A 56,724-nucleotide genomic window follows, 5' to 3' on the forward strand; every position below is an offset into this window, starting at 1 on the left:
CACAGGTCGATCGCAATGACGAGATTTATCGCCGTCAGCGGGAGCTGAAGGAAGAGCTGAATAGTCTGGAGGATTTGAATTCGGTTAGGAATTTTATAGTGGAATAACAGAAGCTGCGGCACGTCGTATGCAAGAACGTGCCGCAGATGGCTGACGTACGTTCGATAATGCGAAACTGAATGAAAGTCAGCCGGAAATAATCTTACATAATTGTTGAGAAATTATTCAACTCATAGATTGCTTATTTCTGCCTGGATTGGTCTGAAATAGTCCCGAAATTTTCTCTAAAAAACTCGAAAAAAATGGTAACTAATTGAATGCATTAATATGCAATGGTACGTGTTTGGGATTAAAAGATGAGCGTAATTTTGCTTAACACATTAATTTAAAAGGGTTTTTTGTTTGTTGACGAAAACAGGAATCGTATTCGGTCTCTTTTTATCTATAAAGCCAGTTTGATGATTACATCACAGCTTTTACTGCACTGACTTTACCATCAACCATAACACACACTCTACTGCTTCAGTCCAGGCTTTTTTAACATTTTTGTTAAGATAATGTGATCTTTCGCGCGGGAGTAAAGAATTGATGAAACAGGCAAGACACATCTATCAGAAGATTGATGGCAGTCCGTGGCGACATATCTGGCTGGTGGGGGATATTCATGGCTGCCTGGCGCAACTGCGTAAGAAATTGTGGCACTGCCGGTTTGACCCGTGGCAAGACTTGCTGATCTCGGTTGGTGACGTTATCGATCGTGGCCCGGAGAGTTTGCGTTGCCTGCAATTACTGGAACAACGCTGGATCAGAGCGGTAAGAGGCAATCATGAGCAGATGGCGATGGATGCGCTGGATTCACAGCAGATGTCTTTGTGGTTTATGAATGGTGGCGACTGGTTTGCTGCACTGACCGAGCGCCAATGCGAGCAGGCGAGAATCGTGCTGGAAAAATGCTGGTCTTTGCCGTGGATAATTGAATTAAGCTGTAGTAGCGGATTGCATGTCATCGCCCATGCGGATTACCCCAACGATATTTATGAGTGGCATAAGGAAGTCGATCTGCATCAGGTGTTGTGGAGTCGATCGCGATTGCGTGGGGGGCAAAAAGGGCAGGGAATTACAGGTGCCGATCATTTCTGGTTTGGGCATACGCCCTTACGGCATCGCGTGGATATCGGTAACTTGCATTATATTGATACCGGCGCCGTCTTCGGAGGTGAGTTGACTCTTGTGCAACTGCAATAATTAAAAGTCACTGTACTCCTGTGCAGGTCGCCAGAAACCATCAATAAAATCCTCAATCGGAAAACAGCCTCCGTGACGGATCCGTTGATCGTCCATTGAATAGAGGCACTGCTGTTCCGTATTGTAGATATCAACCACAATATCGTCACAGCCAGCGTCCAGATAGCAAACAAAAAGTACCAGCGCGAACATTTCATCCTCGAAGTGCGGTGCCGTACCGTTAAGTTTAGGGGAGATTTTACAACGGGGGAAATAACCAGGATAAATAACCCGTCATGCCGACGGGTTCTTTTTGGATCAGGCAAGACGCATAATCCAGGCATCAGACTTTTGATCGTAGCGGGTACGGTAAAGGACAGAGTGTTCGCCGTTTAGCAGGGCTGGGATGCTGGTTTCGGCGTCCCAGGCATCAAGTTGCATACATAAATCCGGGTCAGATTTACAGGGGATGGTTAACGTTCGGTCACCAGGCGATTCGCCGGTTAACTCGCCGTCGTCGATTTCAAAAGCGCCTATGCGTACACTGGTTTTCATCTTCGTGCTCTCCATTTAAGTGCCGATTGTGGTACGACCAGTTCGGTCGTACCATTTTTCAGCCTAGTCAAGGCAGTCAGATTCGCCAGTCAAAAAGTGCGCTTTTTTGTGTGCGGTCAGGCTTTACCGGTAAAAAGTTTCCCGTCGCGCACCAGCTCCCGTGGGTAACTGTTTTTCAGCCGTGAACCAATACGTTTGGCTAAACCGATTGGCTGATGTTGGAAGGTGACCAGCACATCATCCGTAGTTGGCGCGGTTTGTGGGTAGACGTCGCGCCCGCGATACCACTCTTCCGCTTCCTGTGGTGTCAGTTCAAACGCGTTAGCATGGGCGACTGAAGCAAGGGCAATGACAGCTTCATGCTGCCAGCGATAACCTTTGTTATGCGTTTCAGCAAGTTTAATCCCCAGACGGGAAAATCGGACTTTACCTATCAACGCTTCAATGCCCACCGGGAATAACCAGATTTCTTTATCGCGCTGCCAGAGGCGCAGGTTTTCATCCCAGTTTAAGCCGACACTCGCAGCCGCCTGATGAATTTGTCCGGCTTCGCGATCTTTCACTACGGTAAACGGGAAATTGCCCACTTTATATTTCGGCGCAGGCAACGCGGGAATCGCCTGAGTTTTACGCAGACGAGCAACGAAAAAACCTTCGCAATCATAAATTTGTGGGAAGACGTGCAAAAAGCCTTCCTCGGTCAGCGCCTTGTCCGCGCCAGGGAATAGATCGCCCAGCGGTAAAAACTCTACTGCGTCGGGGTAAGTCTCTTTCAGCCACAGGCAAACGGCTTCGTTTTCTTCCCGGTTTAAGGTGCAGGTCGAGTAAACCAGCGTACCGCCAGGACGTAATGCATGAAAGGCACTGTCGATCAGTTCTCGCTGGGTGGCTGCGATCTCCTGATTGCTTTCTGGTGACCAGTTTTTCAGCGCATCGGGATCTTTACGCACCACGCCTTCGCCGGAGCAGGGGGCATCCAGCAAAATAGCATCGAACATTTCTGGCAATGCCGCACCAAACACGCGGCCATCAAAATGCGTGAGCGCAACATTACTGATGCCACAGCGGCTGATATTGGCGTGCAACACTTTAACCCGGCTGGCGGAAAACTCGTTGGCAAGGATCGCCCCTTCGTTATTCATCCGTGCGGCAATTTGCGTAGTTTTTGAACCCGGAGCAGCAGCGACATCCATCACCCGTTTTGGGGCGTTACCATCGGCAAACAATGCAGCAACCGGTAACATTGAACTGGCTTCCTGAATATAAAACAAGCCACTCAAATGTTCAGCGGTACTGCCCAGCGGCAATGCGTCTTCATCGTCACGTTCGATCCAGAAACCGTCTTCACACCACGGGATCGGCGTTAGCGTCCAGCCATAAGGAGCGGTTAATTGCCGGAAATCTGCAACGGAGATTTTCAGCGTATTAACGCGAATGCTACGGCGCAACGGGCGCTGACAGGCGGCGAGAAAATCATCAAAAGAGAGCGTCGAAGGCATTGCTTCACGCATTTGCGTCAGAAAGGCGTCCGGGAAATAAACGGTATGTTGGGCCACGAGCATGTACCACTGGCAAAAAAACAGGCGCGCAGTTTAGCATAAACGCTCCGGCGCAGGTACGCCGGAGCAGTGCGCATTATTTGGGTAGCGCGGTTCCCCACTCACGCCACTCTTTCGGTTCGCTTTCCAGCAACAAGAAGTGTTTGCCTTCCTGGGCTTTCGGTGCCAGCGGAGTACCAGGCGGAGTGGCAAAGGCGATCCCGCCACGGATAAACTGGTTAAATGTACCGGTTTTCACTACGCCGCCCGTAAGACCAAAGTCCAGACTGTAGCCCGATGCCAACCAGAAGACGGAATTGTTCCGCACCAGGTGCTGGTAGCGTTTACTGATGCGCATCGCAATCATCACCCGATCCGATAGTGTACCCAGCGTCATTCCAGTGACCGTACCCACTTCCAGACCACGGAATAGTACCGGTGTACCGATGCCTAACGATCCGGCTTCTGGCGCTTCAACAATAATGCTTAAGCCATCCAGGTAACGAGAGTCGGTAATGGTAGCCTCCTGTAATTCAAAGTCGCGGCGAGGATTTCCACGACCGGGTTCGACATTGATATACGGCTGGAGGATGGTATCAAGGTGCTCAACGCCGGCTGCCGAAATCTGCGGTGTGACCACCGAAAAGCGTGTACCACCGCGAGCGAAAGTCTGGACATATTCCGGATAGAGCACCGCTTTTGCCTGTACTTCATTACGTGCGGTTATCAGATCCAGCGTCTGGATTTGCCCGATATCAATACCGAGGTAGCGAATTGGCATACCGACCGCCAGTTTTCCGGCATCAAAAGCGTGGAGCGTAATCTGTCCGCCGACCGCACGAGCCGCCGTTTCTGATGCATAAAGAATACGCTTATCGCCTTTACGTTGGCTGGCGCTGGCGCCGCTGAGGTTATCGAAGCTGATAGCACCCTTTAACGCCCGTGAAAGTGGCGAAGCCTGTACGGTCAGGCCGCTACCATTAAGCTGAACTTTCGCCCCGCCTTCTGCCCAGAACACGCTGTTGTTGGTCAGAAGGTTGCGATATTCCGGCTTAATATGCAGATCGATATCAAAGGCGTTAGCCCGTGGGCGCACGGTGATGACTTCGCCAACCTCAAACTTACGGTACAGCACTACCGATCCCGCCTGCACGTCTGGTAATGTTTCTGCACTCAAACTCACGGTCGTGGTGGGCAAATCGCTAAGGCTGTTTTCCAGGGCTTTTTCCAGATTGGCATACAGCGGATAGCTGGCTTTCATCTCGCCTTTATCGCCCGGCAGAATACGTATCCCTCCGTTGATCCATTCAGAGGCGCTGGCACCGAGAAACTCGACGCCGTCTAGTCCCACTTTTACGTCCACACGGCTGTTGACGACGAATTTGCTGTCGCCTTTTACCAGCTCGCGATGCTGTGGTTCAATGGCGATGGTAAAGGTGACGCCTTTGCTGGTGAGTTTACGTTCAATTACCTGACCGACCTGCACACCATGCAGAATGAGTGGCTGACCGGCATCAATACCGTAACTTTCCGGCGCGGTCAGGGTCAGCGTCAGAACATCAGGTTCATGCAGCAGGGCTTTCTCGCCAGGCACAACGACAAACTCCTTGCGTGGCTCACCATCGCCCGGCACCAGTTCGAAGGTTTTGCCCGTGAGCAGGGCGCTGAGATTCGCATCGCTGAGGGATAATTTCGGGTTGCGTAATTCGATGCGGGTATTTTCCCGTAACAGCGTTACGACGCTGGGATCTACGGTCATTTCTCCGGTGACTTTGCCGCCTGGGTTTAAATCCAGTTTCGTCAGTTGTCCGACTTCCAGACCCTGATACATTAACGGTGTTGAGTCGGCGGTTAATCCGGCACCGCTCGGCAGTTCCAGTTTTATGATTACCCCACGCTGGCTGTGGGCGAGATCTTCATACAAACCAAAGGTATCTTCCGCTTCGGCGGGTTTCGACTCTTCCGGCGAATCGAAGGCAATCGCACCGTTAACCAGCGCAGCCAGACTTTCCAGTTTCACTTTCGCGCCACTGATACTGACATTGGCATCAACGCCAGAAACGTTCCAGAAGCGACTCCCTTTTTTCACCAGATCGGTAAAACGCCGCTCAATCAGGACATCAATCACCACGCCCTGGTTATTGGGATTGATCGCATAGTCGTAGACACGTCCCACCGGGATCTTGCGAAAATAGACCAGCGAACCACTATTCAGCGAACCAAGATCGGGAGCCTGTAGGTGGATCATTAGATCACCATTATCCAGCCGATATTTCGGTTGGGTATCGAGGGCGACAAAGTGATCCTGCTCTTTGCCTTTGCCTGGCATCATGCCGATATAGTTACCCCCAACCAGTGCATCCAGTCCGGAAACACCTGCTAGAGAGGCTTTTGGCGTCACCAGCCAGAACTGCGTCTCTTCGCGCAGCGCATCTTTCATATCGGACTTGATGCTGACCCTGACTTCAATCTTACGAAGATCATCGCTAAGGCTGACATCCTGAACGGTTCCGACTTCAACACCCTGATAACGAACAGGTGTGCGGCCAGGGACAATGCCATCCGCCGACATAAAGTCGATGGTGACGGTGTTCCCCCGATCCTGATAACTGTCCCAAATCAGCCAACCGGCAATCATTAGCGCGATGAACGGCAGCAGCCAGAAAGGTGAGATACGGCGTTTAGTTTTAATCTGCGCTTCAGTCGTCGAAGCGGGCGTTTCCTGACTCATGTGCATCCCAAAGTAAGCGGCTGTCCAGCCATTCCACTGCAAGAATAGTTAAAATAACCGCTGCGCCGAAATAAAACGCAGCCGGTCCCATAGTAAAAGCGAGGATCTGATCGCGATTGATCAGCGACATAGTTAAAGAAATGACAAACAGATCGAGCATCGACCAGCGACCAATCCAGGTCACCATTCGCAGTAACAGTATTCGCGTGCGTAATCCTTGTTGGCATTTAAAATGAATGCTCAATAATAAAGTGAACATCACAATCACTTTGGTAAACGGCACCAGAATACTGGCGATAAACACAATTCCGGCGACCGCAATGTTGCTGTTTGCCAGCGACATGATGCCGGAAAGAATCGTATCTTCTTGTCGTCCACCGTTCAGATAAATGATCGAGATAGGCAACAGGTTAGCTGGTAACAACAAGACGACTGAAGCCAACAACGCCGCCCAACATTTTTGAAGACTATGATGACGACGCAGGCGAAGCGGGATATGGCAGCGGGGGCAGCGACCGCGCGGATCAGGATAGCCGGTAAAGTGACACCCCAGGCAAACACGTAGTTTCGCGTCCCTGCGCGTGGCAGGGCGTTCAGGATAAAATCGCTCCCACAGCTGTTCAACATTAAGATGTGACAACGTCACCGTCGTTAAAATCACCAACGCTACAAAAGAGAATAAGCCGACACCCGCCTGGATATGGGCATAATCCTGTACCTTTATAGAAGCAACACCAATGCCGACCAGGTAGATATCCAGCATCACCCACTCTTTTAGTCGCTCAAGCATCAGCAGTACCGGGCGTAAGTTCATCCCCAGTCGGTTGCCAAACCACAAATAAGCAATAGATGTGACGAGGATAAGTGGGGCACCAATAACGCAGAAAAAGACCATCGCCCCCGTTATCGCATCGCCCTGTTTGGTCATTTGCCAGATGCCTTGCATGACGTTGGCGTCAATACGAATACCTAACAGCCAGATATGCAACAGTGGTTCGCCCCAGGCAAACGGCATCAGCAATAGCATGGTGAACGCCATTGCCGCCAGGCGCGTTAGCGACCAGTCACGCCCGTCACGAATTTTGGCCTGGCAGCGCGGACAATAGGCACTTTGATGAGAATTTATCTCGGGCAGGCTAAACAGCATGTCACATTGCGGGCAACGTTGATAATCACCACGCGGCAGTTCCTTGCCGATTGAGCTCACTGTTATCTTTTTTGTTGGCGTAATTTGCGGGGTGTTAAGTGCCATGACGTGCCAAATGTAATAAGAATTAACATTAATCTTAACCCATGATGGGAATGATCTTGAGCATTAACGCATTTAATGCTTATTTTAATAGGCTGGCAGTTCCAGGTAAGACAACCAAGTGATTATATAATGAACAAAACAGAATTTTACGCGGATTTAAATCGCGACTTTAACGCGCTGATGGCGGGAGAGACCAGTTTTCTGGCAACGCTGGCAAACACCAGCGCGTTGTTATACGAACGTCTGGCAGACGTAAACTGGGCCGGTTTTTATTTGCTTGAGGACGATACGCTGGTGCTCGGACCATTTCAGGGCAAAATTGCCTGTGTACGGATCCCCGTCGGGCGCGGCGTGTGCGGCACTGCGGTTGCCCGCAATCAAGTACAACGAATCGAGGATGTTCACGCCTTTGATGGGCATATTGCCTGTGATGCGGCGAGTAATTCTGAAATTGTCCTGCCGCTGGTGGTGAAAAATCAGATTATTGGTGTTCTCGACATCGACAGTACCGTCTTCGGTCGCTTTACAGACGAGGACGAGCAAGGCTTACGTCAGCTTGTGGCACAGCTTGAAAAGGTGCTTGCAATGACGGATTACAAAAAATTCTTTGCGAGCGTCGCAGGATAATCAACGGATAACGTAGCATTTACTGATGGCGTCATTATAATGACGCCTGTTCATGCCTGCGCTTGTTGGCTACGTCCGTTGTAATCAGGAAATTTCATGGAAAATCAACCTAAGTTGAATAGCAGTAAAGAAGTAATCGCGTTTCTGGCCGAACGTTTTCCCCACTGTTTCAGTGCGGAAGGTGAAGCGCGTCCGCTGAAAATCGGTATTTTTCAGGATTTGGTCGATCGTGTTGCCGGGGAAATGAACCTGAGCAAAACGCAACTGCGATCCGCTTTACGTCTCTACACTTCGAGCTGGCGTTACCTTTACGGTGTTAAACCCGGCGCAACGCGTGTCGATCTTGACGGCAACCCATGCGGTGAGCTGGACGAGCAGCATGTAGAACATGCTCGCAAACAGCTTGAAGAAGCGAAAGCACGCGTTCAGGCTCAGCGCGCTGAACAGCAAGCGAAAAAACGCGAAGCTGCCGCAGCTGCTGGTGAGAAAGAAGATGCACCACGCCGCGAACGTAAACCACGTCCTGCCGCGCAACGCCGTAAAGAAGGCGCCGAGCGCAAACCTCGCGCGCAAAAACCGGCTGAGAAAGCGCCAAAAACAGTAAAAGCACCTCGCGAAGAACAGCATACCCCGGTTTCTGACATTTCAGCTCTGACTGTCGGACAAGCCCTGAAGGTGAAAGCTGGTCAAAACGCGATGGATGCCACCGTATTAGAAATCACCAAAGACGGCGTCCGCGTCCAACTGAATTCGGGTATGTCTTTGATTGTGCGCGCAGAACACCTGGTGTTCTGAAACGGAGGCCGGGCCAGGCATGAACATGTTTTTTAGGCTTACCGCGTTAGCTGGCCTGCTTGCAATAGCAGGCCAGACCTTCGCAGTAGAAGATATTACGCGTGCTGATCAAATTCCGGTATTAAAGGAAGAGACGCAGCATGCGACTGTGAGTGAGCGCGTAACGTCGCGCTTCACCCGTTCCCATTATCGTCAGTTCGATCTCGATCAGGCGTTCTCGGCCAAAATCTTTGACCGCTACCTGAACTTGCTTGATTACAGCCACAATGTGCTGCTGGCAAGCGATGTCGAACAATTTGCGAAAAAGAAAACCGAGTTGGGCGATGAACTTCGCACCGGCAAACTTGACGTTTTCTACGATCTCTACAATCTGGCGCAAAAACGCCGCTTCGAACGTTACCAGTATGCGTTGTCTGTACTGGAAAAGCCGATGGATTTTACCGGCAACGATTCCTATAACCTGGATCGCAGCAAAGCGCCCTGGCCGAAAAACGAGGCCGAGTTAAACGCGCTGTGGGACAGTAAAGTTAAATTCGACGAGTTAAGCCTGAAGCTGGCAGGTAAAACGGATAAAGAAATTCGTGAAACCCTGGCTCGCCGCTACAAATTTGCTATTCGTCGTCTGGCGCAAACCAACAGCGAAGATGTTTTCTCGCTGGCAATGACGGCGTTTGCACGCGAAATCGACCCACATACCAACTACCTTTCTCCGCGCAATACCGAACAGTTCAATACTGAAATGAGTTTGTCGCTGGAAGGTATTGGCGCAGTACTGCAAATGGATGATGACTACACCGTTATCAATTCAATGGTGGCGGGTGGGCCAGCAGCGAAGAGTAAAGCTATCAGCGTTGGTGACAAAATTGTCGGTGTCGGACAAACCGGTAAACCGATGGTTGACGTGATCGGCTGGCGTCTTGATGATGTCGTTGCCTTAATCAAAGGGCCGAAAGGCAGTAAGGTTCGTCTGGAAATTCTGCCTGCGGGTAAAGGGACTAAGACCCGGACAGTAACGCTGACGCGTGAACGTATTCGTCTGGAAGACCGTGCAGTTAAAATGTCTGTGAAGACTGTCGGTAAAGAAAAAGTCGGTGTGCTGGATATTCCGGGCTTCTATGTTGGCTTGACGGACGATGTCAAAGTTCAACTGCAGAAACTGGAAAAACAAAATGTCAGCAGTGTCATTATCGACCTACGTAGCAACGGCGGGGGGGCGCTGACTGAAGCGGTATCGCTCTCTGGGCTGTTTATTCCATCAGGTCCGATTGTGCAGGTTCGTGATAACAACGGCAAGGTTCGCGAAGATAGCGATAACGACGGTCAGGTTTTCTATAAAGGCCCGTTAGTGGTGCTGGTTGACCGTTTCAGTGCTTCGGCTTCGGAAATCTTTGCTGCTGCCATGCAGGATTACGGTCGTGCGCTGGTGGTGGGTGAACCGACATTTGGTAAAGGCACAGTCCAGCAGTATCGTTCTCTGAACCGTATCTACGATCAGATGTTACGTCCTGAATGGCCGGCGTTGGGTTCAGTACAGTACACAATCCAGAAATTCTATCGCGTTAACGGCGGCAGTACGCAACGTAAAGGCGTAACGCCAGATATCATCATGCCTACGGGCAATGAAGAGACGGAAACCGGTGAGAAATTCGAAGATAACGCGCTACCGTGGGATAGTATTGACGCTGCAACCTATGTGAAATCTGGAGACTTAACGGCGTTTGAACCGGAGTTGCTGAAGGAACATAATGCGCGTATCGCGAAGGATCCTGAGTTCCAGAACATCATGAAGGATATCGCTCGCTTCAACGCCATGAAGGACAAACGCAACATCGTTTCTCTGAATTACGCTGTGCGTGAAAAAGAGAATAACGAAGATGATGCGACGCGTCTGGCGCGGTTGAACGATCGCTTTAAACGCGAAGGAAAACCGGAGTTGAAGAAACTGGACGATCTGCCAAAAGATTACAAGGAGCCAGATCCGTATCTGGATGAAACAGTGAACATCGCGCTTGATTTGGCGCGTCTGGAAAAAGCCAGACCTGCGGAACAGCCCGCCCCCGTCAAGTAACATCAATCAGGCACAAGAAATTGTGCCTGATTTTTTAACAGTGGCAAGATGCCGTAAATCAGATGCTACAAAATGTAAAGTTGTGTCTTTCTGGTGACTTACGCGCTATCCGGACTTGAAAATAGTCACGTAGCCCATACGATGTGGGTATCGCATATTGCGTTTTGTTAAACTGAGGTAAAAAGAAAATTATGATGCGAATCGCGCTCTTCCTGCTAACGAACCTGGCCGTGATGGTCGTTTTCGGGCTGGTACTGAGCCTGACAGGGATACAGTCGAGCAGCGTTCAGGGGCTGATGATTATGGCCTTGCTGTTCGGTTTTGGTGGTTCCTTCGTTTCGCTTCTGATGTCCAAATGGATGGCATTACGATCTGTTGGCGGGGAAGTGATCGAGCAACCGCGTAACGAAAGGGAACGTTGGCTGATCAATACTGTTGCAACCCAGGCGCGTCAGGCTGGAATTGCTATGCCGCAAGTGGCTATCTACCATGCGCCGGATATCAACGCCTTTGCAACCGGTGCGCGCCGTGATGCCTCTCTGGTTGCTGTCAGCACCGGTTTGTTGCAAAACATGAGCCCGGATGAAGCCGAGGCAGTAATCGCTCACGAAATTAGCCACATTGCCAATGGTGATATGGTTACGATGACGCTGATTCAGGGGGTGGTGAACACCTTCGTTATCTTTATTTCTCGTATTCTCGCGCAACTGGCCGCTGGCTTCATGGGCGGTAACCGTGACGAAGGTGAAGAGAGCAACGGTAACCCGCTGATCTACTTTGCAGTCGCGACGGTGCTGGAACTGGTATTTGGTATTCTGGCGAGCATTATTACCATGTGGTTCTCGCGTCATCGTGAATTCCACGCCGATGCGGGTTCAGCGAAACTGGTTGGCCGTGAAAAAATGATTGCCGCGCTGCAGCGTCTTAAAACCAGCTATGAGCCGCAAGAAGCAACGAGCATGATGGCTTTCTGCATTAACGGTAAGTCAAAATCGCTCAGTGAGCTGTTCATGACTCACCCGCCGCTGGATAAACGTATTGAAGCTCTGCGCACCGGTGAATACCTGAAGTAATATGAAGTAAATGCTAAAAAGCGCGTCCTGGTCGACGCGCTTTTTTTATGCCTGGGATCGTGGCTGGGTAATCCGTAACCCACTGACGCAGGCAGCAATCACAGCCAGAATAGCCGCAGTCATCAGCGAGACGTGCGTACCATTATCGCCAAACTGATTTAACATCAGAGCCACCAGAGCCGCGCCGCTACTCTGACCAAGCAGACGAGCTGTACCTAACATGCCACTGGCACCACCGCTACGTTCGCGAGGGGCGGAGGTAATAATGGTGTGGTTATTGGGGGACTGAAATAAGCCAAATCCAGCGCCGCATAAGATCATTGGCCAGATAATGTTGATATCCGCAGGAGAAGCGGGCAGCAGAACCAGTGAAAACAGACCCGCTGCCATAATGAACAAACCTAAAGCACCCAGCAATCCTGCATGTACGCGCTCTATCAGATAGCCTGCCAGCGGTGCCATCACCATGGTAGCTAACGGCCACGGCGTCAGGAGTAAACCCGTTTCTACTTCACTGCGCCCAAGCACGGTTTGCAGGTAAAAGGGCAGAGAAACCATTGCCAACATCTGTGCGCAGAAAGAGCAAATAGACGTGCAAATAGAAAGTGAAAACAGCGGAATGCGCAGTAAATCCACCGGTAGCAGCGGTACGGGAAGAGAAAGCTGGCGGCGAATAAAGAATATACCCACGACAACCATTACCGCCAGTTCTGCTGCAATCAACGTCAGCGATTGCCCCTGAGCGAAACCACTCAACGCAGTAATAAGCAGGCCGAAGGTTAACGCATTCATTACTGCACTGGGCAGGTCAAAACGAGGTTTACTGGAACGCGATCCATTAGGTGGCAGAAAACGTATCGCCAGAAGCAGAGCGATAATACCCAACGGCACGTTGATTAAAAATAACCATTTCCAGGAAGCAAAGGAAAGAATTGCCGCTGCAATTGTCGGACCGGCAGCCGAGGAGACGGCAACAATAAACGAGTTAATTCCCATCCCCCTACCCAGAAAACGCTGCGGGTAGATCAGGCGGATAAGTGCAGTATTGACGCTCATCAGTGCTGCGCCGCCGAAACCTTGTATTACACGCGCCAGGGTGAGCATTTGCAGCGAATCAGAAAGGGCGCAGAACAGCGAAGACAACAGAAAAACGACCAATCCGCATTTATAAATACGTCGATAGCCAAACATATCTCCCAGAAACGAGAATGAGAGCAGAGAGACGACAATGGCAATTTGATAGGCGTTCACTACCCAGATGGAGCTGGCTGGCGTGGCATGAAGGTCTGTGGCGATTGTTGGCAAGGCGACGTTAGCGATAGCGCCGTCGAGGACCGCCATCGAAATACCAATAATAATGGTTAAAATCGCGCCGTATCGCTGAGGCAACGGCAGACCATCGGCCTGAACTTTTGGCATAGGAATTTTATATCTTTTGGTAATAATCAACAGGGGTATGATTCTAGCACTGATATTCACGGCGAATGTCGCAGAATTGTAACTAACCGGCAAAAGATGGATTGCGACCACCCTGGCACGAAATTATAATAAAAAACAGTTCTGATTTTTATAAAACACTCGCAATGAGGTGATAAATGGCTAACGCAGATCTGGATAAACAGCCTGATTCTGTATCTTCTGTACTGAAAGTTTTTGGCATTTTGCAGGCGCTGGGCGAAGAGCGTGAAATAGGGATAACCGAGCTGTCACAGCGCGTCATGATGTCAAAAAGCACCGTTTATCGCTTTTTACAGACCATGAAAACCCTGGGCTACGTGGCGCAGGAAGGGGAGTCAGAGAAATATTCGCTGACCCTGAAATTGTTTGAACTGGGCGCCCGCGCGTTACAAAATGTTGATCTTATTCGTAGCGCAGATATCCAGATGCGTGAGCTTTCCCGCCTGACCAAAGAGACCATCCACCTTGGCGCGCTGGATGAAGACAGCATTGTTTACATCCACAAAATTGACTCTATGTACAATTTGCGCATGTATTCTCGGGTTGGTCGTCGTAATCCGCTTTACAGTACTGCGATTGGTAAAGTATTGCTGGCCTGGCGCGATCGTGATGAAGTGAAGCAAATCCTTGAGGGCGTTGAGTATAAACGCAGTACCGATCGTACCATTACCAGCACAGAAGCGTTATTACCGGTGTTGGATCTGGTGCGTGAGCAAGGTTATGGCGAAGATAACGAAGAGCAGGAGGAGGGGCTGCGCTGTATCGCAGTTCCGGTATTTGACCGCTTTGGCGTGGTTATTGCTGGTTTGAGTATTTCCTTCCCGACCCTGCGTTTTTCTGAGGAGCGTTTGCAGGAGTACGTGACTATGCTGCATACGGCGGCGCGTAAAATTTCCTCTCAAATGGGGTATCACGACTATCCGTTCTGATTAGAGGAAGAACCTGTCTGTATAATATTCAGACAGGTTCTGTATTTCGCGTGGGTTAAATAAAGTTACAAATGGCGTAACATAGTACGCTATGGCGATGAATGTACTTTTTATCTTCGGTTTAAGTAGTTATTTATGCCTTTAGCCATTATCTACAACGTTATTGCTTTTACGTAACAGCGGGCAATCTGTTATTCCGAAAAGCCCACTTTTAGTGTGTAGGTATTGTACCGTGCTGGTGCCTCTGGCGGTCAGATAGGAACATTGCAAACCTAACCCAGCGGCATTTTCCTTGCTTCCAATCAGAACGCCATATCCGCTTAGTAATAATCCTGTCCATACCAGTGCTATCAACATAATTGTGCGAATAATGAATCGCATTATGACCTCATCTCTTTTTTGTTCGCCTAATCGTAGCGGTAATATGGGCTGAAGCAAGCGTATAGTTCCGAAAAAGCACGAATATCGACATAGTTAGGCGCTGTTTAACTAACGCATGATAGTTTAATGACATAAGGTAGTTTAAACGGAGACTGGAGTGAAAAAGTTTCGATGGGGCGTTCTGGTTGTCGCTGTGCTGGCTTGCTTGCTGCTATGGGCGCAGGTGTTCAATATGATGTGCGATCAGGACGTACAATTTTTCAACGGAATTTGTACCATCAATCAATTTATCCCGTGGTGATATCATTTTTTCAACGGTAGATTTCCTTCCTGTGTGGCAGTGGTAGAATGGCGCCTCTACTTAGAGGTGGTGAAATGAACGAAGTTGTAAATTCAGGCGTGATGAACATTGCGTCTTTGGTTGTATCGGTGGTAGTTCTCGCTATTGGGCTCATCTTGTGGTTTTTCATCAACCGTGCCAGTTCACGGACTAACGAACAGATTGAACTTCTTGAGGCATTGCTGGATCAGCAAAAACGGCAAAATGCGCTGTTACGTCGTTTGTGCGAAGCAAGCGAACCTGAAAAAACAGATACCAGTGCTGCAGAGAACCAAAAAGCGGCTGAAGATGACGATATCATCCGCCTGGTAGCTGAACGGTAATCCGTCCTCAAATTTGAGTAACCCTGGTGTTAACGGGTTACTCATCTTATCATTCATATATGCACTATAGTGGTGCAATTGATTTAAATTAATACTCTGGTCTGACTTCAATTATTTATCGTGTTATTTATTTCATAACATCGATATCGGAAAAAGATATTTACCCCGCTAAGTTATTGGGATGTTTACATCGGAATTGTGATCAATCACGGTATTGTTTATTAGCGAAACGTTTCTCTTCTCACTTTTTAGTATTTCATCAATTTTTCTTATTTTAAAATAATAATATGCCTTAAGTATAGTTTCTTTATTGTACTCTAGTTTGTTGTTAACTGACTGTTTTATGGAGTGAATTTATATAATATTTTATTCGTTATATATCATAAAAAGTGATATCGCTCGCATTGCGTAATAAGTTGTAGTGCTGCTCTGGAAGAACTGAACTTATTGAACTATGTTAGAAACTACATCAGATCAAGTATCTGTTTGTAATGGTATGGTTAAGTGCATCGATATATCGACATGTATTCCGTTGCATAAATGTGCAAAAAAGTGGAAGGCGTATCGAGATTTGTGCGGCTGATCGAGACATGTTTAAAAATGGCTTGCCATAATTAACGTTGTATGTGATAACAGTTTCGGGTTAAACGAGGTACAGTTCTGTTTATGTGTGGCATTTTCAGTAAAGAAGTCCTGAGTAAACACGTTGTCGTTGAATACCGCTTCTCTGCCGAGCCTTATATTAGTGCCTCATGCAGTAATGTGTCAGTTTTATCTCTGTAATGCCTGCGGGCGAAGAAAACAATCTAAGGAATTTTTCAAATGGCAAAGATTAAAGGTCAGGTTAAGTGGTTCAACGAGTCTAAAGGTTTTGGCTTCATTACTCCGGCTGATGGCAGCAAAGATGTATTCGTACACTTTTCCGCTATCCAGGGTAATGGCTTCAAAACTCTGGCCGAAGGCCAGAACGTTGAGTTCGAAATTCAGGACGGCCAGAAAGGTCCGGCAGCTGTTAACGTAACAGCAATCTGATCGAAACCACTGATCTGAAGTGTAAACGCGCTTCAATCTCGCTATCAAGCCTCGTCCAAATGCGAGGCTTTTTACTTTGTTTTATTCGCGCTCTTGCCTGCGGATATTTGCCCGTCGCGCAATTCGCGTTACACTTGCGGCCTTTAGTATCCTGCCGGAGTTGTCATGTCGTTTTCCTGTCCACTTTGTCATCAGCCGCTATCGCTTGAAAAAAACAGCTATATCTGTCCCAAACGGCATCAATTTGATATGGCGAAAGAGGGATATGTTAATTTGCTGCCCGTTCAGCATAAACGATCCCGCGATCCGGGTGATAGTGCGGAAATGATGCAAGCGCGGCGCACATTTTTAGATGCCGGGCATTATCAGCCGCTTCGTGATGCGATAGTCGCTCAATTGTGTGATTGTCTTGATGAGCACGCAACGGCAATACTGGATATTGGCTGTGGGGAAGGGTACTACACTCATGCTTTTGCCGATGCATTGCCAGGTGTGACTACTTTTGGTCTGGATGTCTCTAAGGTCGCGATTAAGGCTGCTGCAAAACGCTATCATCAGGTTACCTTTTGTGTCGCGTCCAGCCACCGTCTGCCGTTTTCTGATACCAGTATGGATGCCGTTGTCCGTATCTACGCGCCGTGCAAAGCAGAAGAATTAGCGCGCGTGGTCAAACCGGGAGGATGGGTCATTACCGCTACCCCGGGACCACGACATTTAATGGAGCTGAAGGGGTTGATTTACGACGAAGTACATTTACATGCGCTCCATACGGAACAACTGGAAGGTTTTACATTACAGCAGAGCGATGAATTGTGTTATCCGATGCGCCTGCGCGGAGATGAGGCCGTTGCGTTGTTACAGATGACACCGTTTGCCTGGCGCGCCAAGCCAGAAGTCTGGCAAACGCTGGCGGCAAAAGAAGAATTTGATTGCCAGACGGACTTTAATATTCACGTCTGGCAACGAACAAATTAGCCGTGGTAGTGCGTCCAGAGGATCTGGACGCCAATGCCAATAAGCACCAGCCCGCCAAGAATTTCCGCTTTTTTGCCAATAATTGAACCGATAAAGCGACCCACCATCATACCTAATGTTGACATGATCAAGGTGGCGCAGCCAATCGCCAGTGCAGTAGCAATAATATTAACTTGCAGGAAGGCCAGACCAACACCAACCGCCATGGCATCCAGACTGGTGGCAATTGCGGTAGTTACCAGCAACCAGAAACCGTGACGACGACGCGGTTCTTCATCCTCATCGTCTCCACCACGAAAACCCTCAATAATCATTCGCCCGCCGAGAAATATCAGCAGTACAAACGCAATCCAGTGGTTCCACTCGAGAACAAAGCGGCTGGCTAACATGCCCATACCCCAGCCAATCAGCGGCGTCAGCGTTTCAACGGCACCAAAAATAAGGCCAGTGCGCAGGGCTTCAGAAAATTTCGGTTTATGGAGGGTGGCACCTTTACCGATTGATGCAGCAAAGGCATCCATCGACATACCAAAAGCAAGAAGAACAGTAGCAGTGATATTCATGACAACGTCCTGACCGGGGTATCCATAAAACACATCACCGCCCCCAGCAAACATGCACACATGAACGACAAGAAGCGCCCATGCAGGCATAGCGATTGATGTGCATATGGTCTCGCCTGACTGAAGGTGTTCAGTCCGTAAGTGCCACGTTTTGCAACGAGTATGTTGACACGTACATTTCCGGAATCTGGAAATCGGCTACTCCCCAAATGAGGGCGCAACCTTAACATATTTTGAGAATATAAAACAACTGTTGGGATATATTATTGTATTGTATTGTTGATAACGATTTTCATTTAGATTTATATATCAATAAAACGTTAAAATAAATAACAAATAAGAGAAGGAATAATATAGCCTAAGCTATGTGTGGTTATTAAAAATACACTAAACATAGCTTCGGCTAAATCTATAACTTATTGAGTTGACACGAGAAGTTTATAAATTTTTTCCAGATCGTCGATATTTCGAACGCGGATTAATAAACGGCGCTGTTCTAATTGCATCACCAGTACGCCATCTTCCGATAAGTTCATCGCTTTAATTCGGCGATATTCAATCCAGACATTGGCGAAGAAAAAACCTTGCTGTTTAAAAATGATTTTCGGAACCCGGATCCAGAAAATATAAAAGCCCATTAGCGCCAGTGCACTTAATAACCAGGTGGTTATTTGTGCGCCATGGTTGGTCACATTGTTATAGATAAGAATGACAATCAGCCCGACGAAGATAACGCTATCGATGCGACCGCGCCGGAGCAAAGGAATTGCCAGCAGGGTGGGGCCGTTGCGTCGGGGCATGATGAACTGATCGTATATCGCAAAGGCCAGGAGTGCGGCGATGAACAGAATCAGTACCAGATCCGTGATTGTCATTAATCCTCCAGATAAAAAAACGGGGCCAATAGGCCCCGGTAGTGTACAACAGTATTACAGTCCCAGCAGGCCGCAAGCGTAACCAGCGATACCGATGACGAAGAAGCCAACGATGATCCACAGAGGGTTAACTTTTTTGCGCAGCAGCCACATACAGGCGAAAGTCAGCAACAGCGGCACCAGGCCTGGCATTAACTGGTCAAGAATGGTCTGGACAGTGGTAACGTGCTCTTTACCCGTCTGGTCGGTGATGCGAGAGACTACCAGCGGGATGTTGACATGTGTCCACTTGTTAACCAATGCCCCCATGACAAACAGGCCGAGAATAGACGCCCCTTCCGTCAGTTTTTGCAGGAAGCCGCCACCCATATCTTTAACGATATCGATACCTTTGGAGTAACCATACGCTACGCCGTAGTAACGGGTTGCCAGGCGTACCAGGTTAAACAGAATAAAGAACAGCAGCGGACCTAACAGGCTGCCGCTCATTGCGATCCCGGCACCCAGCGCCGCGAATACCGGACGTACCGTACCCCAGAAGATCGGGTCGCCCACGCCTGCCAGCGGCCCCATCAGACCTACTTTGATACCGTTGATAGCACCGTCGTCGATCTCTGCGCCGTTAGCGCGCTGTTCTTCCAGCGCCAGGGTTACGCCGAGGATTGGCGCCGCCACAAACGGTTGGGTGTTAAAGAATTCGAGGTGACGTTTAATCGCCTGTTTACGGGCATCGTTGTTCTCAGGATAGAGGCGACGAATCGCCGGAACCATAGAGAAGCAGAAACCCAGTGCCTGCATACGTTCGAAGTTCCATGAACCCTGGAAGAGGTTAGAACGCAGGAAGACGCCACGAATATCACTCGGAGTGAGTTTTTTCTCGGTGGTAGTTTGAGTTGTATCAACCATTTCGCTCACCTGTTAGTCCAGTTCGTTATCGAGATCGTTGTTACCAGCAGCCTGAACAGGCGCACCGGCTACGCGGTTATATTTCGGGCTAAGTTGGATGTAGAGCACTGCCATAACAGTACCAATCACACCCAGAGCAACCAGGTTAAAGTTGGTGAATGCTGCGGTTACGAAGCCGAGGTAGAAGAACGGCATCAGGTATCCAGCACGCATCATGTTGATAACCATCGCATAACCAACCACCACGATCATGCCACCGGCGATATTCAGACCATTAGTCACCACTTCCGGAATGGCGTTCAGCATGTTCTGAACTTCACTGGTGCCTACAGACAGCGCAACAATCACGGCCGGGATAGCCACACGCATCGCTTGCAGGAACAGAGAAGAAACGTGGATCCAGGAAATTGCCGTCAGGTTGCCATTATCAGCCGCCTTATCCGCAGCGTGCTGGAAAGCAACGGTGATGGTACGAACGATGATGGTCAGCACCTGACCCGCAGCGGCCAGCGGGATTGCCAGCGCGATACCGGCACCGATGCTCTGATGACCAGCGATAACCAGAATGGTAGAAATGATGGAAGCCAGAGCGGCATCAGGCGCAACTGCGGCACCGATGTTCATCCAGCCAAGTGCGATCATTTCCAGAGTCCCACCGATAATAATACCGGTTTTCATATCGCCAAGAACGATACCCACCAGGGTACAGGCGATTAGCGGACGGTGAAACTGAAATTCATCGAGGATTGATCCCATACCTGCGATACAGGCTACGATAAATACCAGCACAATTTGAAGAGTGGTAATCTCCATTGTACTTCTCCTGTTTACGTAAGACTTAAGTGTGAAAACTGAGTGATAATCAACACAATACGTTACTTATCGATTTTGCTGATCAGATCCATCATTTTCAGTTTCGGATCGGTGGAAACCTTACGGACTTCCAGTTCGATACCACGCGCATTCAGTTTTTTGAACGCTTCGATATCTTTTTCATCAACCGAAACCGCGTTATTCACCTGGGTTTTACCCTGACGGAATGCCATACCGCCAACGTTAACAGAGGTAATTTTCACGCCGCCTTCAACGAGGCGCTCAACATCTGTCGGGTTGGTGAATAACAGCATTACACGTTCGCCAGCATATTTCGGGTTGTTGTAGACACGGATCATCTTGGCAACATCAACCACGTGTGCTGTTACGCCCGGAGGTGCAACCTGGGTGAGCAGTGTCTTACGAACGGTATCCGCAGCCACTTCATCACTAACAACGATAATACGGGAGACATTGGTTTCTTTGGTCCAGCGGGTAGCGACCTGACCGTGAATCAGACGATCGTCGATACGCGCAAGGCCAATAACCATGTAGTCATTTGGTCCCATTGGTTTTGCCGGAGTTGGAGCCGCTTTTGGTGCGGCGGCGGCGGGTGCTGGCGCTGCTTTTTCAACCGGTTTGGCTTTCAGTGCTTTCACGCCTTCACGGCCTGTTTCTACTGCCAACGCCACCAGTTCATCAAAGCCAGGGTCATCATCACGAGCCATTAACGTTTCCACCAGCATTGGAATGTTAACGCCTGCGATCACTTCATAATGCTCTTTGTCGACGACAATACGGCTGGCAGCATTGAACGGGCTGCCGCCCCATGTATCAACGAGAAACAGCACGCCTTTAGTGGTGTCGAGTTTTGCCAACTGAGCGTTGTACTTTTCAATCAGCGTTTCGGCATTTTCACCTGGAACGAAATCGATCCAGCCGACGTTTTCCTGCTCGCCTAACAGCATCTCTGCCGTTTTAAGCAACTGCTCTGCAGCCCAACCATGTGTGCCTATAACAATAGCAATGGTCACTTGCTACCTCCTTTATTATTGTTAACACCTCAACGTGCCAGATGTATTTTTTGAATCGTCGTCCACAATCGAATCGATTCAGATAAGGGTTACAACCAAAAACCCCCTGCGTTTCGCGATTTATTTTAGATAGCGAAAAAAATATTTTATGTGATGAGGATCCGTAATTTAACTTTGGATTAGCAAAATTCCGAAAGGTAAAATACCCTCGTTACATTCGTTTGCAAAGGAAGGTAAATCTTTGCCAAATCAGAGTTCTCTCTGATATGTTTAACTCCCGTTTAACAATCAAGGAGTATGGGGCAGCAGCCCGCAGTATGGATCGTCACCGACGTCATTTCAGCATCAGGCCTTTCAGCGCCTGCCTTTCTGGCATTTTTTGCCGCACCTTTTGTTTGCATTTTGTCGTTACGCCTGCATTATTTCTGGCGCCGAATAGCTATTCCTTAAGCAGGAGCTTGTCATGGAATTCTTAATGGACCCCTCGATTTGGGCGGGGCTACTCACGCTTGTCGTTCTTGAAATCGTGCTGGGTATCGATAACCTGGTTTTTATCGCCATTCTTGCCGATAAACTGCCGCCAAAACAACGTGATAAAGCACGTTTGTTGGGGCTGTCGCTGGCGCTGATCATGCGTCTGGGACTGTTATCGCTGATTTCATGGATGGTCACCCTGACCAAACCGCTATTTACCGTGATGGATTTTTCCTTCTCCGGCCGCGATCTGATTATGTTGCTCGGGGGGATATTCTTGTTGTTTAAAGCGACAACGGAGCTACATGAACGGCTGGAAAACCGCGATCATGATTCTGGTCATGGCAAAGGCTATGCCAGTTTCTGGGTGGTCGTAACACAGATTGTCATCCTTGATGCCGTCTTCTCGCTGGATGCGGTGATTACTGCAGTAGGGATGGTCAACCATCTGCCGGTTATGATGGCAGCGGTGGTGATTGCGATGGCAGTCATGTTGCTGGCATCGAAACCGCTGACGCGATTCGTTAACCAGCATCCAACGGTAGTGGTGCTCTGTCTGAGCTTCCTGTTAATGATTGGTCTGAGTCTGGTAGCAGAAGGCTTTGGTTTCCACATTCCGAAAGGTTACCTGTATGCCGCGATTGGCTTCTCGATCATTATCGAAGTATTTAACCAAATTGCGCGCCGTAACTTTATTCGTCACCAGTCGACTTTACCGCTGCGTGCACGTACTGCTGATGCCATCCTGCGTTTGATGGGCGGTAAACGTCAGGCGAATGTGCAGCATGATGCGGATAACCCGATGCCGATCCCGGTGCCGGAAGGTGCGTTTGCCGAAGAAGAGCGATACATGATTAACGGTGTACTGACTCTGGCGTCGCGCTCTCTGCGCGGGATTATGACGCCGCGCGGCGAAATCAGCTGGGTTGACGCTAACCTTAGTGTCGATGAAATCCGTGAGCAGTTGCTTTCTTCGCCACATAGCCTGTTCCCGGTATGTCGCGGAGAGCTGGATGAAATCATCGGTATCGTGCGTGCGAAAGAACTGCTGGTGGCACTGGAAGAGGGCGTTGATGTAGCGGCGATTGCTTCGGCGTCTCCGGCGATTATCGTTCCGGAAACCCTCGATCCGATCAATCTGCTGGGCGTGCTGCGTCGCGCTCGCGGTAGTTTTGTGATCGTGACCAACGAGTTTGGTGTGGTGCAAGGTCTGGTTACGCCTCTGGATGTGCTGGAAGCCATTGCAGGTGAGTTCCCGGATGCTGATGAAACGCCGGAAATCATTACCGACGGCGACGGCTGGCTGGTAAAAGGTGGTACAGACCTCCACGCCTTACAGCAGGCGCTTGATGTTGAGCACCTTGCTGATGACGATGATATCGCGACGGTCGCAGGTCTGGTGATTTCTGCAAATGGTCACATCCCGCGTGCGGGCGATGTGATTAACGTAGGGCCGTTGCATATTACCATTGTTGAAGCTAACGATTATCGTGTTGACCTGGTTCGTATTGTTAAAGAGCAACTGGCTCACGACGAAGACGAATAATCATTAACGAAATGGCATAACGGGCGTGATATGCCCATTATGCCGGGCGGGCGGCGGTTGGCTGCCCGCCAGCCATTTTGGGAAATCACGCAGCGGCATTGGTTGCGCGTACAAATATCCTTGTAAAATATGCACCCCATGACGGCGTAAATATTTTGCCTGTTCTTGCGTTTCTACGCCCTCCGCCACCAGTTCAATATTCAGTCTTTGCCCCAACGCAATGATGATATCGGTTATCGTCGAGTTAACCGCGTCTGAACCAATTGCAGCGGTGAATGACTTATCAATTTTCAGGACGTCAGGGCGTAACGTTTCCAGCCAGGAAAACGAACTGTTGCCGGTGCCGAAATCATCAATCGCCAGTTTGACGTTTTTACGATGCAGTTCGCGGGCAATCCGATAATCAACATCCAGTAAGGCATCGCGCTCGGTTATTTCAAGGATGAGTTGCTGAATCGGGTGAGCACTGAACCAGTACTGATTAAGATCTTTCAACAGCACGCCACGGCGAAAATGGCTGGGGGCGACGTTAATCCCAATGTGAAACTGGTTGCTTATTGGAAAAACGTGGATTTGACGGATGGTTTCCATCATCACATAACGGGTAAGCGGCACTATCAGGTGATGTTCTTCCGCAATAGGGATAAACACATCCGGCGAGATCCAACCCTGACGTGGGTTATTCCAGCGCAGCAATATCTCTACGCCAATACATTGCTGACTACGTGCGTTTAGTAAAGGTTGACAGAATAGCTCGAACTCATGTTGCGCAAGGCCAAGATTAATTTCGCGCGAAAAACTCATTCTGTGTGCGGTTGCAAGCCATGCAACATAACCCACCAGTAAACTCAACAGTACAGCCAGCGGGAGCTGGCTGGGAAGATGATGCAACGCCAGTTGCGTCGCACCAGGTCCGCTGACGCTAATGGTAAAAGGAAAATTTTGCGATGAAACCTGGTAACGTTCATTGCCATTAAGCGGAGGTAAAGAATCAACCAGACCGTCATCATAGAGTAAATGGCGATCGGCCACCGTCAGGCTGGCGTTTCTAATTTGCGGCAACTGCGGCTCCAGTAACATCGTCGTCAATAACCCAATGTTGATCATCTCCAGAACGCCATCACCGTTATGTGATGACAAGGGATACCACTGGATCAGCACTGGGCTACCTTTAATCAACACGCGATCGGTGGAAAGACGCAGAAGAGGCCGTGGGGCAGGCAAATCGGCTTGAATATCATAAACAGGGACATTTCGATAGCCAAAAATACTGGAGCAATAGAGCGTACCGTTTTGAACCAGACCAATAGAACGCACGGTTTGCAGTTTTGCGGCCTGCTTGCGTAGAGGCAAATGAGCGACTGAGCAGGGGAGGCCAATCAACGGAAGTAAAAGCTCGCGTCCTTCCTGAAGGGGCTGCAAGACTTTATCCAGCTCTTCAACAGCGTGATTGGCGAAGAGGATCACCCGCTGTTGATTTAAGTTACGCTGTGAAATAAACCGCACGCTTAGTGTCGCTACAAGCGTAAAAAGTGCGCAAATTGTACAAACAATCATTCGATTACGGCGATAGGTTTTAATGATCCGTTGTGCTTTTTGCATGCGGGCCGCCCTGTAAGCGCATGGCAACAAACGCCTGACGCAACAGTGGAAGTGTAGTGGGGAAATTTACAGCAGACGAGAAAGCGAGAGAAATTCGCCCATCCGTTGCAGATGGGCGAAAGAAAAGTATTAGTCACACTGGACTTTAATTGCCAGACCGCCGCGAGAGGTTTCACGGTATTTGGCGTTCATGTCCTTACCTGTTTCGTACATTGTCTCGATGACCTTATCCAGCGAGACGCGCGGTGCACTGGTGCGGCGTAAGGCCATGCGTGCGGCATTGATCGCTTTTACAGAGGCAATGGCGTTACGTTCAATGCACGGCACCTGAACCTGACCTGCAACCGGGTCACAAGTTAGACCAAGGTTGTGTTCCATGCCAATTTCCGCCGCCACACAAACCTGTTCCGGGCTACCGCCCAACAGTTCTGCAAGACCCGCAGCAGCCATTGAACAGGCAACACCCACTTCGCCCTGACAACCCACTTCAGCACCGGAAATAGAGGCATTCATTTTATATAATGCGCCAATTGCCCCGGCCGCCATAAAGTAACGGGTATAGATGTCCGGGCTGACCGATTCAATAAAGTGGTCATAGTAAGCCAGCACTGCCGGAACGATGCCGCAGGCTCCGTTGGTTGGTGCAGTTACCACGCGACCACCGGCGGCGTTTTCTTCGTTTACCGCCAGCGCAAACATATTTACCCAGTCGATGACATTCATCGGATCGTTAGACAGTTTATCGCTGGAAACCAGCATCCGGCGCAGGGCAGACGCACGGCGTGGAACACGCAGCGGGCCAGGCAATACGCCTTCGGTATTCATTCCGCGATCGATACATGCCTGCATGGTTTGCCAGACATGAGCAAAATATTCATCGATCTCTTTTTTGCTGTGCAGCGCCAGTTCGTTTTGCATTGCCAGACCGGAAAGGGAATAGCCAGTTTCATTACAGTACGCCAGCAGCTCAGTGGCGGATTTGAACGGATACGGCACGCTCACGTCGTTTGCGGCATCCTGACCAAAATGTTCTTCATCGACGATAAAGCCGCCGCCGATGGAATAATAAGTTTTGCTGTAGACGACTTCATCACCGTTATAAGCATGGATTTGCATACCGTTTTCATGCAACGGCAGGTTGCCGTTATGAAAACGCATACCGTTGTCACGCGGAAAATCCACTTCATGCCGTCCCTGCGCCAGCAGCAGGCGTTCGCGCTCTTCTACGTCGCGAATAAAACCGGGAATACTGTCGATATCCACGGTGGCAGGTTCGTTACCTGCAAGACCCATAATAATGGCGATATCGGTATGGTGGCCTTTACCCGTCAGCGACAGTGAACCATAAACGTCCACGGCAACGCGGGTAACGCTATCCAGTAAGCCTTTTTCGACCAGATCATCGACGAACTGTTTACCTGCCTTCATAGGCCCTACGGTATGGGAAGATGAGGGACCAATCCCCACCTTAAACATGTCGAATAGACTAATCACGATAATACTCCTGACAAGGTGACTGGACATCCAGTAACGAACTAATAACAACGCATAGTGTAAGAGGGAACGCGGCGACAGGCTTAACTATTCACATGAATTAAACTAATCAAAAACCGCGATTTAACTAATATTGCGATGATTGTCTCAAGTAGTGTTTTGTAGATGTAAAGATAAGTATAGTCAGGATTTCACACCAATTTGCAGCGCCAGCTCACGAATTATGCCTGCGGTCATTCCCCATACAAAATACTGTTCGTACCAGGAAAGCCATACCCGATGTGAATCACCACGGCGGTAGATATCTAACGGGTGATAACGACCCAGATGTAATGCCTGGGCGAGCGGCATTTCAAACACTGCGGAAACTTCATCTTCACTGGCACGATAAGGTAAATCAGGCGGGATAATGCCGACCACTGGCGTTACCTGGTAGCCAGTTACGCTATCGACGGGCGGTAGCACGCCGATAACTTCGACGGCGGAAGGGGGGATAGCAACCTCTTCTTCGGCTTCGCGCAACGCAGCGGCAATAACTGACGCATCAGTGTCATCTACTGCACCACCAGGAAACGCCACCTGTCCGGCGTGTTTGCGCAGATGAATAGAACGTTGAGTGAGCAATAACCCCGGCTGCGATCGGCGAACGATAGGGATTAACACGGCAGCCTGACGATGATTTAAGGTTTCCCGGTTTATTTGCGGGCGTAAAAGTTGAAAGCGCGATAAAAAATCATCAAGCGTCAGGCTACGGTAGTCCACGTCTTACTTCTCCAGTTGGCGTAATATCCTATTAACTTTATCAAAAGTTTCCTGATATTCCGCTTCTTCCTGACTATCGGCGACAATACCGCCGCCCGCAGAACAGTAAATTTGACCGTTAATGGCAGTCAGCGTGCGGATAGTGATGCTGGTATCCATATTGCCACAGAAGCTCAAATAGCCAATGCTTCCGCACCAGGCGTTGCGTCGCTGCGGTTCCAGTTCATCGATAATTTCCATTGCCCGAACTTTCGGTGCCCCGGTGATTGAGCCACCAGGAAAAGCCGCGCGCAGCAGATCGCTGGCATGAAGTTGTTCGGGTAGTTGAGCTGTAATGGTGCTCACCAGGTGGTGCACAGCGGGAAAAGGTTCCACCACAAACAGTTCCGGCACTTTTACTGAACCAGGCACCGCAACGCGACCAATATCATTACGCATTAAATCAACAATCATCAGGTTTTCAGCGCGATCTTTTGGCGAGTTCGCCAGTTTTTCTGCCTGTTTGCTATCTTCCAGAGGAGCGGGCAGACGTGGCAGTGTGCCTTTAATCGGACGGGTCTGGATCTCACCGTCATCACAAAGAATAAAACGCTCTGGCGAGAGGCTTAAAATTGTGCCTTGTTCCAGACGCAGGAATGCACTAAACGGCGCGTGATTGGCCTGATTAAGCTGAACGAATGCCTGCCATTCATCACCGCAATAGGTAGCCTGAAAACGCTGGGCGAGATTCACCTGGTAACAGTCGCCACTGTGCAAATATTCCTGCACCTGACGAAATTTTTCGCCATACTGTTCGCGGCTCATATTAGATTGCCAGGCTGAGGTTAGCGCAAAATCACCCTGCGGTGTGATTTGCTGGTTTTCCAGCCAGGCCAGACGGGCATTGACATCATCATGACTCAGCAAAGAAACAGTCTGGCGCTGGTGGTCGACAATCAGTGCCCAGTCGTAAATACCTACCGCCATATCAGGCAGGTCGATATCTCTCTGCGCCACTTCTGGCAGTGACTCAAAACGGCGACCCAGATCGTAACCAAATAAACCCAGCGCGCCACCCTGAAATGGCAAATCATCGTTATGCGACGGGTGAATGTTTGCACGCTCCAGCGCCTGCTGGAGTACTGTTAACGGATCGTCAGCGGTTGTTGTGCGGGTTTCGCCTTTACACAAAACAGTTTCACCGCCGTAAGTTGTTAAGGTGTAAATCGGGTCTGCCACCACAATATCAAAGCGGCTATACGGATGCTCGGCATAGCCAGAGTGCAAAAGCATCGCCCATGGCAGGTGGCTTAAGCGGGAAAAATAAAATTCAGCGGCGTCCTGACGCCAGGGTAAAGTAATCACAGCGGGAGATAACGTCTTCATCAGTCCTGACTCTACTGGCTATGTGCCGGGTAGCATGAAATAATTAGCGCCAACAATTTAGCAGGAGTTAACAATGTTTGCAGGTTTACCTTCACTCACCCATGAACAGCAGCAAAAAGCCGTTGAGCGTATTCAGGAACTGATGGCACAGGGGATGAGCAGCGGTCAGGCAATCGCACTGGTAGCTGAAGAGTTACGCGCCAACCATTCCGGCGAGCGGATTGTGGCGCGTTTTGAGGATGAAGACGAGTAATACAATGTTAGTTTCAACAGGGCGCATTATGACAAGCGAACCCTTTGGCCCGTAGCGTTTGAACCAGAAAATTGAGGGGCTGTACTGGTTGAATGAATTAAGTAGTGTTTTTGATGGTTAGAAAAAAAGGACGCTTTTATGTGATAAAAAAGCGTCCTGGCTCATTTGGGCTGGTAGAGATTTAACTTATACCAGTGCTTTAAGCTCTTCCTGCATATAGGACGAGAAGTATTCTGGATTTTTAATCACCACGCGTTCGCCAGATTCCATTTTTTTTGCCCATCCCACCATTTTTTCCGTGAATCCAGGATTCCAGCCTTCCTGTTCGGCTCGCGCAGTAATATCGGCGGTACTCGCGGGTACTCCCAGTTCTTTCAAATATTTAAATATTCCCTTCGCCGTACTTTCATTCATAGAGCTGGGGGTTGGTGTTGATATATCCATGGCACCAATAAAATCCAGGGCTTTATCTATTACAGCAGGCATATTCTTGTCCTTAAATTAACCACGTGATCGATAAGGCTATATATGACATTAAATTGCGCCTAATATCAAAAGGATTATAACGATATCTCATTAGTTAACCTGTTGACATTCAGGTATTTTAAAGGTAGCAGGTCATGGCGGGTTATCTAGTGATGTGCCGAAAATTAACAGCAAATCGTAGTACCGCAGCCAAGTTGTTCAGGCAAGGAAGGGCAAGAAAGAAAAGCAGCGTAAGTTAATCGAGTGATTAACATAATGGTTTGATTTTTGCGATTAATATCATTTTTGTATAAATACAGCAGTAATCATAAAAATAAATTATCAGCCAGGGTACTACCCATTTAAAGTAAGACCTTAAGCACTGGCCGATTTGTTCATGATCGACCAGTTTTTCGATAAATTATCGTGTGATTTTTGCCTTGATATAATTATCTTCCGGAATTAAACCGCCGCAATAATTTTAATTTCAACTTTATACTTCGGGTTCATCAATCCCGCTTGCACCGTGCAGCGCACCGGCGCATGACCCGCGACAACCCAGGCGTCCCAGGCTTTATTCATTGCAGCGAAGTCGTTTTTATCGGCCAGGAAAATCGTGGCATCCAGAATACTCGACTTATTGCTGCCCTGTTTTTCCAGCACGGCGTCAATCTGCGCCAGCGTGTTGGCGGTTTGCTCAAAGGCATCGGCGTCGAGGTTTTCCGGTACACCAGTGTAGTAGAGCGTGTTGTTGTGGATTACTACATCAGACCAGCGGGCTTCAGCATCGATACGAACGATAGTCATCATTTTGTCCTCATTATCCTTCCATTTTTGTGCTGCAAAGACTGCCACAATGTAAGGTCGCCGTCACCACTTCAGCTGGCGAAAAGCAACCTGGCCTGACATAATCCCTGTTCAAATCAACAGGGGGTAGTGTGACGGACGATTTTGCACCAGACGGTCAACTGGCGAAAGCGATACCTGGCTTTAAGCCGCGTGAACCACAGCGACAGATGGCGGTAGCCGTCGCTGGGGCGATAGAAAAAAGCCAGCCGCTGGTGGTGGAAGCGGGAACCGGCACGGGCAAAACCTACGCTTACCTTGCCCCTGCGCTGCGGGCAAAAAAGAAAGTCATTATCTCGACCGGCTCAAAAGCGTTGCAGGATCAGCTCTACAGCCGTGATTTGCCAACGGTCTCAAAGGCATTGAAATACACGGGCAACGTGGCGCTGCTGAAAGGGCGCTCAAACTATCTCTGCCTCGAACGTCTCGAACAGCAGGCGCTGGCGGGCGGCGATCTGCCGGTACAAATTTTAAGCGATGTGATCCTGCTGCGCTCCTGGTCCAATCAAACAGTCGATGGCGATATCAGCACCTGCGTCAGTGTCGCGGAAGATTCACAGGCATGGCCGTTGGTCACCAGCACCAACGACAACTGCCTAGGCAGTGACTGCCCGATGTATAAAGATTGCTTTGTGGTCAAAGCACGCAAAAAAGCGATGGATGCCGATGTGGTGGTGGTAAACCATCATCTTTTTCTGGCGGATATGGTGGTGAAAGAGAGTGGTTTTGGCGAACTGATCCCGGAAGCAGACGTCATGATCTTCGACGAAGCCCACCAGTTGCCGGACATTGCCAGCCAGTATTTTGGGCAATCACTCTCCAGTCGACAATTGCTCGATCTGGCAAAAGACATCACCATCGCCTATCGCACCGAATTAAAAGACACCCAGCAGTTACAAAAGTGCGCTGACCGTCTTGCCCAGAGTGCGCAGGATTTTCGTCTGCAACTCGGTGAGCCAGGTTATCGCGGAAACCTGCGCGAACTGTTGGCCAATCCGCAAATTCAACGGGCGTTTTTACTGCTCGATGACACCCTTGAACTCTGTTACGACGTGGCGAAATTGTCGCTGGGGCGTTCCGCCTTGCTGGATGCGGCATTTGAGCGCGCCACGTTGTATCGCACGCGGCTGAAACGGCTAAAAGAGATCAATCAGCCGGGCTACAGCTACTGGTACGAATGCACTTCGCGCCATTTTACTCTGGCACTCACGCCGCTCAGCGTGGCGGATAAATTCAAAGAGTTAATGGCGCAAAAACCAGGTAGCTGGATCTTTACCTCAGCAACGCTGTCGGTGAATGACGATCTGCATCATTTTACCTCGCGGCTTGGCATTGAACAGGCAGAGTCGTTGCTGTTACCCAGCCCGTTTGATTACAGCCGCCAGGCGTTACTCTGTGTACCGCGCAACCTGCCGCAAACCAATCAACCAGGTTGTGCACGGCAACTGGCGGCAATGCTGCGACCGATCATCGAAGCCAATAACGGTCGTTGTTTTATGCTTTGTACCTCGCACGCCATGATGCGCGATCTGGCCGAGCAGTTCCGCGCTACCATGACGCTTCCCGTTTTGTTGCAGGGGGAAACCAGCAAAGGACAACTGTTGCAGCAATTTGTCAGCGCCGGTAACGCGCTTCTTGTGGCGACCAGCAGTTTCTGGGAAGGGGTGGACGTGCGCGGCGATACGCTGTCGCTGGTGATTATCGACAAGTTGCCGTTTACCTCGCCAGATGACCCGCTGTTAAAAGCGCGCATGGAAGATTGCCGTTTGCGTGGCGGAGACCCGTTCGATGAAGTGCAGCTACCGGATGCGGTGATTACTCTTAAACAGGGCGTAGGGCGACTGATTCGCGACGCCGACGATCGCGGTGTGCTGGTGATTTGTGACAATCGGCTGGTGATGCGCCCTTACGGTGCGACGTTCCTCGCCAGCCTCCCGCCCGCACCGCGTACCCGTGACATTGCCCGTGCGGTTCGTTTCCTTGCGATACCATCCTCCAGGTAATTTGTTATTGAGTATGGTATGATGCGCGCCTTTTTATTGATCTAAGCACGAAGACCCATGCGAATTCTGGCTATCGATACCGCGACAGAGGCCTGCTCTGTCGCCCTGTGGAACGACGGTACTGTCAACGCTCATTTTGAGCTTTGCCCTCGTGAACATACTCAACGAATCTTACCGATGGTGCAGGATATCCTGACCACCAGCGGAACTTCCCTGACTGACATAAACGCTCTGGCTTACGGACGTGGCCCTGGTAGCTTTACCGGCGTGCGCATCGGTATTGGCATTGCGCAAGGGCTGGCGCTTGGCGCGGAGCTGCCGATGATTGGCGTCTCCACGCTAATGACGATGGCGCAAGGGGCGTGGCGCAAAAACGGCGCAACACGCGTGCTGTCAGCCATTGACGCGCGAATGGGCGAAGTTTACTGGGCCGAATATCAGCGTGATGAAAACGGTGTCTGGCACGGTGAAGAAACCGAAGCCGTACTCAAACCAGAACTCGTTCATGAGCGGATGCAGCAGCTTTCCGGAGAATGGGTGACGGTGGGAACGGGCTGGCAAGCCTGGCCGGATCTCGGTAAAGATAGCGGGCTGGTTTTGCGCGATGGCGAAGTGTTACTGCCCGCCGCAGAAGATATGCTGCCGATTGCCTGCCAGATGTTTACCGAGGGTAAAACGGTAGCGGTGGAACATGCCGAGCCGGTTTATTTACGTAACAACGTCGCCTGGAAGAAACTTCCGGGCAAAGAATGAATCTTAAGAGTATGCCCTGAGAAAAAAAGGAGTCGCATCATGGCGGTTCAAAAGAATGTTATCAAAGGCATACTGGCAGGTACGTTTGCGCTAATGCTGAGCGGTTGTGTCACTGTGCCGGACGCCATTAAAGGCAGCAGTCCCACGCCGCAACAAGATTTAGTTCGGGTGATGAGTGCGCCGCAGCTGTACGTTGGTCAGGAGGCGCGTTTTGGTGGCAAAGTGGTCGCGGTACAAAACCAGCAAGGGAAAACCCGCCTGGAAATTGCTACCGTACCGCTGGACAGCGGAGCCAGGCCGACGCTGGGAGAACCTTCTCGCGGTCGCATTTATGCAGATGTGAACGGTTTTCTGGACCCGGTGGATTTCCGTGGACAACTGGTCACAGTTGTTGGGCCAATCACCGGTACGGTTGACGGAAAAATCGGCAACACGCCCTATAAATTTATGGTGATGCAGGTAACGGGTTATAAACGTTGGCATTTAACCCAGCAGGTGATTATGCCGCCTCAGCCGATTGATCCGTGGTTTTATGGCGGTCGTGGCTGGCCCTATGGCTACGGCGGATGGGGCTGGTATAATCCTGGCCCCGCGAGAGTACAAACAGTTGTAACTGAATAATTGCTTGTTTTTAAAGAAAAAGAAACAGCGGCTGGTCCGCTGTTTCTGCATTCTTACAGTAACGATAAAAATAAATAGTGACGCGCCTCGCAACCTTTTCGTTGGGTAATTATCAAGCTGGTATGATGAGTTAATATTATGTTAACGGCATGTATATCACTTGGGGTTGCGATGACGACGAACACGCATTTTAGAGGTGAAGAATTGAAGAAGGTTTGGCTTAACCGTTATCCCGCCGATGTTCCGACGGAGATCAACCCTGACCGTTATCAATCTCTGGTGGATATGTTTGAGCAGTCGGTCGCGCGCTACGCCGACAAGCCAGCGTTTGTGAATATGGGGGAGGTGATGACCTTCCGCAAACTGGAAGAACGCAGTCGCGCGTTTGCCGCTTATTTGCAACAAGGGCTGGGGCTGAAGAAGGGCGATCGCGTTGCGCTGATGATGCCTAACTTATTGCAATATCCGGTGGCGCTGTTTGGTATTTTGCGTGCCGGGATGATCGTCGTAAACGTTAACCCGTTGTATACCCCACGCGAACTTGAGCATCAGCTTAACGATAGCGGCGCATCGGCGATTGTCATTGTGTCTAACTTTGCCCATACCCTGGAAAAAGTGGTCGATAAAACCGCCGTCCAGCACGTTATTCTGACCCGTATGGGCGATCAGCTATCTACGGCAAAAGGCACGGTAGTCAATTTCGTTGTTAAATACATCAAGCGTCTGGTGCCGAAATACCATCTGCCAGATGCCATTTCATTTCGTAGCGCCCTGCACAACGGCTACCGGATGCAGTACGTCAAACCCGAACTGGTGCCGGAAGATTTAGCTTTCCTGCAATACACCGGCGGCACCACAGGTGTGGCGAAAGGCGCGATGCTGACTCACCGCAATATGCTGGCGAACCTGGAACAGGTCAACGCCACCTATGGGCCGTTGCTGCATCCAGGTAAAGAACTGGTAGTAACGGCACTGCCGCTCTATCACATTTTTGCACTGACCATTAACTGCCTGCTGTTTATCGAACTCGGCGGGCAGAACCTGCTTATCACTAACCCACGTGATATTCCGGGGCTGGTGAAAGAGCTGGCGAAATATCCGTTTACCGCTATCACCGGCGTAAACACCTTGTTCAATGCGTTGCTGAACAATAAAGAGTTCCAGCAGCTGGATTTCTCCAGTCTGCACCTTTCCGCAGGCGGTGGGATGCCCGTTCAGCAAGTGGTGGCAGAACGCTGGGTAAAACTGACCGGACAATATCTGCTGGAAGGTTATGGCTTAACCGAGTGTGCGCCACTGGTGAGCGTTAACCCGTATGATATTGATTATCACAGCGGTAGCATTGGATTACCGGTGCCCTCGACGGAGGCCAAACTGGTGGATGATGACGATAACGAAGTACCACCGGGGCAACCGGGCGAACTTTGTGTCAGAGGTCCTCAGGTGATGTTGGGCTACTGGCAGCGTCCGGATGCCACCGATGAAATCATCAAAAACGGTTGGTTACACACTGGCGATATTGCGGTAATGGATGAAGAAGGATTCCTGCGCATTGTCGATCGTAAAAAAGACATGATTCTGGTTTCCGGTTTTAACGTCTATCCCAACGAGATTGAAGATGTCGTCATGCAGCACCCTGGCGTACAGGAAGTGGCGGCTGTTGGCGTACCTTCTGGCTCCAGTGGTGAAGCGGTGAAAATCTTTGTGGTGAAAAAAGACGCGTCGCTCACTGAAGAGTCACTGGTGACCTTTTGCCGCCGTCAGCTTACGGGCTACAAAGTACCGAAGCTGGTGGAATTTCGTGATGAGTTACCGAAATCTAACGTCGGGAAAATTTTGCGACGAGAATTACGTGACGAAGCGCGCGGCAAAGTGGACAATAAAGCCTGAGCGTTAAGTCAGTCGTCAGACGCCGGTTAATCCGGCGTTTTTTTTGACGCCCACTAAAGAGAATACAATTTGAATTACCAAATGATTACCACGGACGATGCGCTGGCTTCTTTGTGTGAAGCCGTCCGTGCCTTTCCGGCGATAGCCCTGGATACTGAATTTGTACGTACGCGCACCTATTACCCGCAACTGGGGTTGATTCAACTTTTTGATGGCGAGCATCTGGCGCTAATCGATCCTCTTGGGATCAGCGACTGGTCACCGCTAAAGGCAATCTTGCGCGATCCTTCCATCACCAAATTTCTCCATGCGGGCAGTGAAGATCTGGAAGTATTCCTCAATGTCTTTGGCGAATTACCTCAACCCCTGATTGACACGCAAATCCTCGCCGCATTCTGCGGACGCCCGATGTCATGGGGTTTTGCCTCCATGGTGGAAGAGTATTCCGGTGTTACGCTGGACAAGAGCGAATCGCGCACCGACTGGCTCGCCAGACCGTTAACCGAACGTCAGTGCGAATACGCGGCGGCGGATGTCTGGTATCTGTTACCGATCACCGCAAAGCTGATGGTTGAAACCGAAGCCTCTGGCTGGCTACCTGCGGCGCTGGATGAATGTCGCCTGATGCAAACACGTCGTCAGGAAGTCGTTGCGCCGGAAGATGCCTGGCGTGATATCACCAATGCCTGGCAATTACGGACGCGCCAGTTGGCTTGTTTGCAACTGTTAGCCGACTGGCGATTGCGCAAGGCGCGGGAGCGCGATCTGGCGGTGAACTTTGTCGTGCGTGAAGAACACTTGTGGTCGGTAGCGCGTTATATGCCAGGGAGTCTGGGCGAACTGGACAGCCTGGGCTTATCCGGTAGCGAAATCCGCTTTCACGGTAAAACGCTGCTGGCGCTGGTGGAAAAAGCGCAGACATTGCCGGAAGAGGCCTTACCGCAGCCGATGCTTAACCTGATGGACATGCCGGGTTATCGTAAAGCGTTTAAAGCGATTAAGTCGCTGATTACTGACGTGAGCGAAACGCACAAGATCAGCGCCGAATTGCTGGCATCGCGTCGGCAAATCAACCAACTGCTGAACTGGCACTGGAAATTAAAACCGCAGAACAATTTGCCTGAGCTGATTTCCGGCTGGCGTGGTGAGTTGATGGCGGAAGCATTACACAATTTATTGCAGGAATATCCGCAGTAAAACGTTCGTAAGCCGGACAAGGCGCAACCAGCGCCGCATCCGGCTTCGGATAAACTACAGATCCAACACCAGTCGTTTACCCTTCGCGCGCGAACAACAGATCAACATACTCTGCTGGCTGGCGCGCTCTTCATCGCTAAAATACTGGTCCCGATGATCGGCTTCACCTTCAAGAATTGCTGTTTCACAGGTTCCGCATACCCCTTCACGACATAAACATTCCACTTTTGCCGCTTTGTTATTTTCAATGACCTGCAAAATGGTCATCTCTTCTGGTACTACAAACTCTTTCCCGGAACGGGCGAGTACCAGGGTAAAGGCATCGCCGGTTTTGTCTTCAATAGCAAACTGCTCAAAGTGCAGCGTATCGGCGGAGATGCCCAGACGCGCTGCTTCACTTCTCACCGCGTCATTCAGAGCTTCGGGGCCACAGGTATAAATGTGTGTGCCAGGGGCGACATCCGCCAATAATCGCACTAATTCGAGTCGCGTTCCGATCGATGAGTGATGAAAATGAATCTTATCAGTCTGCGGATGTTGGTTTAATTCATCACGAAATGCGCAACTTACTGGACTCCGCGAACAATAATGTAACTGCCAGTCGACGTCCGTGTGTTGCAACTCTGCCAGATGCGACAGGAAAGGGGTGATACCAATGCCGCCTGCGATAAACAGATGCTTTCGAGCCGTGGGAACCAGAGCAAACAGGTTATTGGGTGTCGAGATGGTCAATCGATCGCCCGCTTTTACCTGCTGATGCAAAAAGCGCGAACCGCCGCGCGAGTTCTCTTCCAGCCGAACGGCAATCTGATAACAAGAGGTGTCGAGTGGCGAACTTAGTAGTGAATAAGCATTGCTGTACTGGTTATCACCATCACTCATCTGCACAATGACGTGACTTCCGCCGGTGAACGCAGGCAGCGGTTTGCCATCGGTTGACACCAGCGTGAAGCGTTTCACCTGTTCGGTAAGCGGTTCAATCTGGCTCACCTGTACTTCAAACATTTGATAGTCTGACATTGCTGTACTCCATCAAAAATCAGCCCGGCGGCGGAAAATACCGCCGCCGATGTCATTAGTCCTTAAACACCTGCGCCAGCAGATTATGGAAATGGGCGATACCGTGTTCGGAAATACCGCTACCGCTACTGTCGGCCATGATGCGCCCCTGCCCACGATAGCCACGCGATTTCAGCCCTTTCTGTACGCTTTCAACCAGACGTAAATCTTCCGGACGGAACACATCGCGATACCACTCAATCAGCGATTTTTGCTCATCGGTTAGCTCTTCATTGGTGAAGTAGATATCGTAGTTTTGCAGGGTAGTTTCAGAATCCACCGGGAATTCATAAATGACCGTCATCATCCCTTTGATTGGCGTGACGTTCAGCATAGTGCACGGCCACAGCCAGAAACCGTGGAACGCAGCGTCTGTACCTTCTTCAAATTTAAACGACTGTTCGGACGGTTTGGCGAAACCGTATTGCAGCGTCCAGTTGCCGTGCATGGTGTGCCAGTAACGATCAACCTGAACGGAGTCTGAGAAACCTGGATGCGCCGGACCACAGTGGTAGCACTCAAGATAGTTATCGACAATGTTCTTCCAGTTGGCAGGCGTGCGGGTGGTAAAGCGGGCCGCCAGTTTCAGATCGTGGACTTCCGGGCAGGCTTCCAGCACTTTTGCCGCCAGGCCTGGTAACTGATCTTCTACGCTGGTGGCGTTGGGATCCATGTTGATGAAGACGAATCCGGCATATTCTTCCAGACGCACCGGAACCAGTTGCGCTTTGTCACTATCGAAATTGGCGACGTTTTCACAGTTACGCGCATGAGCCAGGTTGCCATCGAGTTTGAATGCCCAGGCGTGATATGGGCAGGTAATCACATTTTTCGCTTTCCCTTCACCGCTCAATAATTGATGACCACGGTGCGGGCAAACGTTATAGAATGCGCGCAAAACCTTATCACGGCCGCGTACCAGCACGATGCTTTCGCCAATGATCTCACGCGTCACGTAATTATTGGCATTCGCCAGTTCGCTACTGTGAGCGACGCAAATCCAGCTTTTGGCGAAGACGTTCTCTTTTTCGTGTTCAAAGGCGTTCTGATCAGTATAAAAGCGGGCAGGAATGGTCCACGCTTCCTGTGGGTTAGCGCAAAAATTTCCGGGTAGTACAAAGTCAGGGCTCAGATTGCTCATAGGGATACCTTTATCGTTAGGATGATGGCGCTCAGTTGTCGCCTTTGAATATGGTTCCCGCAGGGAGCACTGGCGTTTTTTCCGGGGCTTCAACCGGTGTCTGCGGGAGATAATGTTCAATTTGATGAGCCGGAATATCGGCGTAATCCTGTTTCAGCCAGCGAATAAATCCGCCCACTTTCACCAGTAAAATGGCGAGAAAGGGAAGGGCTGTAAGTACGACGGTAGTTTTCATGGTTTCCAGCGATGCGCCGGTGAACAGAATTGAAAGCGGGATCAGGGTGATTACCACGCACCAGAAAAGACGCAGCCCACGGTCTGGATCATCACCTTCCTGAAGATTTCGCGTGCTGGTCGCCGCCATGGTGTAGGCCACCGCATCCATATGCGAGGCGAGGAAAATAATCATCACGCCCAGATAAGCGGCAAGGAACAATTTACCGGCTGGCAACGACATCAGAACTTGTTGAACAGCCGTTTCACCGCCCAACGTTTCCAGCACCTGCGGAACGTTGATTATCCCTTTGATAAACTGATGAATGGCGAAGCTTTCCATCACGCCGAAGAAGAACCAGCAGCCGACGGTGCTACCGAGGATCAGCCCCCAGATAACTTCTTTGATCTTACGACCACGTGATACGCGGGTGACAAACATTGCCACGCCGGGGGTGTAAGAGATCCACCACAGCCAATAGAAAACGGTCCAGTTGCGGGTAAATGAACCATCGCCAAGCGGATCGGTAAATAAGCTCATCTGTAAGAAGTTTTGTGTGGTCAGGCCGATGGCATTGATGATGCTGTTGGTAATAAACTCGGTTGGACCGACAATCAAAACCAGCAATGGCAGCAGGAACGCGCCCCAGCCGACCATTTTGCTCAGACGTTGTAAACCGTTGTTGATACCTATCCACGAGCTTAGGCAAAAAATGCCGCCGGAAAGCAGGATCACAAATGCCTGCACGGTGAAGTTATCGGGTAAACCGGTCAGCGCGGAAAGCCCACGGGTAAAGGTTGCTGCGGTGACAACAAGGGAAATGGTCAGTGCGCCGACAGTGGCGATCAGGAACATTAAGTCCACCAGTTTTCCCCATGGGCCTTGCGGGCGAACGCCGGTAATAGCAGCAATAATGCCGGAAAGACTCAGCCCTTTATTTTTCCGCACATGAAAGTGGTAAGCCATGATTAATGAGGCCAGCGTATAAGTTGCCCAGGCGCTGATGCCCCAATGGAAAAAGGAGTAGGGAACGCTAAATTCCAGTGCCTGCTGTGAACGCGGCACGATATTTAAACCCGGCGTTTGATAATAATAGGCCCACTCCGCTACGCCCCAATAAAGCGTGGAGGAACCTAATCCGGCGCAAATAAACATAAACAGCCAGGAGAGCGTACTGTATTCCGGTTTACCTTCGCCAAGACGAATATTGCCGTATTTGCTGGTGGCTAAATAAATTACCAGCCCCATTGCCAGCAAAACTAATACCTGTACGGCGGAACCCAGCGTGCGGGTAACTAAACTGTATATTGCGTTGGCCGCGTCGGCCGACTGTTGCGGAAAAAGGCTTAATGTGGCTGCGATGAAAAGAATGGCCACCAGGCTGATGCTAATCAGCGGCAAATCTTTTTTCTTAACATTGCTCATCATGAGTCATCTCCTGGGCATAAAAGCCCGTCGCTGGCTTTTGCCAGTTGTAATTATTTACAGGGTAATGAACTTTTGTCGTGTTTAACAAATTGATTATTTGCATGTTACATAAATTAAACAATTAAGAATACGGAAAGCCATAAAACACGAAACGGAAACAATAAAAGGTGAAATGACGCAGGTTATTTACTGTAAAGAACGAATAAAAAAACCGCGTCAGTGACGCGGTTCAAATAAACTGGTTTGACCTTAACGCAAAATAATTTTGCAAATCGCGTCGGCAACCTGTGGCGTGGTGGCATTACCTTTCATATCGGGTGTTTTCGGCCCGTGAGCAATCACTTCTTCAATCGCTGCCAGAATGCCGTTGTGCGCTTGCTGGAAACGCTCATCGCCATTGCCAAGGAAATCCAGCATCATTGCCCCGGCCCAAATCGTGGCGATAGGGTTGGCAATATTTTTACCGTAGATATCCGGCGCAGAGCCGTGGACTGGCTCGAAGAGCGACGGGAAAGTGCGTTCCGGATTCAGGTTAGCGGATGGGGCAATGCCGATGGTGCCGGTGCAGGCCGGGCCAAGATCGGAAAGAATATCGCCAAATAAATTAGACGCTACCACCACATCAAAGCGTTCCGGCTGCATCACAAAGCGCGCGCAGAGAATATCAATATGCTGCTTGTCCCAGTGGATTTCCGGGTAATTTTCTGCCATTGCTTCTACTCGCTCATCCCAGTACGGCATACTAATGGCTAAACCGTTAGATTTCGTGGCAGAAGTCAGGGTTTTGCGCGGGCGGCTTTGTGCTAGCTCAAAAGCATATTGCAAAATGCGATCGACGCCACGGCGGGTAAATACCGATTCCTGGATGACAACCTCATGTTCCGTTCCTTCATTCAGTCGACCGCCCAGAGACGAGTATTCGCCTTCCGTATTTTCGCGCACCACGTAAAAATCGATGTCGCCAGGCTGTTTACCCGCCAGTGGGCAGGGAACGCCGGGAAAGAGGCGTACCGGGCGCAGGTTAACGTACTGATCAAACTCGCGGCGAAATTTCAGCAGCGACCCCCATAACGAAATATGATCCGGAACGGTGTCCGGCCAGCCGACGGCACCAAAGTAGATAGCGTCGAAACCGCTGAGTTGTTCATGCCAGTCGTCCGGCATCATTTTGCCGTGATGGCTGTAATACTCGCAACTTGCCCACTCCATCTGCTCAAAACTTAAGGCAAAGCCCCAGCGTTCAGCAGCAGCTTGTAACACACGAATCCCTTCAGGAAGGACTTCTTTGCCAATCCCGTCTCCAGGGATCGCAGCAATACGCATCGTTTTCATCATTAGGTTCTCACTTCCTGATCAGCAAAATTGACAACTCCACCATCCTATAATTGACTGATCAGGAATTAATCCCCGCAACTGGTGAAACATAAAACACGAATCATGAATAATTTACCGCTGCTGAACGATTTGCGCGTCTTTATGCTGGTGGCTCGCCGGGCCGGTTTTGCTGCCGTGGCGGAAGAATTAGGCGTTTCACCGGCCTTCGTCAGCAAGCGCATCGCCTTGCTGGAGCAAACCTTAAACGTGGTGCTATTACACCGCACCACCCGTCGCGTCACCATTACCGAGGAAGGCGAGCGGATTTATGAATGGGCGCAGCGCATATTGCAGGATGTCGGGCAGATGATGGATGAGCTTTCCGACGTGCGCCAGGTGCCGCAGGGAATGCTGCGTATTATCAGCAGTTTTGGTTTTGGACGGCAGGTGGTAGCTCCGGCACTGTCAGCACTTGCGAAAGCGTATCCGCAACTGGAGTTACGTTTTGATGTGGAAGACCGGTTGGTCGATTTGGTCAATGAAGGGGTCGATCTGGATATTCGTATTGGCGACGACATTGCACCTAACTTAATTGCCCGCAAACTGGCGACCAATTACCGTATTCTCTGCGCATCGCCGGGGTTTATTGCGCGATATGGTGCACCGAAACATTTAACGGATCTTTCTGCGTTACCCTGCCTGGTCATAAAAGAGCGCGATCATCCGTTTGGTGTCTGGCAATTGCGCAATAAAGAAGGTCACCATGCCATTAAAGTCACCGGATCGATGTCGTCTAATCATGGTGAAATTGTCCATCAGTGGTGTCTCGATGGGCAGGGAATTGCGTTGCGCTCCTGGTGGGACGTTAGTGAAAATATTGCCAGTGGGCATCTGGTACAGGTTTTACCTGAATATTATCAGCCAGCAAATGTCTGGGCTGTTTATGTCTCAAGGCTGGCGACATCCGCAAAAGTACGGATTACGGTAGAGTTTTTGCGCCAGTATTTTGCAAATCATTACCCGAATTTTTCACTGGAATGAGTGCAATTTTTTACTCTATTCTCAGGTTGTTGTCAGGTTAAAACCTGATTTTCTCCTTTCTAAGCCGTTGCGGATTGGTTAGCATATTCACCTTTAATCGCGCATGATCCAAAGAGAATTAAAGAGGTTAATGTGTTCGCAGAATATGGGGTTCTGAATTACTGGACCTATCTGGTTGGGGCCATTTTTATCGTGCTGGTGCCAGGGCCGAATACCCTGTTTGTGCTTAAAAATAGCGTTAGTAGTGGAGTGAAAGGCGGTTATCTTGCGGCCTGTGGTGTATTTATTGGCGATGCAGTATTGATGTTTCTGGCGTGGGCCGGTGTAGCAACCTTAATTAAGACCACACCGATATTATTCAATATTGTACGTTATCTTGGCGCGTTTTATTTGCTCTATCTGGGGAGTAAAATTCTTTACGCAACTCTGAAGGGTAAAAATAGCGAGGCCAAATCAGATGAACCTCAATATGGCGCTATTTTCAAGCGTGCGTTAATTTTGAGTCTGACCAATCCAAAAGCCATTTTGTTCTATGTGTCGTTTTTCGTACAGTTTATCGATGTTAATGCGCCACATACGGGGATTTCATTCTTTATTCTGGCGACAACGCTGGAACTGGTAAGCTTCTGTTATTTGAGCTTCCTGATTATTTCAGGTGCTTTTGTCACGCAGTACATTCGTACCAAAAAGAAACTGGCTAAAGTGGGCAACTCACTGATTGGTTTGATGTTCGTGGGTTTCGCTGCCCGACTGGCGACGCTGCAATCCTGATGCTTTCAGCCCGCGTTGTCGCGGGCTTCCCATCTGTAATCCTCCCTGATTCTTCTCTGATATGGTGCTAAAAAGTAACCAATAAATGGTATTTAAAATGCAAATTATCAGGCGTACCCTGAAACGGCTGGAATAAATGGTTTTCAGCACATTTACCGAAGGAGGGAAAAGGATGCTGCAAATCCCACAAAATTACATTCATACGCGCTCAACACCTTTCTGGAATAAACAAACTGCGCCTGCCGGAATATTCGAACGTCATCTTGATAAAGGAACGCGTCCGGGTGTTTATCCACGCCTGTCCGTTATGCATGGGGCGGTCAAATATCTCGGCTATGCTGATGAACACAGCGCAGAACCTGATCAGGTGATCCTCATCGAAGCAGGTCAATTCGCAGTGTTCCCGCCGGAAAAGTGGCACAATATTGAAGCCATGACTGACGATACTTATTTTAACATCGACTTCTTCGTTGCTCCTGAAGTCCTGATGGAAGGTGCAAAACAGCGGAAAGTCATTCATAGCGGGAAATGAATTATGGGCAAAGCAACGTATACCGTAACCGTCACCAATAACAGTAATGGCGTTTCTGTCGATTACGAAACAGAGACGCCGATGACATTACTGGTGCCAGAAGTGGCGGCTGAAGTGATCAAAGATCTCGTCAATACCGTGCGCTCTTATGACACGGAAAATGAGCATGATGTTTGTGGTTGGTAATTATTGCTAATGTAGATGGCGCTAATTCTGCGCCATTGTAAAAAAAATGCTCTGTGACACATATCACAATTCTTGCCTCTCTTATGTTGTGCTATGCTTTTTATCAGCGACTAACCCGCTAATGCAAAACAGATAAGTGAGGAAACAATGGGCATTCTGTCATGGATTATTTTTGGACTTATTGCCGGTATTCTGGCGAAGTGGATCATGCCTGGTAAAGATGGTGGTGGATTCTTTATGACCATCCTGCTGGGAATTATCGGTGCCGTAGTTGGTGGATGGATCAGTACACTGTTTGGTTTTGGCAAAGTCGATGGCTTCAACTTTGGTAGTTTTGTGGTTGCCGTGATTGGTGCGCTTGTCGTGCTGTTTATCTACAGAAAAGTCAAAAGTTAATACTGAAAAGTACAAAGGCTGCCTACAGGCAGCCTTTGCTATTTTATCGACGCGGTATTACCACCATCCCAGCTCGGTGCCAAGAACGACAATAATCGCCACGCCCATCATAATAATCGTTGTTTTTTTCATCTTTATGCCCCTGGGGCCGCATAGCCACCAATAAAAAACCACGCTAAAAATACGACTGCCGTAATAAAGATCACGACGGGAAAAACAATACCGATTCGCATGTTACCACCAAAGAAAAGGATGTGAATACGCCTCAGGAGTGCCTGTCTGAATGCGCGACAAAAGGGGTTTTCAGTTTGTGTTTTTTCTCCTGATACATCGCGATATCGGCAGCATGTAGGGCACTGTCGGCATCGGTGGTTTCAGGATCCACTTCTACTACGCCAAGACTGGCGCCAGGATAAAACAGGTCAATATCACCCAAGTGATATTCTCCACGTATTTGCTGTTGGATACGCTCACGCAGTGACTGGATATCGGCGTTTTCATTAGCCAGGGAAACGACCAAAAATTCATCACCGCCAAGACGACCAATAATCTCGCCATTCTGATGTAGCCTGGTGAGGCGCTCGCCAACCTGAATAAGAAACAGATCGCCACTATTGTGGCCAAATCGGTCGTTGATTAATTTGAAGTTATCCAGGTCGATAAAAGCAATAATTGCCTTACGCTTCAGATGCCGAGCGAGGGAAAACAGCGTCGTCAGATTATCAAAAATAGCCCGTCGATTTGGTAGGCCGGTCAACGAGTCTGTGTAAGATTGCGCAATCAGGGCGGCATTGGCTTCGCGCAGTTGTTCAACCAACACCTCTTTTTGAATATATTGTGCAATCAGCCCGGCGAATAGCTGCAAAACCTGCTCTGCGCGTTCACTCCACGGGCGCTTTTCACTGCTGGCGGCGCAAAGCGTGCCATAGAACGAACCATCCGGTAAGTGAACCGGCGTGCTCAGGAATGTGGTAATACCGAGATTGCGCGCCGCAATGCAGTCACCCCAACGGTCGGGAACTTCATCGCTGAAAAAACAGTTTTCATCAATGGCGCGTTTGCACAACGAGTAATCCCACGAGACGGTAAAATTCTCCGGGATGTGCATTTTCTGGCTGTTACGGGCAAACAGGATATGTTGCAGACGTGCGTCAATATCCACCTTTGTCAAATAGGTCGATTCCATGTCGGTGACCATTTCCAGCATCTCCAGAAGTTGCCGAACCAGACTTTCCAGAGAATGTTCTGAGGCGAGTGACTGCGAGACGCGGGCAATAATCTGATCTGACACGAAAGAACTCCAGGATACGGCGGGTAAAATGCTGATTATTTAATCTTTGCAGGCATGATAAAACATCATCAAAGAAGATGAAACTAGCCGTAATATATTTTAAGTGAATGTAAAATAAATAGTGCTGCAAAACAAAACGATACCGCGATACTCTAAGGCGTAGATAAACGTGTGAGATCAACGAATGAAAATTATCAGTTTTACTCTGCCTTGCCTGTTAATTCTTGCGGGATGTTCAACCACTTCTCAGCCCGATGCACCAAAACCGCCGCATGTTGGGATGGCGAATCCGGCGTCGGTCTACTGCCAACAGAAAGGCGGTACGCTCATTCCCGTGCAGACATCGCAAGGGGTCAGCAACAATTGCAAATTACCGGGCGATGAAACCATTGATGAATGGGCATTATGGCGACGGGATCATCCGGCGGGTGAAAAATAACCGCCGGATGCCAGGCTAAAATCACAAGCTTCGCAGCCAGTCGGCCAGCACCAGCGCATGGTTTTGCGTGGTATTTTTTGCTGAGTAGAGCAGGGTCAGCGGCTGTTTTTGGGCGATTTCCGCCAGCCGCTTCCCTTCTGGCTCGTGTTGCGCCAGTTCTGCAATATATTGTTCGCGAAAGGTTTTAAAATCGATCGCTTCGCCGTGAAAGGCTTTGCGTAGTTCCGTTGACGGCGTGATCTCTTTGTCCCACTCATCAAGTGCTAAGTCTGTTTTCTTGATACCACGCGGCCAGAGACGGTCGACCAGTACGCGATAACCATCGCTCTGTTCAGCCGGATCATAAACGCGTTTACACTGAATATTCATCGTGTTTGTTCTCCCTTTCACGCATGATTTATCACGTCACTATAGCACCGGACATCAACGAATTTCTTTGTCTCTTCCGGCGCAAAGTCCAAAAATCGCCATCAGCAGTGAAAGAATTGCGACAACAATCAGTGGCGTGGACCAGTCACCGTTAGCATCGTGTATTTTGCCCATTAGCGGCGGCCCACAAGCTGCCAGCAGATACCCGACGGATTGTGCCATACCCGAAAGAGCAGCAGCCTGATGCGCAGAGCTTGCTCGCAGTCCGATAAACGTTAGTCCAAGTATCATTGTTGCCCCGGAACCAAAACCGAAAAGCAGAGTCCAGGTGACAGCGTGTGCTGGCATAAAGCAGAGCCCAACCGCACCCACTGCGCACATTAAGGCGACCAGAGCGGCAATACCGCGCTGATCTTTCACATGATGTAAGAAAAGTGGGATCAGCAAACCGGGAGCAGCAGTGGCTAATTGCAACAAACCATGCAGCGAACCAGCCTGTGCCTCGCTGTAGCCGTGGCTGATGAGGATCGCCGGAAGCCAGCCGATAATCACGTAATAGACCAGTGAGTTGATACCGAGAAACAACGTCACTTGCCAGGCAAGCGGCGAACGCCAGATACGCCGGGTATGTAAGGCGCGTGAGGTACTCAAATTCACATGTTGTCGATTACGCCATTGCGGCAGCCATATAAATAGAGCCAGCAGAGGAAAACACATCAGCATGAGCAACACGCCCTGCCAGCCAAAACCGTTCAAAGCCAGCGGCACCACCAGAGCTGACCCCAGCGCCGCTGCAGCGCCCATCGTCAGGGAATATGCGCCGGTAAGTCTGGCGACGGAATGGGGAAAATCGCGTTTAATGAGACCAGGTAGCAAGACATTCCCTAATGCAATCCCACAGCCAATGATAATCGTACCGCCAAATAATAAGTAAGCCGAAGGAAGAGAGCGAAGTGCTATGCCAGCACAAATCAAAAGTAATGCAGCCACCAGACTGCGCTCTATACCAAAACGACGAGCCACCGACGCGGCAAGAGGGGATATCAGGGCAAAGGCTAATAAAGGTAAGGTCGTCAGTAACCCTGTTTGCGCCGTCGTCAGTGAGTAAGCGGAACGAATGGTATCCAGTAACGGTGCTACGCCGGTGAAGGTAACACGGAGTGTGGTGGCAATCATTAGAACGCCGGCTATCAGGACAATCCTGTTTTTGCCGCTTAATGAAGTTGAACGGATCATAGATATCTCATTGTTACAAGCGAGGCTGTACCTTAGCGTTTTTATTGCTATGTTGAATCAAGCTAAAATGACAAATTATCGCTAAATTCGGACAAAATGATGCACAGGTTAAATCTCAATGGTTATGAACCCGATCTTCACCATGAAACGGCGGTCGCATTTTGTATTCATGCCGGAAAGGATGAATTGACCAGTCCTGTACATCAGCACCGCAAAGGACAACTGATACTGGCGCTGCGTGGAGCCATTACCTGTACGGTGGAAAATGCGCTGTGGATGGTGCCGCCACAATATGCAGTATGGATTCCCGGTGGTGTGGAGCATAGTAATCAGGTAACAGCGAATGCCGAGCTTTGTTTTTTATTTATTGAATCCAGTGCGGTGATAATGCCGGGCAAATGTTGCACGCTGAAAATTGCGCCTTTATGTCGTGAATTAATTTTAACGCTGGCAAAAAGAACAGCAGCTCAACGTGCTGAACCAATGACGCGCAGATTAATTCAGGTGCTGTTTGATGAACTTCCTCAGCAACCGCAACAACAGTTGCAGTTACCCGTTTCTTCACACCCCAAAATCCGCGTGATGGTGGATACGATGGCAAAAGAGCCCGTTGAATGGGGGACATTGGGGCAATGGGCAAATTTTTTTGCGATGAGTGAACGCAATCTCGCCAGGTTGATAGTTAAAGAGACGGGGTTGAGCTTTCGTCAGTGGCGTCATCAGTTGCAGCTCATTCTGGCACTTCAGAGGTTAGTGAAAGGCGATAGTGTTCAGAAAGTGGCGCATATGCTGGGGTATGATTCAACAACGGCTTTTATTACCATGTTTAAGAAAGGCCTGGGGCAAACCCCAGGCCGATATATTGCGGGATTAACTACTGTTTCCCGATGATCAGGGAGACCAGACCTGCGGCAATAAGCGGACCGACCGGCACACCGCGAAACAGCGCCACGCCTAAAATCGTGCCCACCAGCAGCCCGGCAACCAGTTGCGGCTGGCTGCCCATCAAGGTCACGCCGCGTCCGCCAAGCCAGGAAACAATAACGCCTACTGCAATTGCCACCAGCGATTTCCAGTTCAGAAACGAGTGAATAAGTGTCGATGGTGGCAGTGTCCCGCTGGCTACAGGAGCCATTACGCCGATAGTCAGAATGATTATCCCGATACTCAGTCCTTGTTTTTCGATCCACGGGAAAAAGGTGCTTAACGGTGTGACGCGGACAATGATCAACACCAGAATTGAAACAGCGACAGTGGTGTTGCGGCTGATAAAGCCCAGCGCAGCTAACCCGAGCAGGATCAGCAAAGTGACATCAAACATCGTGGTTTCCTTGCCAAAAAATAATAAACCTGCCTACTTTACGCCTGCTGATGAGAGGAAGCAGAGAACAATTACGTGCTATGCATAAAAAATCAGGCAAATTGTCATCAAATTGCCATTTGTGCGCGCTAACAATAACGTGAAAACAGGTATCTCCTGGGATAAGACCATGAACGATCAAATGCTCGTTGAGACACTGATTATCACGTCATCGTTTTTTGCCATTGCAGTTGTGCTGGTGCTGTCTGTTCTGCTTATTGAACGGAGCAGCTAGTTACGTAGTACGACGGAATTTGACCAGCTCTGGTTGTGCAATGCGTAAATAATCTGCGGTGTTCAGGATAACGGATTTATCCAGCATACCCGCATTGAAGGCGATCTCATCGAATCGCTCAAAAAGTAGCGGGTCGGCGACCAGTTTGAGTTTTGGATGGAAGCTGAATGGAGGGATAGCACCGAAGACACAGCCTGTCAGTTCATCGACTTCAGCCGGGCTGGCCAGCGAAGCACGCAACCCACCGATATGGCTGGCGAGTTGGCTAAGGTCGGCCTGTTGATCGGCAGCGAGGATCGCCAGAACATGCTGATTTACGCCATTACCTTTGACTTTACACACCAGTGCCTTAGCACCCTGACCCAAAGCGGTGCCACGAATTTCTGACACCGCTTCGCATTTACCCACCGCGTCGTGGGTAACGATGCGGAAGTTAGCGCCTTCTTGTGATAATAAAGCGATTAACCGCTGATGCGTCACGCTTCCTTTAGCCATTTCAGTCATTTCACGCTCCTGGGATTACAAGCAAACAACCACAGAAGATTATCATGAACGGCTGTTTTTGTTCTGCTTATTGACATATAAACGCTCATCGGAAGCTTTATATGCATCATGCAGCGTATCGTGTTCTTTCATCGCGTAAATACCGGAAGAGAAGCCGATCTCTTTCTGCGGCGCGATATGTTGCAGACGTTTTTCGATACGTTCAGGCAGTTGTGCTGCAATTTGCGGCGTCGAATCGACAAGAATGATACAGAATTCATCGCCACCGAGACGGATAGCATAATCGCTTTTACGAATCGACTGTTTAATCGCCTGAGCTAATAACGTAATGGCTAAATCCCCCTCCTGATGACCGAGGGTGTCATTTATTTGCTTTAACTTGTCCATGTCAATTGCAATAAACATCACCGAAGAACCGGATTGCACCAGTTTCTGCAAACGCTGCTCAAGTTCAGGCGTTAATATTTTGCGATTATACAGTCCGGTCATCGCATCACTGATATTTTCACGAGTCACGTTTTGGTACAGGCGGAAGTGCATCCGTACCATGTTGAGTAATATCAATGCTGTCAGCAGCCAGAATACAACGCTTTTCCATGATGATGTAATAAAGTAAAGAATATCAATGGATAACGAAACACGAATGCCGCCAGGCAAGTCATGGACGTAACTGACATACTGAAACAGATTATCTTCGCTCTGATTGATAATAATGTCGCGTCCCGAATCTGTATCGGTTAGCGTAACATTGAGAAAACGCCAGAGGAGAGGGCGATCATGAGTATAAAAAATATTGCGCAGATTGTTTTTACTAATATCCAGCAACACAATACCTTTTAATTGCCCGGCAACATAGACGGGCGTCAGCAAACTCATCACGTTCTGTTTAGTACGCTGATCCTGGTAAATGCTCGATAATACGGTGCGACCGGTAAACACTTTTTCAATATCTTTACGATCAATACCAATGCTTCCTGACTGCAAGAAGGACCAGTTATTCATCGCGAAGTATTCAACATTTACCGGCTCATAAAAATAGACATAGCGATCATTGAGATCGAGATAATAGTGAAATTTCTCTTCGGCCATCCCAAGGCCGGAACCGTAATCATCCTGGTGGCGGTTACCTTCCACCGCCTGATCAAATGCCGGTAATAGCGCCGCTGCTTCGACAATTGTGTCGCAGTCAGTGGATGCAGTCTGCAATGTTCCGTGTAAATCTGCATAAGTATGGGCAGTCAGGTTTAAGCCATGGGTATTGTTGGCAGACTCAAAAGCCTCACAGATGGCCCGTCGCTGTTCTGGCGACACCTCAGACTGTTTAGCAGCAAGCGCGCGCATCACATGTGCGGCAATACTCTGATTTTGATACTTGTCGTAGAGAAAGGAGGAGTCTGCTTTCTGGACGATATAGCGCAAATAAGCACTCATTGCCCTGTCGCTGGCGACAAGTTCAAAAATAAGGAAGGAAGATGTCAGCACAATGACACTTGCGGCGATAAAATGCCGGAGCATTCTATGGTGCAATTTCATGATAAATGGCACTCCTTCGGTTAGTGAAACGAGAAAACCAGATAAAGTTCGATTGCGGCCTGGTACAGGGGCGCTAATTATACTCATCTCTGCGCCGCTGGGGAGGGGAAATTTAGGGGTATTGGTAATAAATTGTATGCCAAAGCCACGCAAAATGCATGGCTGTGAATAATTTTGCACTCAAATATAATGAATAATCACTTTGTTACCGCCATCGGTTTTCGCCTCACGTAACGCTTTATCTGCTTCTGTCATGACAAGCGAGATATTACGCGTATCACCCGTGGAAAAAACACAGCCAATGCTGATGGTCATTTGTTCAGGGACATTATATCTATTACTAAAACCGGTCAGGAGCTCGACATTTTTACGCACCCGATCGGCGATAATTTTTGCCTGGGCGGTATTCAATTCGGTAAATATCAAGCCAAACACTTCACCATCCAGACGTGCGAAGATGTCATCGGGGCGAATACTTTGCTGGATAATATCGACAATTGAAACCAGAACTTTATCGCCCACATGATGACCCCATTGAGCATTTATGCGTTTGAACTGGTTAATATCTACCAGCATAATACAAAAATCCTTCACAACAGGGCGAGAGAGTAATGACTCTACACTGTTGAAAAAGTGACGACGGTTATAAATATTGGTTAGTACATCATGAACCGCCAGTTTGCTGGAAAGTTGTAGTTCCTGAAATATGTTATATATCAAGAAGGTGACAACAAACAGTTTACTCGAAACCTCAATGCCACGACTGATATACCAGATGGTATAATTATATTCATCCAGAGTCAGTAGTAACAAGTTACAGCAGAGCGATGCCAGACATAATAATGCAATTGACGGCCACATCTCGCTTGCTAATTGTGTACGCATGATAATAAAAAACAGTAAACACGCCCACAGACAAACCAAAATCTTGGTGTAGTTAATTCCCCAGCTCGCCGTATGACTATCCGGACAGTAATCTACGACATATAAAGAGTAGTCAGGATTATAGCTGCTCAGGTTATGTGCCAGAAAAGGGAAAAATATAAAAGGTATCAGCGCCAGCAACAAGATACAGGTTTTTTTCTTGTTGTTCGTCAGGATGCTATTTCGTCCATAACAGTAGAGAGCCAGTGCGGTTAAGAAAATAAAACTTAGCTGGCGAAATAGATATAATATTGAAACATCATTCGCCTTCGTCTGAATAAGGATGTTATCATTGATAGGTTTATGAATAATGAAAATAGTTTCAGTTAAATAGAAAAGACCACTTAAAAAAGCAAGGCTTAAAATAAGTGTTGGAAAAATATCACGATTAGTGAAATATTTCATTAGCATGAAAAGAAAGATGATGGAATTGAGGAAAAATAAAGCCACAACAACCATCAGGTAATTCATCTGTGGGATGAGTTTTACATTGGTGTTTTCATTATATAAGGTGGTGATGCAAAATAAAATTAATGTCAGTAACAAGCTGAAAATAAAAAAGCTTTGTGCTTTTAATTTTTGTGTACCCATAGGAACCATAAAAAGGAGAGCAATGTGAGTGCTGGATTTTATTGATGGCAGAGATATATAGTTTTGACCAGGATCAAATTTCTTTGCCGATGAAAAAATAATTAAAGAATACCCCTGAAAAAAAGCGTGTTAACAGAATCATTTTTTCCGAATGATTTTTTTATGGAACTAAATTCTGTAAAGCTGATGCTGACATATTTAAAACAATTGTAAGGTAATGTATGTAATAAATGAATTAATTTACAGTGAGCTAAAAATCAGCCAGGTAACAATGACCCGGCTGACTATTTTAGTCTTTAGTCGTTGCATTTTGTTTATGGAATAGCTCGCGGAACACGGGATAAATATCATCCTGATCGCGTATATGCTGCATCGCAAAGTTTTCGAAAGTAGATTGCAGATGCTCATATTCCCGCCACAATGTTTGATGAGCGCGGCGGGTAATTTCGATATAGCTGTAATAACGAACAACGGGCAACAATTTTTTCGCCAGAATCTCATGGCAAAGCGGAGAGTCATCAGCCCAGTTATCGCCGTCTGACGCTTGTGCAGCATAGATATTCCACTGCGCCGGGTTATAACGCTCTTTCACCACCTCATCCATCAGTTTCAGGGCACTGGAAACAATGGTGCCGCCAGTTTCCTGTGAGTAGAAAAACTCATGTTCATCAACTTCTTTCGCCTGGGTATGGTGGCGGATGTAAACGACTTCGACGTTCTTGTATGTTCTGCTGAGAAACAGATACAGCAATATATAAAAACGTTTGGCCATATCTTTGGTGGATTGATCCATCGAACCGGAAACGTCCATCAGGCAAAACATTACGGCCTGACTGGAGGGATCGGGGCGTTTCTCATAATTCTTGTAACGTAAATCGAAGGTGTCGATGAATGGAACGCGTTCAATTTTGGCGCGTAATTCGGCAATCTCTTTGCGCAGCCGTTCCTCCTCCAGTAATTGCGCAGGTTCACTGTTGCTGATGATGGCCAAATTTTCTTCCAGAGCATGAAGTTCCCGTCGCTTGCCTGCGGTCATCGCGGTACGCCGCGCCAGTGAGTTCTGCAATGAACGCACCACGCTGATATTGGCAGGAACGCCGTTAGCGGTGTAGCCTGCCCGATGCGTTTTATATTCGGTCAACTGGCGTTGCTGGTTTTGTTTCAGATTTGGTAAGGCTAAATCTTCAAACAGCAGGTCGAGATATTCGTCTTTCGAAATCTGGAAGACAAATTCATCCTGACCTTCACCGTCCTGGCTGGCTTGACCCTGACCACTGCCGGAGCCACCTCCGCCGCCCTGGGGACGTTCAATTCTGTCATTCTGTACAAAATGGTCATTGCCCGGATGAACGCGATGGCGCAGGCCGCCACGCCCCTGATGAAACATCGGTTCGCTAATATCTTCCGTTGGGATAGAAACGGACTCGCCGCTGTCGACGTCGGTCACCGAACGCTTATTGATGGCCTCGGAGATCGACTGTTTAATTTGCGCTTTATAACGGCGTAAAAAACGCTGGCGATTCACCATGCTTTTGTTTTTGCCGTTCAGACGCCGGTCAATAAACCAGGTCATATGCCCCCCGTACTGCATTTGCCAACAGTATGTTGCACCTGTATTGCCGGATGCGCTTTGCTTTTCCGGCCTACGGTTCGCTGTCATTGTCGGCCCGGTAACATGTGCACCGGGCCATTGTGTTAAGACGATTTACGTACGCGCAAATACCATTCGCACAGTAAACGCACCTGTTTACGGGTGTAGCCTTTTTCCATCATACGGTCGACAAAATCGTCGTGTTTCTTCTGCTCGTCGGTTGAGGTTTTGGCGTTAAACGAAATGACCGGCAACAACTCTTCGGTATTGGAGAACATTTTTTTCTCGATAACCGTGCGCAGTTTTTCGTAGCTGGTCCAGTTCGGATTGCGTCCGCTGTTATTCGCTCTGGCGCGCAGCACAAAGTTGACAATCTCGTTGCGGAAATCTTTCGGATTGCTGATCCCCGCCGGTTTTTCGATTTTCTCCAGCTCGGCGTTAAGAGATTCGCGGTCAAACAACTGACCGGTATCCGGGTCGCGATACTCCTGATCCTGGATCCAGAAATCCGCATAGGTGACATAACGGTCGAAAATGTTTTGCCCATATTCGGAATAGGATTCGAGATAAGCTGTCTGGATCTCTTTACCGATAAACTCGGCATATTTCGGGATCAGATAACCTTTCAGGAACTCCAGATAGCGTTCTGCCTGCTCTTGCGGGAACTGCTCGCGCTCAATCTGCTGTTCCAGGACGTAGAACAGATGAACCGGGTTAGCCGCCACTTCCACGTGATCGAAGTTAAACACGCGCGAGAGGATCTTAAACGCGAAACGCGTGGACAGACCATTCATCCCTTCATCGACGCCTGCGTAATCACGATATTCCTGATACGACTTGGCTTTCGGGTCGGTATCTTTCAGGCTTTCGCCATCGTAAACGCGCATCTTTGAATAAATGCTGGAGTTTTCCGGCTCTTTCAGGCGCGAAAGAATGGAAAAACGAGACAGCGTTTCCAGCGTGCCAGGCGCGCATGGGGCGTGAGTCAGTTCACTATGATTAAGCAGTTTCTCGTAGATTTTGATCTCTTCGGAAATGCGTAAGCAATACGGAACCTTCACGATATAGACACGGTCGAGGAAGGCTTCGTTGTTCTTGTTATTACGGAAAGTGACCCATTCGGATTCGTTCGAGTGAGCGAGAATAATCCCGTTAAATGGCAGGGCGGAGATACCTTCCGTCCCGTTGTAGTTACCTTCCTGGGTGGCGGTCAACAGGGGATGCAGCACTTTGATCGGTGCTTTAAACATCTCGACAAATTCCATGATCCCCTGGTTTGCACGGCACAGCGCACCGGAATAACCATAGGCGTCCGGATCGTTTTGCGCGTAGTGTTCGAGCTTCCGAATATCGACTTTCCCTACCAGCGCGGAGATGTCCTGGTTATTCTCATCGCCCGGTTCCGTTTTGGCGATGGCAATTTGTTGCAGAATAGACGGCCAGACCTTCACAACCCGGAATTTTGTGATGTCACCACCAAACTCATGCAGACGCTTCGCAGCCCACGGCGACATGATGGTGCCGAGATAACGGCGAGGAATGCCATACTCTTTTTCCAGAATCTGCGCATCTTCCTGTGGATTGAACAGACAGAATGGATGATCGTTGACCGGGCTACGCTCACCATTGGCGCTCAATACATAAATAGGCACGAGCTGCATTAATGATTTCAGTCGCTCAGCAAGCGATGATTTACCCCCACCTACAGGCCCCAGCAGATACAGGATTTGTTTCTTCTCTTCCAGCCCCTGAGCCGCGTGTTTCAGATAAGAGACAATCTGTTCAATCGCGTCTTCCATGCCGTAA

Annotated in this window: 60 protein-coding genes and 1 pseudogene (1 of these 61 only partly in view); 28 read left to right on the forward strand and 33 right to left on the reverse strand. The window is 49.2% G+C overall.

Translation table 11 applies throughout. The features are described from left to right. Positions 1-107, forward strand: a pseudogene (locus EQY_RS27410) (DUF4376 domain-containing protein); the annotation flags it as partial. A 481-nt stretch (positions 108-588) separates the two neighbouring features. Next, positions 589-1,245, forward strand: a complete 657-nt coding sequence (gene pphA / locus EQY_RS0102675) for a protein-serine/threonine phosphatase (RefSeq protein WP_000806430.1) — start codon at positions 589-591, stop codon at positions 1,243-1,245. Here the strand turns inward: pphA and EQY_RS0102680 are convergent, their stop codons facing one another. From EQY_RS0102680 to yebS, 5 genes are all read right to left on the reverse strand, one after another. After that, a complete protein-coding gene (locus tag EQY_RS0102680) occupies positions 1,246-1,437 on the reverse strand; it encodes a YdfD/YebW family protein (RefSeq protein ID WP_000457829.1) in 192 nt (63 codons plus the stop codon). It lies immediately after the preceding gene. 105 nt (positions 1,438-1,542) lie between these two features. Further along, on the reverse strand, positions 1,543-1,779 hold the full coding sequence (locus tag EQY_RS0102685) for a DUF1480 family protein (protein ID WP_010345804.1): 237 nt from the start codon (positions 1,777-1,779) through the stop codon (positions 1,543-1,545). 116 nt (positions 1,780-1,895) lie between these two features. Then, positions 1,896-3,335: a 16S rRNA (cytosine(1407)-C(5))-methyltransferase RsmF gene (rsmF, locus tag EQY_RS0102690; protein ID WP_024212375.1), complete on the reverse strand. Its 1,440-nt coding sequence runs from the start codon at positions 3,333-3,335 to the stop codon at positions 1,896-1,898. A gap of 79 nt (positions 3,336-3,414) precedes the next feature. Then, positions 3,415-6,048 (reverse strand): lipid-binding membrane homeostasis protein YebT, encoded by a 2,634-nt coding sequence (gene yebT / locus EQY_RS0102695; RefSeq protein WP_000076945.1) that lies wholly within the window; start codon positions 6,046-6,048, stop codon positions 3,415-3,417. Then, positions 6,017-7,300, reverse strand: a complete 1,284-nt coding sequence (gene yebS, locus EQY_RS0102700; RefSeq protein ID WP_001207287.1) for a membrane integrity lipid transport subunit YebS — start codon at positions 7,298-7,300, stop codon at positions 6,017-6,019. Before yebS ends, yebT begins: the two co-directional genes overlap by 32 nt. 129 nt (positions 7,301-7,429) lie before the next feature. Between yebS and msrC the strand changes: the two genes are divergently transcribed. The 4 genes from msrC (at position 7,430) to htpX (ending at position 11,863) form a co-directional block, all read left to right on the forward strand. Next, a complete protein-coding gene (gene msrC / locus EQY_RS0102705) occupies positions 7,430-7,927 on the forward strand; it encodes a free L-methionine (R)-S-oxide reductase MsrC (protein WP_001043872.1) in 498 nt (165 codons plus the stop codon). Between the two features lie 96 nt (positions 7,928-8,023). After that, a complete protein-coding gene (gene proQ / locus EQY_RS0102710; RefSeq protein ID WP_000431365.1) occupies positions 8,024-8,722 on the forward strand; it encodes an RNA chaperone ProQ in 699 nt (232 codons plus the stop codon). A gap of 19 nt (positions 8,723-8,741) precedes the next feature. Further along, positions 8,742-10,790, forward strand: a complete 2,049-nt coding sequence (gene prc / locus EQY_RS0102715) for a carboxy terminal-processing peptidase (RefSeq protein ID WP_001055804.1) — start codon at positions 8,742-8,744, stop codon at positions 10,788-10,790. Positions 10,791-10,981: 191 nt separating this feature from the next. Continuing rightward, entirely contained in the window at positions 10,982-11,863 is an 882-nt protein-coding gene (gene htpX, locus EQY_RS0102720; RefSeq protein WP_000984500.1) for a protease HtpX, read from the forward strand. Between the two features lie 45 nt (positions 11,864-11,908). Here the strand turns inward: htpX and EQY_RS0102725 are convergent, their stop codons facing one another. Next, positions 11,909-13,282, reverse strand: coding sequence for an MFS transporter (locus tag EQY_RS0102725; RefSeq protein WP_024212376.1), 1,374 nt, complete (start codon positions 13,280-13,282; stop codon positions 11,909-11,911). Between the two features lie 176 nt (positions 13,283-13,458). Between EQY_RS0102725 and kdgR the strand changes: the two genes are divergently transcribed. Beyond that, a complete protein-coding gene (gene kdgR, locus EQY_RS0102730) occupies positions 13,459-14,250 on the forward strand; it encodes a DNA-binding transcriptional regulator KdgR (protein ID WP_001262205.1) in 792 nt (263 codons plus the stop codon). A gap of 141 nt (positions 14,251-14,391) precedes the next feature. Here kdgR and EQY_RS0102735 read toward each other — a convergent pair whose 3' ends face one another. Then, positions 14,392-14,631: a YobH family protein gene (locus EQY_RS0102735; protein ID WP_001211004.1), complete on the reverse strand. Its 240-nt coding sequence runs from the start codon at positions 14,629-14,631 to the stop codon at positions 14,392-14,394. A 157-nt stretch (positions 14,632-14,788) separates the two neighbouring features. Here EQY_RS0102735 and mgrB point away from each other — a divergent pair, with 157 nt between their 5' ends. From mgrB to rlmA, 5 genes are all read left to right on the forward strand, one after another. Continuing rightward, positions 14,789-14,932 carry a PhoP/PhoQ regulatory lipoprotein MgrB gene (gene mgrB, locus EQY_RS0102740; RefSeq protein WP_000714530.1) on the forward strand — a complete coding sequence of 48 codons (144 nt, stop codon included), beginning with the start codon at positions 14,789-14,791 and terminating at the stop codon, positions 14,930-14,932. Positions 14,933-15,006: 74 nt separating this feature from the next. Next, positions 15,007-15,294, forward strand: coding sequence for a YebO family protein (locus tag EQY_RS0102745; RefSeq protein WP_001006853.1), 288 nt, complete (start codon positions 15,007-15,009; stop codon positions 15,292-15,294). A 666-nt stretch (positions 15,295-15,960) separates the two neighbouring features. Beyond that, positions 15,961-16,077 carry a DUF2627 domain-containing protein gene (locus EQY_RS0102755; protein WP_032141266.1) on the forward strand — a complete coding sequence of 39 codons (117 nt, stop codon included), beginning with the start codon at positions 15,961-15,963 and terminating at the stop codon, positions 16,075-16,077. 39 nt (positions 16,078-16,116) lie between these two features. Then, complete coding sequence (gene cspE / locus EQY_RS0102760; protein ID WP_001062678.1) at positions 16,117-16,326, forward strand: transcription antiterminator/RNA stability regulator CspE; 210 nt, start codon at positions 16,117-16,119, stop codon at positions 16,324-16,326. A gap of 165 nt (positions 16,327-16,491) precedes the next feature. After that, on the forward strand, positions 16,492-17,301 hold the full coding sequence (gene rlmA / locus EQY_RS0102765) for a 23S rRNA (guanine(745)-N(1))-methyltransferase (protein WP_000010098.1): 810 nt from the start codon (positions 16,492-16,494) through the stop codon (positions 17,299-17,301). Here the strand turns inward: rlmA and mntP are convergent. From mntP to manX, 5 genes are all read right to left on the reverse strand, one after another. Next, the gene (gene mntP, locus EQY_RS0102770; protein ID WP_024165129.1) at positions 17,298-17,864 is read right to left on the reverse strand and encodes a manganese efflux pump MntP; all 567 of its coding nucleotides are present in this window, start codon (positions 17,862-17,864) and stop codon (positions 17,298-17,300) included. The genes rlmA and mntP overlap by 4 nt on opposite strands. 416 nt (positions 17,865-18,280) lie before the next feature. Then, positions 18,281-18,739, reverse strand: a complete 459-nt coding sequence (locus EQY_RS0102780; protein ID WP_000156263.1) for a DUF986 family protein — start codon at positions 18,737-18,739, stop codon at positions 18,281-18,283. A 54-nt stretch (positions 18,740-18,793) separates the two neighbouring features. Next, positions 18,794-19,645, reverse strand: coding sequence for a PTS mannose transporter subunit IID (gene manZ / locus EQY_RS0102785; protein ID WP_024165130.1), 852 nt, complete (start codon positions 19,643-19,645; stop codon positions 18,794-18,796). Between the two features lie 12 nt (positions 19,646-19,657). Next, the gene (gene manY / locus EQY_RS0102790) at positions 19,658-20,458 is read right to left on the reverse strand and encodes a PTS mannose transporter subunit IIC (RefSeq protein WP_000406930.1); all 801 of its coding nucleotides are present in this window, start codon (positions 20,456-20,458) and stop codon (positions 19,658-19,660) included. Between the two features lie 62 nt (positions 20,459-20,520). Continuing rightward, complete coding sequence (gene manX, locus EQY_RS0102795; protein WP_000150530.1) at positions 20,521-21,492, reverse strand: PTS mannose transporter subunit IIAB; 972 nt, start codon at positions 21,490-21,492, stop codon at positions 20,521-20,523. A 317-nt stretch (positions 21,493-21,809) separates the two neighbouring features. On the opposite strand from manX, the gene EQY_RS27195 reads away from it, so the two are divergent. Beyond that, complete coding sequence (locus EQY_RS27195) at positions 21,810-21,968, forward strand: protein YoaL (protein WP_272941839.1); 159 nt, start codon at positions 21,810-21,812, stop codon at positions 21,966-21,968. Continuing rightward, positions 21,956-23,512, forward strand: a complete 1,557-nt coding sequence (yoaE, locus tag EQY_RS0102805; RefSeq protein ID WP_000394999.1) for a CNNM family cation transport protein YoaE — start codon at positions 21,956-21,958, stop codon at positions 23,510-23,512. The genes EQY_RS27195 and yoaE overlap by 13 nt, the downstream gene beginning before the upstream one ends. Before the next feature lie 3 nt (positions 23,513-23,515). On the opposite strand, the gene pdeD is transcribed toward yoaE, so the two are convergent. The 4 genes from pdeD to pabB form a co-directional block, all read right to left on the reverse strand. Further along, positions 23,516-25,114 (reverse strand): cyclic di-3',5'-guanosine monophosphate phosphodiesterase PdeD, encoded by a 1,599-nt coding sequence (gene pdeD, locus EQY_RS0102810; protein WP_024212377.1) that lies wholly within the window; start codon positions 25,112-25,114, stop codon positions 23,516-23,518. A gap of 129 nt (positions 25,115-25,243) precedes the next feature. Next, positions 25,244-26,608 carry an L-serine ammonia-lyase gene (sdaA, locus tag EQY_RS0102815; protein WP_000624293.1) on the reverse strand — a complete coding sequence of 455 codons (1,365 nt, stop codon included), beginning with the start codon at positions 26,606-26,608 and terminating at the stop codon, positions 25,244-25,246. A 183-nt stretch (positions 26,609-26,791) separates the two neighbouring features. After that, positions 26,792-27,370 (reverse strand): CoA pyrophosphatase, encoded by a 579-nt coding sequence (locus EQY_RS0102820; RefSeq protein ID WP_000386574.1) that lies wholly within the window; start codon positions 27,368-27,370, stop codon positions 26,792-26,794. A gap of 3 nt (positions 27,371-27,373) precedes the next feature. After that, positions 27,374-28,735 (reverse strand): aminodeoxychorismate synthase component 1, encoded by a 1,362-nt coding sequence (gene pabB, locus EQY_RS0102825; protein WP_000855030.1) that lies wholly within the window; start codon positions 28,733-28,735, stop codon positions 27,374-27,376. A 73-nt stretch (positions 28,736-28,808) separates the two neighbouring features. Between pabB and EQY_RS0102830 the strand changes: the two genes are divergently transcribed. Next, positions 28,809-28,988, forward strand: a complete 180-nt coding sequence (locus EQY_RS0102830) for a YoaH family protein (RefSeq protein ID WP_000457334.1) — start codon at positions 28,809-28,811, stop codon at positions 28,986-28,988. A gap of 186 nt (positions 28,989-29,174) precedes the next feature. On the opposite strand, the gene EQY_RS0102835 is transcribed toward EQY_RS0102830, so the two are convergent. Together EQY_RS0102835 and EQY_RS0102840 are read right to left on the reverse strand one after the other, a co-directional pair. Next, positions 29,175-29,474, reverse strand: coding sequence for a DUF1889 family protein (locus EQY_RS0102835; protein WP_001111983.1), 300 nt, complete (start codon positions 29,472-29,474; stop codon positions 29,175-29,177). Between the two features lie 441 nt (positions 29,475-29,915). Next, complete coding sequence (locus EQY_RS0102840; protein ID WP_024165131.1) at positions 29,916-30,260, reverse strand: RidA family protein; 345 nt, start codon at positions 30,258-30,260, stop codon at positions 29,916-29,918. A gap of 131 nt (positions 30,261-30,391) precedes the next feature. On the opposite strand from EQY_RS0102840, the gene yoaA reads away from it, so the two are divergent. From yoaA to rnd, 5 genes are all read left to right on the forward strand, one after another. Continuing rightward, positions 30,392-32,302 (forward strand): DNA repair helicase YoaA, encoded by a 1,911-nt coding sequence (yoaA, locus tag EQY_RS0102845; protein WP_000128824.1) that lies wholly within the window; start codon positions 30,392-30,394, stop codon positions 32,300-32,302. Positions 32,303-32,359: 57 nt separating this feature from the next. Then, a complete protein-coding gene (gene tsaB / locus EQY_RS0102850) occupies positions 32,360-33,055 on the forward strand; it encodes a tRNA (adenosine(37)-N6)-threonylcarbamoyltransferase complex dimerization subunit type 1 TsaB (RefSeq protein WP_001221001.1) in 696 nt (231 codons plus the stop codon). A gap of 39 nt (positions 33,056-33,094) precedes the next feature. Then, positions 33,095-33,676 carry a Slp family lipoprotein YeaY gene (gene yeaY, locus EQY_RS0102855; protein WP_000290579.1) on the forward strand — a complete coding sequence of 194 codons (582 nt, stop codon included), beginning with the start codon at positions 33,095-33,097 and terminating at the stop codon, positions 33,674-33,676. 204 nt (positions 33,677-33,880) lie between these two features. Next, positions 33,881-35,566 (forward strand): long-chain-fatty-acid--CoA ligase FadD, encoded by a 1,686-nt coding sequence (gene fadD / locus EQY_RS0102860; protein ID WP_010345823.1) that lies wholly within the window; start codon positions 33,881-33,883, stop codon positions 35,564-35,566. Between the two features lie 81 nt (positions 35,567-35,647). Continuing rightward, positions 35,648-36,763 (forward strand): ribonuclease D, encoded by a 1,116-nt coding sequence (gene rnd / locus EQY_RS0102865; RefSeq protein ID WP_024212378.1) that lies wholly within the window; start codon positions 35,648-35,650, stop codon positions 36,761-36,763. Between the two features lie 54 nt (positions 36,764-36,817). Here the strand turns inward: rnd and yeaX are convergent, their stop codons facing one another. The 4 genes from yeaX to dmlA form a co-directional block, all read right to left on the reverse strand. Beyond that, a complete protein-coding gene (yeaX, locus tag EQY_RS0102870) occupies positions 36,818-37,783 on the reverse strand; it encodes a carnitine monooxygenase reductase subunit YeaX (protein ID WP_001286990.1) in 966 nt (321 codons plus the stop codon). Positions 37,784-37,838: 55 nt separating this feature from the next. Beyond that, positions 37,839-38,963: a carnitine monooxygenase, oxygenase subunit YeaW gene (yeaW, locus tag EQY_RS0102875; protein WP_000067840.1), complete on the reverse strand. Its 1,125-nt coding sequence runs from the start codon at positions 38,961-38,963 to the stop codon at positions 37,839-37,841. Positions 38,964-38,994: 31 nt separating this feature from the next. Beyond that, complete coding sequence (gene yeaV, locus EQY_RS0102880) at positions 38,995-40,605, reverse strand: BCCT family transporter YeaV (RefSeq protein WP_000987500.1); 1,611 nt, start codon at positions 40,603-40,605, stop codon at positions 38,995-38,997. A 249-nt stretch (positions 40,606-40,854) separates the two neighbouring features. Next, entirely contained in the window at positions 40,855-41,940 is a 1,086-nt protein-coding gene (gene dmlA, locus EQY_RS0102885) for a multifunctional D-malate/3-isopropylmalate/tartarate dehydrogenase (RefSeq protein WP_000978478.1), read from the reverse strand. Between the two features lie 102 nt (positions 41,941-42,042). On the opposite strand from dmlA, the gene dmlR reads away from it, so the two are divergent. The 5 genes from dmlR to EQY_RS0102910 all read left to right on the forward strand — a co-directional run bounded on the left by dmlR (position 42,043) and on the right by EQY_RS0102910 (position 44,845). Further along, on the forward strand, positions 42,043-42,960 hold the full coding sequence (dmlR, locus tag EQY_RS0102890) for a DNA-binding transcriptional regulator DmlR (protein WP_024165134.1): 918 nt from the start codon (positions 42,043-42,045) through the stop codon (positions 42,958-42,960). A 132-nt stretch (positions 42,961-43,092) separates the two neighbouring features. After that, positions 43,093-43,731, forward strand: a complete 639-nt coding sequence (gene leuE / locus EQY_RS0102895) for a leucine efflux protein LeuE (RefSeq protein WP_000457214.1) — start codon at positions 43,093-43,095, stop codon at positions 43,729-43,731. Between the two features lie 172 nt (positions 43,732-43,903). Then, positions 43,904-44,263 (forward strand): DUF1971 domain-containing protein YeaR, encoded by a 360-nt coding sequence (gene yeaR / locus EQY_RS0102900; protein ID WP_000939314.1) that lies wholly within the window; start codon positions 43,904-43,906, stop codon positions 44,261-44,263. 3 nt (positions 44,264-44,266) lie between these two features. Further along, positions 44,267-44,449, forward strand: a complete 183-nt coding sequence (locus EQY_RS0102905) for a DUF1869 domain-containing protein (protein WP_000513737.1) — start codon at positions 44,267-44,269, stop codon at positions 44,447-44,449. Between the two features lie 147 nt (positions 44,450-44,596). Further along, positions 44,597-44,845: a GlsB/YeaQ/YmgE family stress response membrane protein gene (locus EQY_RS0102910; RefSeq protein ID WP_000512152.1), complete on the forward strand. Its 249-nt coding sequence runs from the start codon at positions 44,597-44,599 to the stop codon at positions 44,843-44,845. 57 nt (positions 44,846-44,902) lie between these two features. Here EQY_RS0102910 and yoaJ read toward each other — a convergent pair whose 3' ends face one another. The 3 genes from yoaJ to EQY_RS0102920 are packed head-to-tail and all read right to left on the reverse strand — an operon-like array spanning position 44,903 to position 46,136. Beyond that, on the reverse strand, positions 44,903-44,977 hold the full coding sequence (gene yoaJ / locus EQY_RS25520) for a protein YoaJ (RefSeq protein WP_001386836.1): 75 nt from the start codon (positions 44,975-44,977) through the stop codon (positions 44,903-44,905). 2 nt (positions 44,978-44,979) lie between these two features. Further along, positions 44,980-45,078, reverse strand: coding sequence for a YoaK family small membrane protein (locus EQY_RS0102915; protein WP_032225340.1), 99 nt, complete (start codon positions 45,076-45,078; stop codon positions 44,980-44,982). Between the two features lie 32 nt (positions 45,079-45,110). Next, the gene (locus EQY_RS0102920) at positions 45,111-46,136 is read right to left on the reverse strand and encodes a sensor domain-containing diguanylate cyclase (RefSeq protein WP_024212379.1); all 1,026 of its coding nucleotides are present in this window, start codon (positions 46,134-46,136) and stop codon (positions 45,111-45,113) included. Between the two features lie 184 nt (positions 46,137-46,320). On the opposite strand from EQY_RS0102920, the gene EQY_RS0102925 reads away from it, so the two are divergent. Next, complete coding sequence (locus tag EQY_RS0102925; RefSeq protein ID WP_000691924.1) at positions 46,321-46,575, forward strand: putative hemolysin; 255 nt, start codon at positions 46,321-46,323, stop codon at positions 46,573-46,575. Positions 46,576-46,596: 21 nt separating this feature from the next. On the opposite strand, the gene EQY_RS0102930 is transcribed toward EQY_RS0102925, so the two are convergent. Then, a complete protein-coding gene (locus tag EQY_RS0102930; protein ID WP_010345838.1) occupies positions 46,597-46,944 on the reverse strand; it encodes a DUF488 domain-containing protein in 348 nt (115 codons plus the stop codon). A gap of 54 nt (positions 46,945-46,998) precedes the next feature. Beyond that, positions 46,999-48,180 carry a CynX/NimT family MFS transporter gene (locus tag EQY_RS0102935; protein WP_000621408.1) on the reverse strand — a complete coding sequence of 394 codons (1,182 nt, stop codon included), beginning with the start codon at positions 48,178-48,180 and terminating at the stop codon, positions 46,999-47,001. A gap of 96 nt (positions 48,181-48,276) precedes the next feature. Here EQY_RS0102935 and EQY_RS0102940 point away from each other — a divergent pair, with 96 nt between their 5' ends. After that, positions 48,277-49,071 (forward strand): AraC family transcriptional regulator, encoded by a 795-nt coding sequence (locus EQY_RS0102940; protein WP_000972229.1) that lies wholly within the window; start codon positions 48,277-48,279, stop codon positions 49,069-49,071. On the opposite strand, the gene EQY_RS0102945 is transcribed toward EQY_RS0102940, so the two are convergent. After that, complete coding sequence (locus EQY_RS0102945) at positions 49,055-49,501, reverse strand: DUF441 domain-containing protein (protein WP_000460716.1); 447 nt, start codon at positions 49,499-49,501, stop codon at positions 49,055-49,057. The genes EQY_RS0102940 and EQY_RS0102945 overlap by 17 nt on opposite strands. 169 nt (positions 49,502-49,670) lie before the next feature. On the opposite strand from EQY_RS0102945, the gene yoaI reads away from it, so the two are divergent. Beyond that, positions 49,671-49,775 (forward strand): small membrane protein YoaI, encoded by a 105-nt coding sequence (gene yoaI / locus EQY_RS0102950; protein ID WP_077629632.1) that lies wholly within the window; start codon positions 49,671-49,673, stop codon positions 49,773-49,775. Here yoaI and yeaK read toward each other — a convergent pair whose 3' ends face one another. The 5 genes from yeaK to yeaG form a co-directional block, all read right to left on the reverse strand. Then, a complete protein-coding gene (yeaK, locus tag EQY_RS0102955; protein ID WP_000138047.1) occupies positions 49,776-50,279 on the reverse strand; it encodes a mischarged aminoacyl-tRNA deacylase in 504 nt (167 codons plus the stop codon). 42 nt (positions 50,280-50,321) lie between these two features. Further along, entirely contained in the window at positions 50,322-51,812 is a 1,491-nt protein-coding gene (dgcJ, locus tag EQY_RS0102960; RefSeq protein ID WP_024212380.1) for a diguanylate cyclase DgcJ, read from the reverse strand. A 180-nt stretch (positions 51,813-51,992) separates the two neighbouring features. After that, positions 51,993-53,336, reverse strand: a complete 1,344-nt coding sequence (locus tag EQY_RS0102965) for a sensor domain-containing diguanylate cyclase (RefSeq protein WP_077629633.1) — start codon at positions 53,334-53,336, stop codon at positions 51,993-51,995. Between the two features lie 280 nt (positions 53,337-53,616). After that, on the reverse strand, positions 53,617-54,900 hold the full coding sequence (locus EQY_RS0102970) for a YeaH/YhbH family protein (protein WP_000219690.1): 1,284 nt from the start codon (positions 54,898-54,900) through the stop codon (positions 53,617-53,619). Positions 54,901-55,022: 122 nt separating this feature from the next. Then, positions 55,023-56,724, reverse strand: partial view of a protein kinase YeaG gene (gene yeaG, locus EQY_RS0102975; protein ID WP_001019859.1) — the 3' portion only. Its footprint extends 233 nt past the window's final position; the window shows 1,702 of its 1,935 coding nt (coding positions 234-1,935); its start codon lies off the right edge, out of view; the stop codon is at positions 55,023-55,025.

The organism is Escherichia sp. TW14182, assembly GCF_000208525.1.
Taxonomy (GTDB): domain Bacteria; phylum Pseudomonadota; class Gammaproteobacteria; order Enterobacterales; family Enterobacteriaceae; genus Escherichia; species Escherichia ruysiae.

What these genes read in the sequence shown, in the direction of transcription:
- pphA (WP_000806430.1), top strand. Translation starts at nt 589, where the DNA reads ATGAAACAGGCAAGACACATCTATCAGAAGATTGATGGCAGTCCGTGG.
- EQY_RS0102680 (WP_000457829.1), bottom strand. Translation starts at nt 1,437, where the DNA reads ATGTTCGCGCTGGTACTTTTTGTTTGCTATCTGGACGCTGGCTGTGAC.
- EQY_RS0102685 (WP_010345804.1), bottom strand. Translation starts at nt 1,779, where the DNA reads ATGAAAACCAGTGTACGCATAGGCGCTTTTGAAATCGACGACGGCGAG.
- yebT (WP_000076945.1), bottom strand. Translation starts at nt 6,048, where the DNA reads ATGAGTCAGGAAACGCCCGCTTCGACGACTGAAGCGCAGATTAAAACT.
- yebS (WP_001207287.1), bottom strand. Translation starts at nt 7,300, where the DNA reads ATGGCACTTAACACCCCGCAAATTACGCCAACAAAAAAGATAACAGTG.
- msrC (WP_001043872.1), top strand. Translation starts at nt 7,430, where the DNA reads ATGAACAAAACAGAATTTTACGCGGATTTAAATCGCGACTTTAACGCG.
- proQ (WP_000431365.1), top strand. Translation starts at nt 8,024, where the DNA reads ATGGAAAATCAACCTAAGTTGAATAGCAGTAAAGAAGTAATCGCGTTT.
- prc (WP_001055804.1), top strand. Translation starts at nt 8,742, where the DNA reads ATGAACATGTTTTTTAGGCTTACCGCGTTAGCTGGCCTGCTTGCAATA.
- htpX (WP_000984500.1), top strand. Translation starts at nt 10,982, where the DNA reads ATGATGCGAATCGCGCTCTTCCTGCTAACGAACCTGGCCGTGATGGTC.
- EQY_RS0102725 (WP_024212376.1), bottom strand. Translation starts at nt 13,282, where the DNA reads ATGCCAAAAGTTCAGGCCGATGGTCTGCCGTTGCCTCAGCGATACGGC.
- kdgR (WP_001262205.1), top strand. Translation starts at nt 13,459, where the DNA reads ATGGCTAACGCAGATCTGGATAAACAGCCTGATTCTGTATCTTCTGTA.
- EQY_RS0102735 (WP_001211004.1), bottom strand. Translation starts at nt 14,631, where the DNA reads ATGCGATTCATTATTCGCACAATTATGTTGATAGCACTGGTATGGACA.
- EQY_RS0102745 (WP_001006853.1), top strand. Translation starts at nt 15,007, where the DNA reads ATGAACGAAGTTGTAAATTCAGGCGTGATGAACATTGCGTCTTTGGTT.
- EQY_RS0102755 (WP_032141266.1), top strand. Translation starts at nt 15,961, where the DNA reads ATGTGTGGCATTTTCAGTAAAGAAGTCCTGAGTAAACACGTTGTCGTT.
- cspE (WP_001062678.1), top strand. Translation starts at nt 16,117, where the DNA reads ATGGCAAAGATTAAAGGTCAGGTTAAGTGGTTCAACGAGTCTAAAGGT.
- rlmA (WP_000010098.1), top strand. Translation starts at nt 16,492, where the DNA reads ATGTCGTTTTCCTGTCCACTTTGTCATCAGCCGCTATCGCTTGAAAAA.
- mntP (WP_024165129.1), bottom strand. Translation starts at nt 17,864, where the DNA reads ATGAATATCACTGCTACTGTTCTTCTTGCTTTTGGTATGTCGATGGAT.
- EQY_RS0102780 (WP_000156263.1), bottom strand. Translation starts at nt 18,739, where the DNA reads ATGACAATCACGGATCTGGTACTGATTCTGTTCATCGCCGCACTCCTG.
- manZ (WP_024165130.1), bottom strand. Translation starts at nt 19,645, where the DNA reads ATGGTTGATACAACTCAAACTACCACCGAGAAAAAACTCACTCCGAGT.
- manY (WP_000406930.1), bottom strand. Translation starts at nt 20,458, where the DNA reads ATGGAGATTACCACTCTTCAAATTGTGCTGGTATTTATCGTAGCCTGT.
- EQY_RS27195 (WP_272941839.1), top strand. Translation starts at nt 21,810, where the DNA reads ATGGATCGTCACCGACGTCATTTCAGCATCAGGCCTTTCAGCGCCTGC.
- yoaE (WP_000394999.1), top strand. Translation starts at nt 21,956, where the DNA reads ATGGAATTCTTAATGGACCCCTCGATTTGGGCGGGGCTACTCACGCTT.
- pdeD (WP_024212377.1), bottom strand. Translation starts at nt 25,114, where the DNA reads ATGCAAAAAGCACAACGGATCATTAAAACCTATCGCCGTAATCGAATG.
- pabB (WP_000855030.1), bottom strand. Translation starts at nt 28,735, where the DNA reads ATGAAGACGTTATCTCCCGCTGTGATTACTTTACCCTGGCGTCAGGAC.
- EQY_RS0102830 (WP_000457334.1), top strand. Translation starts at nt 28,809, where the DNA reads ATGTTTGCAGGTTTACCTTCACTCACCCATGAACAGCAGCAAAAAGCC.
- EQY_RS0102835 (WP_001111983.1), bottom strand. Translation starts at nt 29,474, where the DNA reads ATGCCTGCTGTAATAGATAAAGCCCTGGATTTTATTGGTGCCATGGAT.
- EQY_RS0102840 (WP_024165131.1), bottom strand. Translation starts at nt 30,260, where the DNA reads ATGACTATCGTTCGTATCGATGCTGAAGCCCGCTGGTCTGATGTAGTA.
- tsaB (WP_001221001.1), top strand. Translation starts at nt 32,360, where the DNA reads ATGCGAATTCTGGCTATCGATACCGCGACAGAGGCCTGCTCTGTCGCC.
- yeaY (WP_000290579.1), top strand. Translation starts at nt 33,095, where the DNA reads ATGGCGGTTCAAAAGAATGTTATCAAAGGCATACTGGCAGGTACGTTT.
- rnd (WP_024212378.1), top strand. Translation starts at nt 35,648, where the DNA reads ATGATTACCACGGACGATGCGCTGGCTTCTTTGTGTGAAGCCGTCCGT.
- yeaX (WP_001286990.1), bottom strand. Translation starts at nt 37,783, where the DNA reads ATGTCAGACTATCAAATGTTTGAAGTACAGGTGAGCCAGATTGAACCG.
- yeaW (WP_000067840.1), bottom strand. Translation starts at nt 38,963, where the DNA reads ATGAGCAATCTGAGCCCTGACTTTGTACTACCCGGAAATTTTTGCGCT.
- yeaV (WP_000987500.1), bottom strand. Translation starts at nt 40,605, where the DNA reads ATGATGAGCAATGTTAAGAAAAAAGATTTGCCGCTGATTAGCATCAGC.
- dmlA (WP_000978478.1), bottom strand. Translation starts at nt 41,940, where the DNA reads ATGATGAAAACGATGCGTATTGCTGCGATCCCTGGAGACGGGATTGGC.
- dmlR (WP_024165134.1), top strand. Translation starts at nt 42,043, where the DNA reads ATGAATAATTTACCGCTGCTGAACGATTTGCGCGTCTTTATGCTGGTG.
- yeaR (WP_000939314.1), top strand. Translation starts at nt 43,904, where the DNA reads ATGCTGCAAATCCCACAAAATTACATTCATACGCGCTCAACACCTTTC.
- EQY_RS0102905 (WP_000513737.1), top strand. Translation starts at nt 44,267, where the DNA reads ATGGGCAAAGCAACGTATACCGTAACCGTCACCAATAACAGTAATGGC.
- EQY_RS0102910 (WP_000512152.1), top strand. Translation starts at nt 44,597, where the DNA reads ATGGGCATTCTGTCATGGATTATTTTTGGACTTATTGCCGGTATTCTG.
- EQY_RS0102915 (WP_032225340.1), bottom strand. Translation starts at nt 45,078, where the DNA reads ATGCGAATCGGTATTGTTTTTCCCGTCGTGATCTTTATTACGGCAGTC.
- EQY_RS0102925 (WP_000691924.1), top strand. Translation starts at nt 46,321, where the DNA reads ATGAAAATTATCAGTTTTACTCTGCCTTGCCTGTTAATTCTTGCGGGA.
- EQY_RS0102930 (WP_010345838.1), bottom strand. Translation starts at nt 46,944, where the DNA reads ATGAATATTCAGTGTAAACGCGTTTATGATCCGGCTGAACAGAGCGAT.
- EQY_RS0102935 (WP_000621408.1), bottom strand. Translation starts at nt 48,180, where the DNA reads ATGATCCGTTCAACTTCATTAAGCGGCAAAAACAGGATTGTCCTGATA.
- EQY_RS0102940 (WP_000972229.1), top strand. Translation starts at nt 48,277, where the DNA reads ATGATGCACAGGTTAAATCTCAATGGTTATGAACCCGATCTTCACCAT.
- EQY_RS0102945 (WP_000460716.1), bottom strand. Translation starts at nt 49,501, where the DNA reads ATGTTTGATGTCACTTTGCTGATCCTGCTCGGGTTAGCTGCGCTGGGC.
- yoaI (WP_077629632.1), top strand. Translation starts at nt 49,671, where the DNA reads ATGAACGATCAAATGCTCGTTGAGACACTGATTATCACGTCATCGTTT.
- yeaK (WP_000138047.1), bottom strand. Translation starts at nt 50,279, where the DNA reads ATGACTGAAATGGCTAAAGGAAGCGTGACGCATCAGCGGTTAATCGCT.
- dgcJ (WP_024212380.1), bottom strand. Translation starts at nt 51,812, where the DNA reads ATGAAATTGCACCATAGAATGCTCCGGCATTTTATCGCCGCAAGTGTC.
- EQY_RS0102965 (WP_077629633.1), bottom strand. Translation starts at nt 53,336, where the DNA reads ATGGTTCCTATGGGTACACAAAAATTAAAAGCACAAAGCTTTTTTATT.
- EQY_RS0102970 (WP_000219690.1), bottom strand. Translation starts at nt 54,900, where the DNA reads ATGACCTGGTTTATTGACCGGCGTCTGAACGGCAAAAACAAAAGCATG.